44 protein-coding genes and 2 pseudogenes (1 of these 46 running past the window's edge) are annotated in these 57,671 nt (G+C 65.2%); 39 read left to right on the top strand and 7 right to left on the bottom strand.

All coding sequences use genetic code 11. The annotated features are described in order from the left end of the window. The first annotated feature begins 167 nt into the window (after positions 1-167). The 12 genes from E3T37_RS06025 (at position 168) to E3T37_RS06080 (ending at position 21,373) form a co-directional block, all read left to right on the top strand. Positions 168-2,636 (top strand): phosphoketolase, encoded by a 2,469-nt coding sequence (locus E3T37_RS06025; RefSeq protein WP_134365910.1) that lies wholly within the window; start codon positions 168-170, stop codon positions 2,634-2,636. A 2-nt stretch (positions 2,637-2,638) separates the two neighbouring features. Beyond that, positions 2,639-4,900: a phosphate acetyltransferase gene (gene pta / locus E3T37_RS06030; protein ID WP_134365911.1), complete on the top strand. Its 2,262-nt coding sequence runs from the start codon at positions 2,639-2,641 to the stop codon at positions 4,898-4,900. Next, on the top strand, positions 4,897-6,111 hold the full coding sequence (locus E3T37_RS06035) for an acetate/propionate family kinase (RefSeq protein ID WP_134365912.1): 1,215 nt from the start codon (positions 4,897-4,899) through the stop codon (positions 6,109-6,111). The genes pta and E3T37_RS06035 overlap by 4 nt, the downstream gene beginning before the upstream one ends. A 510-nt stretch (positions 6,112-6,621) precedes the next feature. Then, a complete protein-coding gene (locus E3T37_RS06040) occupies positions 6,622-8,016 on the top strand; it encodes an OFA family MFS transporter (RefSeq protein ID WP_134365913.1) in 1,395 nt (464 codons plus the stop codon). A 734-nt stretch (positions 8,017-8,750) separates the two neighbouring features. Beyond that, positions 8,751-11,582, top strand: coding sequence for a DNA polymerase III subunit gamma and tau (locus E3T37_RS06045; protein ID WP_134365914.1), 2,832 nt, complete (start codon positions 8,751-8,753; stop codon positions 11,580-11,582). Between the two features lie 3 nt (positions 11,583-11,585). Beyond that, a complete protein-coding gene (gene recR / locus E3T37_RS06050) occupies positions 11,586-12,185 on the top strand; it encodes a recombination mediator RecR (protein WP_134365915.1) in 600 nt (199 codons plus the stop codon). A 137-nt stretch (positions 12,186-12,322) separates the two neighbouring features. Continuing rightward, on the top strand, positions 12,323-13,660 hold the full coding sequence (locus tag E3T37_RS06055) for an aspartate kinase (protein WP_134365916.1): 1,338 nt from the start codon (positions 12,323-12,325) through the stop codon (positions 13,658-13,660). A gap of 394 nt (positions 13,661-14,054) precedes the next feature. Beyond that, positions 14,055-15,167: an aspartate-semialdehyde dehydrogenase gene (locus E3T37_RS06060; RefSeq protein WP_134365917.1), complete on the top strand. Its 1,113-nt coding sequence runs from the start codon at positions 14,055-14,057 to the stop codon at positions 15,165-15,167. Positions 15,168-15,361: 194 nt separating this feature from the next. Next, a complete protein-coding gene (locus tag E3T37_RS06065) occupies positions 15,362-17,824 on the top strand; it encodes an EAL domain-containing protein (RefSeq protein ID WP_166789042.1) in 2,463 nt (820 codons plus the stop codon). Positions 17,825-17,866: 42 nt separating this feature from the next. Then, entirely contained in the window at positions 17,867-18,319 is a 453-nt protein-coding gene (locus E3T37_RS06070) for a DUF1801 domain-containing protein (protein ID WP_134365919.1), read from the top strand. Between the two features lie 90 nt (positions 18,320-18,409). Beyond that, a complete protein-coding gene (locus E3T37_RS06075; RefSeq protein ID WP_255572717.1) occupies positions 18,410-19,888 on the top strand; it encodes a malate:quinone oxidoreductase in 1,479 nt (492 codons plus the stop codon). Between the two features lie 327 nt (positions 19,889-20,215). Continuing rightward, complete coding sequence (locus E3T37_RS06080; RefSeq protein WP_134365921.1) at positions 20,216-21,373, top strand: Rv2578c family radical SAM protein; 1,158 nt, start codon at positions 20,216-20,218, stop codon at positions 21,371-21,373. Positions 21,374-21,461: 88 nt separating this feature from the next. Here E3T37_RS06080 and E3T37_RS06085 read toward each other — a convergent pair whose 3' ends face one another. Further along, positions 21,462-21,881, bottom strand: coding sequence for a DCC1-like thiol-disulfide oxidoreductase family protein (locus tag E3T37_RS06085; protein WP_166789140.1), 420 nt, complete (start codon positions 21,879-21,881; stop codon positions 21,462-21,464). Between the two features lie 382 nt (positions 21,882-22,263). Here E3T37_RS06085 and E3T37_RS06090 point away from each other — a divergent pair, with 382 nt between their 5' ends. The 3 genes from E3T37_RS06090 (at position 22,264) to E3T37_RS06105 (ending at position 25,791) form a co-directional block, all read left to right on the top strand. Continuing rightward, on the top strand, positions 22,264-23,559 hold the full coding sequence (locus tag E3T37_RS06090) for a sensor histidine kinase (protein ID WP_134365923.1): 1,296 nt from the start codon (positions 22,264-22,266) through the stop codon (positions 23,557-23,559). Further along, positions 23,556-25,067, top strand: a complete 1,512-nt coding sequence (locus E3T37_RS17070) for a hypothetical protein (protein WP_194087844.1) — start codon at positions 23,556-23,558, stop codon at positions 25,065-25,067. The genes E3T37_RS06090 and E3T37_RS17070 overlap by 4 nt, the downstream gene beginning before the upstream one ends. A 94-nt stretch (positions 25,068-25,161) precedes the next feature. Further along, entirely contained in the window at positions 25,162-25,791 is a 630-nt protein-coding gene (locus E3T37_RS06105) for a thymidine kinase (protein WP_134365924.1), read from the top strand. Between the two features lie 18 nt (positions 25,792-25,809). On the opposite strand, the gene E3T37_RS06110 is transcribed toward E3T37_RS06105, so the two are convergent. Further along, positions 25,810-26,670 (bottom strand): hypothetical protein, encoded by an 861-nt coding sequence (locus E3T37_RS06110; protein WP_198415983.1) that lies wholly within the window; start codon positions 26,668-26,670, stop codon positions 25,810-25,812. A gap of 3 nt (positions 26,671-26,673) precedes the next feature. Continuing rightward, positions 26,674-27,411, bottom strand: coding sequence for a helix-turn-helix transcriptional regulator (locus E3T37_RS06115; RefSeq protein ID WP_134365925.1), 738 nt, complete (start codon positions 27,409-27,411; stop codon positions 26,674-26,676). Between the two features lie 381 nt (positions 27,412-27,792). Between E3T37_RS06115 and E3T37_RS06120 the strand changes: the two genes are divergently transcribed. From E3T37_RS06120 to E3T37_RS06200, 17 genes are all read left to right on the top strand, one after another. Continuing rightward, positions 27,793-28,449, top strand: coding sequence for a response regulator transcription factor (locus E3T37_RS06120; RefSeq protein WP_134365926.1), 657 nt, complete (start codon positions 27,793-27,795; stop codon positions 28,447-28,449). Next, positions 28,446-30,752 carry an ATP-binding protein gene (locus E3T37_RS06125; protein WP_134365927.1) on the top strand — a complete coding sequence of 769 codons (2,307 nt, stop codon included), beginning with the start codon at positions 28,446-28,448 and terminating at the stop codon, positions 30,750-30,752. Before E3T37_RS06120 ends, E3T37_RS06125 begins: the two co-directional genes overlap by 4 nt. A gap of 257 nt (positions 30,753-31,009) precedes the next feature. Next, entirely contained in the window at positions 31,010-32,452 is a 1,443-nt protein-coding gene (locus E3T37_RS06130) for a polysaccharide biosynthesis tyrosine autokinase (protein WP_134365928.1), read from the top strand. After that, on the top strand, positions 32,452-33,057 hold the full coding sequence (locus E3T37_RS06135) for a low molecular weight phosphatase family protein (protein ID WP_134365929.1): 606 nt from the start codon (positions 32,452-32,454) through the stop codon (positions 33,055-33,057). The genes E3T37_RS06130 and E3T37_RS06135 overlap by 1 nt, the downstream gene beginning before the upstream one ends. A gap of 8 nt (positions 33,058-33,065) precedes the next feature. Next, complete coding sequence (locus E3T37_RS06140; protein WP_134365930.1) at positions 33,066-34,043, top strand: hypothetical protein; 978 nt, start codon at positions 33,066-33,068, stop codon at positions 34,041-34,043. 41 nt (positions 34,044-34,084) lie between these two features. Beyond that, positions 34,085-35,887 (top strand): nucleoside-diphosphate sugar epimerase/dehydratase, encoded by a 1,803-nt coding sequence (locus E3T37_RS06145; RefSeq protein ID WP_241994542.1) that lies wholly within the window; start codon positions 34,085-34,087, stop codon positions 35,885-35,887. Continuing rightward, positions 35,884-37,020, top strand: coding sequence for a DegT/DnrJ/EryC1/StrS aminotransferase family protein (locus E3T37_RS06150; RefSeq protein WP_134365931.1), 1,137 nt, complete (start codon positions 35,884-35,886; stop codon positions 37,018-37,020). The genes E3T37_RS06145 and E3T37_RS06150 overlap by 4 nt, the downstream gene beginning before the upstream one ends. After that, the gene (locus E3T37_RS06155; RefSeq protein ID WP_134365932.1) at positions 37,017-37,655 is read left to right on the top strand and encodes a sugar transferase; all 639 of its coding nucleotides are present in this window, start codon (positions 37,017-37,019) and stop codon (positions 37,653-37,655) included. Before E3T37_RS06150 ends, E3T37_RS06155 begins: the two co-directional genes overlap by 4 nt. Beyond that, positions 37,642-38,622: an ATP-grasp domain-containing protein gene (locus E3T37_RS06160; RefSeq protein WP_370292330.1), complete on the top strand. Its 981-nt coding sequence runs from the start codon at positions 37,642-37,644 to the stop codon at positions 38,620-38,622. The genes E3T37_RS06155 and E3T37_RS06160 overlap by 14 nt, the downstream gene beginning before the upstream one ends. Then, the gene (locus tag E3T37_RS06165) at positions 38,613-39,323 is read left to right on the top strand and encodes an HAD family hydrolase (protein WP_370292332.1); all 711 of its coding nucleotides are present in this window, start codon (positions 38,613-38,615) and stop codon (positions 39,321-39,323) included. Before E3T37_RS06160 ends, E3T37_RS06165 begins: the two co-directional genes overlap by 10 nt. Beyond that, positions 39,320-40,567: a glycosyltransferase family 4 protein gene (locus E3T37_RS06170; protein ID WP_166806075.1), complete on the top strand. Its 1,248-nt coding sequence runs from the start codon at positions 39,320-39,322 to the stop codon at positions 40,565-40,567. Before E3T37_RS06165 ends, E3T37_RS06170 begins: the two co-directional genes overlap by 4 nt. Positions 40,568-40,571: 4 nt before the next feature. Further along, a complete protein-coding gene (locus E3T37_RS06175; protein ID WP_370292333.1) occupies positions 40,572-41,603 on the top strand; it encodes a polysaccharide biosynthesis protein in 1,032 nt (343 codons plus the stop codon). An 18-nt stretch (positions 41,604-41,621) separates the two neighbouring features. After that, entirely contained in the window at positions 41,622-42,707 is a 1,086-nt protein-coding gene (locus tag E3T37_RS06180; protein ID WP_166806076.1) for an NAD-dependent epimerase/dehydratase family protein, read from the top strand. Then, entirely contained in the window at positions 42,704-43,834 is a 1,131-nt protein-coding gene (gene wecB / locus E3T37_RS06185; RefSeq protein ID WP_134365937.1) for a non-hydrolyzing UDP-N-acetylglucosamine 2-epimerase, read from the top strand. The genes E3T37_RS06180 and wecB overlap by 4 nt, the downstream gene beginning before the upstream one ends. Positions 43,835-44,019: 185 nt before the next feature. After that, positions 44,020-45,168 carry a glycosyltransferase gene (locus E3T37_RS06190; protein ID WP_134365938.1) on the top strand — a complete coding sequence of 383 codons (1,149 nt, stop codon included), beginning with the start codon at positions 44,020-44,022 and terminating at the stop codon, positions 45,166-45,168. Continuing rightward, positions 45,165-46,352, top strand: a complete 1,188-nt coding sequence (locus tag E3T37_RS06195) for a glycosyltransferase (protein WP_134365939.1) — start codon at positions 45,165-45,167, stop codon at positions 46,350-46,352. Before E3T37_RS06190 ends, E3T37_RS06195 begins: the two co-directional genes overlap by 4 nt. A 296-nt stretch (positions 46,353-46,648) precedes the next feature. Next, positions 46,649-47,947, top strand: coding sequence for an O-antigen ligase family protein (locus tag E3T37_RS06200; RefSeq protein ID WP_134365940.1), 1,299 nt, complete (start codon positions 46,649-46,651; stop codon positions 47,945-47,947). A gap of 365 nt (positions 47,948-48,312) precedes the next feature. On the opposite strand, the gene E3T37_RS06205 is transcribed toward E3T37_RS06200, so the two are convergent. Next, positions 48,313-49,341 (bottom strand): IS3 family transposase, encoded by a 1,029-nt coding sequence (locus E3T37_RS06205; protein ID WP_134365951.1) that lies wholly within the window; start codon positions 49,339-49,341, stop codon positions 48,313-48,315. 155 nt (positions 49,342-49,496) lie between these two features. Between E3T37_RS06205 and E3T37_RS17075 the strand changes: the two are divergent. Then, a pseudogene (locus E3T37_RS17075) lies at positions 49,497-50,093 on the top strand (IS21 family transposase); the annotation flags it as partial. A 116-nt stretch (positions 50,094-50,209) separates the two neighbouring features. Here the strand turns inward: E3T37_RS17075 and istB (E3T37_RS06215) are convergent. Together istB (E3T37_RS06215) and istA are read right to left on the bottom strand one after the other, a co-directional pair. Next, a complete protein-coding gene (gene istB / locus E3T37_RS06215; RefSeq protein WP_198415985.1) occupies positions 50,210-50,941 on the bottom strand; it encodes an IS21-like element helper ATPase IstB in 732 nt (243 codons plus the stop codon). Then, positions 50,938-52,419 carry an IS21 family transposase gene (gene istA / locus E3T37_RS06220; protein WP_134365953.1) on the bottom strand — a complete coding sequence of 494 codons (1,482 nt, stop codon included), beginning with the start codon at positions 52,417-52,419 and terminating at the stop codon, positions 50,938-50,940. The genes istB (E3T37_RS06215) and istA overlap by 4 nt, the downstream gene beginning before the upstream one ends. Positions 52,420-52,691: 272 nt before the next feature. On the opposite strand from istA, the pseudogene E3T37_RS06225 reads away from it, so the two are divergent. Continuing rightward, positions 52,692-53,372, top strand: a pseudogene (locus E3T37_RS06225) (IS21 family transposase); the annotation flags it as partial. Continuing rightward, entirely contained in the window at positions 53,372-54,190 is an 819-nt protein-coding gene (gene istB, locus E3T37_RS06230) for an IS21-like element helper ATPase IstB (RefSeq protein ID WP_134365942.1), read from the top strand. The pseudogene E3T37_RS06225 and the gene istB (E3T37_RS06230), both read left to right, overlap by 1 nt. Positions 54,191-54,236: 46 nt before the next feature. On the opposite strand, the gene E3T37_RS06235 is transcribed toward istB (E3T37_RS06230), so the two are convergent. Continuing rightward, on the bottom strand, positions 54,237-54,563 hold the full coding sequence (locus E3T37_RS06235) for a hypothetical protein (RefSeq protein ID WP_166806073.1): 327 nt from the start codon (positions 54,561-54,563) through the stop codon (positions 54,237-54,239). A gap of 196 nt (positions 54,564-54,759) precedes the next feature. On the opposite strand from E3T37_RS06235, the gene E3T37_RS06240 reads away from it, so the two are divergent. The 4 genes from E3T37_RS06240 to E3T37_RS17810 form a co-directional block, all read left to right on the top strand. Next, positions 54,760-55,056, top strand: coding sequence for an integrase core domain-containing protein (locus E3T37_RS06240; protein ID WP_134365944.1), 297 nt, complete (start codon positions 54,760-54,762; stop codon positions 55,054-55,056). A gap of 182 nt (positions 55,057-55,238) precedes the next feature. Beyond that, positions 55,239-56,417 (top strand): acyltransferase, encoded by a 1,179-nt coding sequence (locus tag E3T37_RS06245; protein ID WP_166806078.1) that lies wholly within the window; start codon positions 55,239-55,241, stop codon positions 56,415-56,417. 526 nt (positions 56,418-56,943) lie between these two features. Further along, positions 56,944-57,369, top strand: a complete 426-nt coding sequence (locus E3T37_RS06255; RefSeq protein WP_134365946.1) for a hypothetical protein — start codon at positions 56,944-56,946, stop codon at positions 57,367-57,369. Further along, positions 57,369-57,671, top strand: partial view of a hypothetical protein gene (locus tag E3T37_RS17810; protein ID WP_134365947.1) — the 5' portion only. 141 nt of this gene lie beyond the right edge of the window; only the first 303 of its 444 coding nucleotides appear in the window; its start codon is at positions 57,369-57,371; the stop codon falls past the right edge of the window. The genes E3T37_RS06255 and E3T37_RS17810 overlap by 1 nt, the downstream gene beginning before the upstream one ends.

Raw genomic sequence — 57,671 nt, forward strand, 5'->3', positions numbered from 1 at the left:
CGCACCCGCCACGCGCCGCACCCGCCACGCGCCCCGCCCGCCACGCCGAACGCGCCCCGCGCGCCACATCCGCGCCCGGCAGGCCGTTAGCAATGATAACGATTTGCCATCTCCTCGTAAGATGGAATCGCGCAGTCAACGCCCCGAACAGTGCATGGAGGCACCCAATGGTTGAATCGTCCGGTAAACCCTTTGTCTGGCCAGTCAGCTCACCGCATCCGCTCAGCGCCGAAGCGCTGGAAAGCGTCGATGCCTGGTGGCGGGCGGCCAATTATCTTTCCGTCGGGCAGATCTATCTGCTGGACAACCCGTTATTGCGCGAGCCGCTGACGCGGGAACACATTAAACCTCGACTGTTGGGCCACTGGGGAACGACCCCGGGGCTCAATTTTCTTTATGCCCACCTGAACCGCGTCATCCAGGAACGCAAAATCAGCACGCTGTACGTCACCGGCCCCGGCCACGGCGGTCCCGGCATGGTCGCCAACGCCTACCTCGACGGCACCTATACCGAGATCTACTCCGGCATCGAACAGTCCGAGCAGGGCGTCAAGGCACTGTTCCGCCAGTTCTCGTTCCCGGGCGGCATCCCCAGCCACGCCTCACCCGAGACCCCCGGCTCCATCCACGAGGGCGGTGAGCTCGGCTACGCGCTCAGCCACGCCTATGGCGCCGCCTTCGACAACCCCGATCTGCTCGTGGCCGCGGTCGTCGGCGACGGCGAGGCCGAGACCGGCCCGCTGGCCACCAGCTGGCACTCGAACAAGTTCATCGACCCGCTGCAGGATGGCGTCGTGCTGCCGATCCTGCACCTCAACGGGTACAAGATCGCCAACCCCACCGTGCTCGCCCGCATCCCCGAAGAGGAACTACTCGACCTGATGCGCGGCTACGGCCACACGCCCCACATCGTCGCCGGCGGTTTCGACGGCGAAGACCCGCTCCTGGTGCACCAGCGGATGGCCGAAACGCTCGACGTCGTGCTCAACGAGATCGCCGAGATCAAGGCCCGCGCCCTCGCCGGCGACACCGAGCGGCCCCGCTGGCCGATGATCATCCTGCGCACGCCGAAGGGCTGGACCTGCCCGGCCGTCATCGACGGCGTGCAGGTCGTGGACTCCTGGCGTTCGCACCAGGTGCCGCTCAGCAACGCCCGCGACACCGAGGCGCACACCCGCGTGCTCGAGCAGTGGCTCGCGTCCTACAAACCAGAGGAACTCTTCGACGAGTCCGGGGCCCCGATGCGGAGCATCACCGCGCTCGTCCCCGACGGCGACCTGCGGATGAGCGCCAACCCGATCTCCAACGGCGGGCTGCTCCGGCGGGCGCTGAAGCTGCCCGACTTCCGCGACTACGCGGTCGAGGTCCCCTCCCCGGGCGCCACCACCGATGAGGCCACCAAGGTGCTCGGCACCTGGCTGGCCGACGTCATCCGTGACAACCCCGACAACTTCCGCATCTTCGGGCCCGACGAGACGGCATCCAACCGCCTCGCCCCGGCCGTCTACGAGGCCACCGACAAGCAGTGGAACGCCGAGTACCACGAGGGCGACACCAACCTCGCGCGCGCCGGCCGGGTGATGGAGATGCTCTCCGAGCACCAGTGCCAGGGCTGGCTGGAGGGCTACCTGCTCACCGGGCGCCACGGACTCTTCAACTGCTACGAGGCCTTCATCCACATCGTGGACTCCATGTTCAACCAGCACGCCAAGTGGCTCAAGGTCACCCGCGAGATCCCGTGGCGCCGCTCCATCTCGAGCCTGAACTACCTGCTCAGCTCGCACGTCTGGCGCCAGGACCACAACGGGTTCTCGCACCAGGACCCCGGCTTCATCGACCACGTCGTCAACAAGAGCGCGGATGTCGTGCGCGTCTACCTGCCGTTCGACGCCAACACCCTGCTCGCCACCTACAACCACTGCCTGCGCAGCGTGGACTACGTCAACGTGGTCGTCGCGGGCAAGCAGCCGGCCCCGAACTGGCTGAACATGGACCAGGCCGTCGCGCACTGCAAGCGCGGCCTCGGCATCTTCGACTGGGCGGGCACCGAGAAGTTCGGCACCTCACCCGACGTCGTGCTCGCCGCCGCCGGCGAGGTGCCCACGCTCGAGGTGCTGGCCGCGGCCTCCATCCTGCGGGAATGGCTGCCCGACCTCGCCGTGCGCGTCGTGAACGTCGTCGACCTGATGCGCCTGCAGTCCGAGGCCGACCACCCGCACGGTCTCAGCGACCAGGAATTCGACGCGATCTTCACGGCCGACAAGCCGATCGTGTTCGCCTACCACGGGTATCCGTGGCTGATCCATCGCCTGACCTACAAGCGCAACGGGCACGGCAACCTGCACGCCCGCGGCTATAAGGAGAACGGCACGACCACCACGCCGTTCGACATGGTCATGCTCAACGACCTCGACCGGTACCACCTGGTCATGGACGTCATCGACCGCGTTCCCGGACTCGGCGCCCGCGCCGGCCTGTTGCGCCAGGAGATGCAGGATGCCCGCTTGCGGGCCCGCTCGTACACCAGAGACCACGGGGAAGACATCCCCGCCGTCACCGAATGGGTCTGGGACGCCACTGGCGTCGGCGTGACCCCCAACAATGCCGGTGTGTCTACCGGTGGAGACAACGTATAACCGTGGCTGACAGCATTTACATCACCTCTCCCGAGGGAAATACCGGAAAATCCACCATCGCGCTCGGCGTGCTCGACACCCTGCTCCGCTCGGTCGAGCGGGTCGGCGTGTTCCGGCCCATCGCCCGGTCGGTGCACCACCCCGACTACGTGCTCGAGCTGCTGCTCTCGCACCTGTCCTCCGGGGCCGCCCCCAGCCCGCTGCCTCCGCTCAGCTACGAGGAGTGCGTCGGCGTCACCTACGAAGAGGTGCACCTCGACCCCGATGCCGCCCTTGGCAAGATCGTGCAGCGGTACAAGGCCGTCGAGGCCCAGTGTGACGCCGTCGTCGTGGTCGGTTCCGACTACACGGATGTCGGCAGTCCCACCGAACTGGCCTTCAACCTGCGCATCGCCGCCAACCTGGGGGTGCCGGTTCTGCTGGTGCTCGGCGGCCGGGTCGGTCCCGGCCAGGGCGACGGGCGCGACCAGGGTGCAGCGATCGCCCCGGGCGACCGCAACGACCGTCAGCTCGGGCAGAGCGACCCGCGCACGCCGGAGGACATCCGTCAGCTGACCGACGTCACGCTGGCCGAACTGCGCGAGGAGCACGTGTCCCTGGTGGGCGTCATCGTCAACCGGGCCGACCCGGCCCGGCTGGACGAGCTCATCGCCGCCGTGCGCGGTGTCATCGACGCCGGCATGTTGCCCGGCAAGGGGCTGAACGCGGTGCCGGTCTGGGCGCTGCCCGAGGACCCGTTCCTCGTGGCGCCGAGCATGAAGAGCATCCTCAAGGCCACCAGCGGCACCCTCGTCAAGGGTGACCAGGCCCTGCTCAGCCGCGAGGCGCTCGGTGTGGTGGTCGCGGCCATGTCGATGGTCAACGTGCTGCCGCGCCTGTTCGAGGGCGCCGTGGTCGTGGTTCCCAGCGACCGACCGCAGGTGCTGCTCGCCGTGCTGATGGCGAACTCCTCCGCGACGTTCCCGTCGATCGCGGGCATCGTGCTGGTCGGCGGGTTCGCCCTGCCCGAGGAGATCGAACGGCTCGTCGAGGGCCTCGCACCGTCGGTGCCGATCATCCGCACCGAGCTCGGCTCGTACGACGCGGCGCTGCGCATCACGCACACGCCGGGCCGGATGGCCGCGGATTCCCAGCGCAAGCGCGACACCGCGCTGGCCCTGTTCGAAGGCCACGTGGACGCATCCGTTCTGCTGGACCGGCTCGAAGTGAGCCGCGCCGACGTGGTGACCCCGCTGATGTTCGAGTACACGCTGCTCGAGCGGGCGCGCACCAACCGCAAGCGGATCGTGCTGCCGGAAGGGGACGACGACCGCGTGCTGCGCGCCGCCGCGACCCTGCTGGCCCGCGACGTGGCCGACATCATCATCCTGGGTGAGGAGTTCGAGGTGCGCTCGCGCGCGATCGGCCTCGGGCTCGACATCTCCCGGGCCCAGGTCGTGAGCCCCTTCGACGACGTGCTGCGGCACAAGTTCGCCGAGGCCTACGCGAAGCTGCGCGCCCACAAGGGCGTCACGGTCGAGCAGGCCATGGAGCAGGTCACCGACGTGTCCTACTTCGGCACGATGATGGTGCAGCTCGGCCTGGCCGACGGCATGGTCTCCGGCGCCACCCACACGACGGCGCACACCATCCGGCCCAGCTTCGAGATTATCAAGACCCGGCCGAACGTCTCGGTCGTGTCGAGCGTGTTCCTGATGGCGCTCGCCGACAAGGTGCTCGTCTACGGCGACTGCGCGGTGAACCCTGACCCCACCGCGGAGCAGCTCGCCGACATCGCCATCTCCGCGTCGGAGACGGCCGTGGAGTTCGGCATCGAGCCGCGAATCGCGATGCTCTCGTACTCGACCGGCGAGTCCGGCCAGGGTGCGGACGTCGACAAGGTTCGCGCCGCGACCGCCCTCGTGCGGGAGCGTCGCCCCGACCTGTTGATCGAGGGACCGATCCAGTACGACGCGGCAGCGGATGCCGCCGTCGCCGCCACGAAGATGCCCGGTTCCGCCGTCGCCGGCCGCGCCACCGTCTTCATCTTCCCCGACCTGAATACGGGCAACAACACGTACAAGGCCGTGCAGCGAAGCGCAGGTGCCGTCGCCATCGGCCCCGTGCTGCAGGGGCTGCGTAAACCCATTAATGACCTTTCTCGAGGAGCACTTGTGCAGGACATCGTCAACACCGTAGCCATCACCGCCATCCAGGCCGCGACGCTGTCCGCAGCTGCCGCTGCGACTGCTGTTCCGGCGACTGCCGCGGCGGTGTCCGCATGACCGCCGTCCTGGTCGTCAACTCGGGCTCGTCCTCGTTCAAGTACCAGCTGCTCGACATGGACACCGAAACCGAGCTCGCCAGCGGCCTCGTCGAGCGCATCGGTGAGCCGATCGGTCACGCACGGCACAACGTGGGCACGTCCAAGGACGGCCGCACCGAACGCGACCTGCCGATCGCGGACCACACCGCCGGCTTCGCCGTGATGCTCGAGGCCTTCGCCGAGCACGGACCCCAGCTCTCCGAAGCCGACCTGATCGCCGTGGGCCACCGCGTCGTGCAGGGCGGGAACCGGTTCTTCGAGCCGACCGAGGTCACCCACCTGGTCGAGCTGAACATCGAGGACCTGTCCGAGATCGCGCCGCTGCACAACCCGGGCGCCGTTCAGGGCATCCGTGCCGCTCGTGCCAGCTTCGCAAACGTGCCTCACGTTGCCGTCTTCGACACCGCGTTCCACCAGACGCTGCCGCCGGCGGCCTACACCTACGCCATCGACAAGGATCTGGCGACGCGCTACCGCGTGCGCAAGTACGGCTTCCACGGCACCTCGCACAAGTTCGTGTCGGAGGCCGTGGCCACCTTCCTCGACCGGCCGCTGGCCGAGCTGAAGACGATCGTGCTGCACCTGGGCAACGGGGCATCCGTGTGTGCCGTCGACGGTGGAAACTCGATCGACACCTCCATGGGCATGACCCCGCTGCAGGGGCTCGTCATGGGCACCCGCTCGGGCGACATCGACCCGGCCGTGATCTTCCACCTGCGCCGCCGGGCCGGGATGACCACCGCCGAGCTCGACGACCTGCTGAACCGCCGCGGCGGCATGCTGGCGCTGGCCGGCAACGGCGACATGCGCGACGTGGAGAACGCCGCGGTCGCGGGCGACCCGGTGGCCCAGGCCGCCCTCGACGTGTACTTCCACCGGATCAAGGGGTATGTCGGCAACTACTACGCCCAGCTGGGCGCGGTCGACGTGATCGTCTTCACCGCGGGCGTCGGCGAGAACTCGCCGATTGTGCGCGCGGGCGCGCTGGCCGGACTCGAGGGCATGGGGATCGAAATCGACCCCGAGCGCAACGAGGCGAAGTCGCGCAAGCCGCGCGTGATCTCCACGGACAACTCGCGCGTGACCGTGCTCGTCATCCCGACGAACGAGGAGCTGGAGATCGCCCGCCAAACGCTGGCGACGATCAGCCGCACGCATCCGTCGCTGTAGTCAGGTTCCGGTGATCGCCCTCCGGTGATCGCCCTCCGGTGATCGCCTGCCGGTGATCGCCCTCCGGTGATCGCCTGCCGGTGATCGCCCTCCGGTGATCCCGCTGTACTGATCGGATCGGCCGCTCCCGCGCTGGGGGCGGCCGATTTGCGTGTGTGCCGTCCAGCTCCGTCGAGCCGCGCCGATTGTGCCGAGAGTCGCCGTTCCACTGGCGAGTCTCGGCGCATTCGGCGATTCTCGGCGCCGAGTTCGTCACTTGCGGTCGAGTTCGCCGGGCACAGATGGCGAACTCGACCGGAACTGCCGAAGAGGGTGCACCATCCGGTGGCGACGGATGCGGCGTGTTGCGAAATCGTCCGATGTTACGTCGGTCCCGAGCGACCGGAAAGCACGCGCCACGCCATGGCACTTCTCCCGGAAGCCCGCGGGCGGACTGCTAGTGTTTCGCCCACGGCGCGTATGCCGACAGTAATGGGGCTGTTGTACGCAGCTCCCCACGAGGGGGAACACATGAGCTGGCTCGACCGCGAACGCACGATTGCACCTCCTGGATTCAACCGCTGGCTCATTCCGCCATCCGCCCTCGCCCTGCACCTGTGCATCGGTCAGGCGTACGCGACCAGCGTGTACAAGACCGCCCTCGTCGCCCACTTCGGTGTCAGCTTGACCCAGATCGGCCTGATCTTCTCGATCGCCATCGTCATGCTCGGACTGTCCGCCGCGCTGATGGGAACGTGGGTCGACACACAGGGCCCGCGCAAGGCGATGTTCGTGTCGGCGCTGTTCTGGTCCGGCGGATTCCTCGTGGGCTCGCTCGGCATCTTCTCCGGCCAGCTCTGGCTGGTCTACCTCGGCTACGGCTTCATCGGCGGGATCGGCCTGGGCATCGGCTACATCTCCCCGGTTTCGACCTTGATCAAGTGGTTCCCTGACCGTCCCGGGCTGGCCACCGGCATGGCGATCATGGGATTCGGCGGCGGCGCCCTGATCGCCAGCCCGGTCTCCACGGCGCTGCTCGCACTCTATGACCCCAACTCGGGTGCGGAGGGCTGGGTGGCCAGCGGAGACGCGGTCGGCAAACTCTTCCTCACCCTCGCCGTCGTGTACCTCGCGTACATGATGTTCGGCGCGTTCACGATCCGCGTTCCCGCCGCCGGCTGGAAGCCGGACGGCTTCGACCCGGCCACGATCAAGGCGAGGCCGCTCGTGACGGACAAGAACGTGTCGGCGGCCAACGCCATCAAGACCCGCCAGTTCTGGCTAGTCTGGGTCGTACTCTTCTGCAACGTCACGGCCGGCATCGGCATCCTCGAGCAGGCGGCGCCGATGATCCAGGACTTCTTCCGCCAGCCCGACGGCACCTCCACCGTGTCGGTCGTCGTGGCCGGCGGCTTCGTCGGCCTGCTGTCCATCGCCAACATGGGCGGCCGATTTGTCTGGTCCGCGACATCCGACAAGACGGGGCGCCGGAACATCTACATGGTCTATCTGGGCGTCGGCTCCGTTCTCTACCTCCTCCTCGCCCTGTTCGGGTCCAGCACAACCGCGCTCTACGTTCTGCTGGCCTTCGTCATCATCTCGTTCTACGGCGGGGGTTTCGCGACCGTGCCCGCCTACCTGCGGGACCTCTTCGGCACCTTCCAGGTCGGCGCCATCCACGGCCGGCTGCTGACCGCCTGGTCCGCGGCCGGGATCGCCGGACCGCTGATCGTCAACGGTTTCCTCGACGCCCAGGGCACCCCGGGCGCGCTCACCGCCCAGGCCTACCAGCCGGCACTGCTCACCATGGTGGGACTGCTGGTGATCGGCTTCCTGGCGAACCTGATGGTGCGGCCGGTCCAGGCCACATTCCACGAAACGGTCACCGCTCGCCCGGTGGTCGGCCAACCAGCGATGGAGTCCTGACATGAAGAGCGCACAACTCACAATCGCCTGGGCGCTGGTCGGGATCCCGCTGGCCTACGGCGTGTTCATGACCCTGACCAGGGTCGCCGCGCTCTTCGGGTAGTCGGCACGGCGCGGTTCGGCGCGGTCCGGCGCGGTCCGGCGCGGTCCGGCGCGGTCCGGCGCAGTTCGTGCCGTCCGTGCCGTCCGTGCCGTCCAGCACCTGTGCCGTCCAGCACCATCCGTACCGTCCAGCACCTGTGCCGTCCAGCACCATCCGTGCCGTCCGCACGCGGGCCGTGGCATCCCCTCGCCGTCCAGCACCGTCCACTTGCGCCAATTGCGCCGAGAGTCGCCGTTCCACCGGCGATTCTCGGCGCATTCGGCGATTCTCGGCGCCGAGTTCGCCACTTCCGGTCGAGTTCGCCGGGCAAACCAGGCGAACTCGACCGCAACTGACGAAGTGGGCGCACCGACCGGGCCCGCCCGGCGCGACAACGGATGCCCGCCCGGCGCGACAACGGATGCCCGCCCGGCGCGACAACGGATGCCCGTTGCCGCCCTTCGAATCGCCGAGTACGCCACTTCAGGTCGAGTTCGCCCGGCACACCAGGCGAACTCGACCGCAACTGACGAAGTGGGCGCGCCGACCGGGCACGCACGGCCCGCCACCGGATGCCCGCCCCCGGCGCCAACGGATGCCCGGCCCACCACCCCGGACCCCACTGTCAGTGGCTCCGACTACGATTGACCCCGTGGTTACCGCCCTGTATCGCCGCTACCGGCCCGAGACCTTTGCCGAAATGATCGGTCAGTCTCAGGTGACGGATCCCCTGATGACTGCCCTGCGCACGAACCGGGTGAACCATGCCTATCTGTTCAGCGGCCCCCGCGGCTGCGGCAAGACGACATCCGCCCGTATTCTCGCGCGCTGCCTGAACTGCGCCGAAGGTCCGACCGACACTCCGTGCGGGGTCTGCCCGAGCTGCGTGGAACTGTCCCGCGACGGCGGCGGCTCCCTCGACGTGGTCGAGATCGACGCGGCCAGTCACAACGGCGTCGACGATGCCCGCGACATCCGTGAGCGCGCGATCTTCGCGCCGGCCCGCGACCGCTACAAGATCTTCATCCTCGACGAGGCGCACATGGTGACGCCGCAGGGGTTCAACGCCCTGCTGAAGATCGTCGAAGAGCCGCCCGAACACGTCAAGTTCATCTTCGCGACGACGGAACCCGAAAAGGTGATCGGCACCATCCGTTCGCGCACGCATCACTACCCGTTCCGGCTCGTGCCGCCGGGGCCGATGCTCGAATACGTGCAGCAGATGTGCGAGACCGAGAAGATGACCGTGGCGCCCGGCGTGCTGCCGCTGGTCGTGCGGGCCGGCGGCGGGTCGCCGCGCGACACCCTGTCCCTGCTCGACCAGCTGATGGCCGGCTCCGACGGGCACTCGGTCGAGTACGAGCGGGCCGTGGCGCTGCTCGGCTACACGAACGCGTCCCTGCTCGACGAGTCGATCGACGCGATCGCCGACCGCGACCCGTCCGCCGCGTTCGACGCGGTCGACCGGGTCATCCAGACCGGCCAGGACCCGCGCCGCTTCGTTGAAGACCTGCTCGAGCGCCTCCGCGACCTGATCATCGTGGGCGCCACGTCCGCGGCCGGGGCCGCCGCCGTGCTCCGCGGCGTGCCGCAGGATGAACTCGACCGCATGGCCGTGCAGGCCGCCAAGTTCGGCCCGGCCGAGCTGTCCCGCACCGCCGACGTGATCAACGCCGCCCTCACCGAGATGACTGGCGCCACCTCGCCGCGCCTCCACCTCGAACTCATGATCGCCCGCGTGCTCATCCCCGCCAGCGACGACTCCACCCGCGGCGCGCTCGCCCGCGTCGAGCGCCTCGAGCGGCGCATCGGCGTGGGTGCCGTCAACAGCGTTGGTGCCGTCAACAGCGTTGGCGCTGGCAACGCTGACGTCGCCGATTCCCGGGTGACGGATGCCCCGGCCCCGCCCGCCGGGTCGGCCTCGCCGCCCGCCCGTGGTGCCGACGTCGCCTCGTCCGTTCCGACTTCCACTGCGCCGGGTTCAGCTGCACCCGTTTCTGCCGCGACGACTTCTGCGGCGTCGTCTTCGACCGCACGTTCCGCTGGTGCGTCGCCTTCTGGCGCGCCGACGCCGGTCCCCGCCCAGGCCTCCGCTTCGACCCCGGCCTCCGCGCCGACCCCTGATCCGGTCGCAGCCGAGAAGCCGCGCCCGGTCGGACCGGTGACCTTCCAACAGGTCAAGGATGCCTGGCCCGAGATCCTCGAGGCGGTCAAGGTCGCCAAGTTCAACGCCTGGCTGGTGCTCTACACGGCACGGGCCATCGAGCTCCGCGACGGCGACCTGCTCGTGCTCTCGTTCCCCAGCCAGAAAGACGTCGAGGGACTCAGGCCGTCCACCGCACCCGGACCGGGCGTCGGCGACCACCTCAAGAAGGCCGTCAACGACGTGCTCGGATTCACGCCGAGGCTCACCGCGAAGGTGGATGCGCCCCCGATCTCCGGCGGCCGCGAAGCCCCGGCGGGCGTCGCGGCGACTCCGCCGGCGCCGTCCGCGGTGGCGCCCACGGTGACAACGCCAACGTCAGCTCCGACATCTGCGGCCCCAAGCGCTGCAGCCCCGTCGCCTGCAGCCCCGTCATCTGCTGCCGCGCCGCTCACCTCGACCCCGACGGTCGGCCGAACCGGATCAACATCCTCCGAGACCAGGACAGCCCCCGAGAGTCCGGCATCGACACCGACCGAGGCCGACACCGACGCGGAACCCGACCCGGCCGGCGTTTCCGTCGCCGCAGAAGTCGAAGTCGGTGCCAACGGCGCGGGTGCTTCCGAAAACACCTCGGCCTCCGCGAGTATCTCCGCGCCCCTGAACACGACCGCGTCCGCAACCACGGGGGCACCCGCTGAAGCCCCCGCCTCCGCGCCCGCAGCCACTTCGGCACCTACCTCTACCTCCGCACCCGTGCCCGCCTCCGCACCGGCGAAGGCCGCGGCACGGGCATCCGTCGCACCGGAACCCTCCCCCGGGGGATGGGTGACGGCCACGATTCCCAGCTCCCCGGCGGCAGACAGCGGCTGGGCCACGGTGGTCATCCCCGGATCCGGCGGTGCGGCCGCGCAGGCGACGCCGGCGCAAGCTCCGGCGGCCCTCCGTCCGGCCGACGCGTCCCGCCCCGCGCCGACCGTTGTGCGCACGCCCGAACGCGCATCCGAGCAGGAGCCGCCCTTCGACGAAGAGCCCCCGCCGTTCGACGACGAATTCCCGCCGGACGTCCACGCCGAACGCGCTCAGTCCGCGCGCTTCCAGGCCGCGGGGCCGACCTCGGGCGCACGTGCCGCGGCGCCCACTGCCACCGCCCCTCCCACCGCCCCGCCCGCGCCCACCGCCCCGACCCAGGCCACGGGCGGAGCGGCATCCGTTGCCCGTCGTGGTCCCGCCTTCGCCGAGAAGCAGCGTTACGGTGAGTCGGTGGTGCGTGAGATCCTCGGGGCAACGTTCCTCGAAGAACAGCCGCACGAGCCGGCCTCGCGCCAGAGAGGCGACTAACCCATGTATGAAGGCATCGTTCAGGAACTGATCGACGAGCTCAACCGCCTGCCCGGAATCGGGCCCAAGTCGGCTCAGCGCATCGCGTTCCACATTCTGCAGACCGAGGCGTTCGACGTGACCCGCCTCGCGAACGTGCTCCTCGAGGTGCGCGACAAGGTTCGTTTCTGCGAGATCTGCGGCAACGTCTCCGAGCAACAGACCTGCCTGATCTGCCGTGACCCGCGCCGCAACCCCGCGATGATCTGCGTGGTCGAAGAGGCCAAGGACGTCGTCGCCGTCGAGCGCACCCGCGAATTCAAGGGGCTCTATCACGTGCTCGGCGGGGCGATCAGCCCCATCGACGGGATCGGACCCGACGACCTGCGCATCCGTCAGCTGATGCAGCGCCTCGCCGACAACACCGTGCAGGAAGTCATCATCGCCACCGACCCGAACCTCGAGGGGGAGGCGACCGCCACGTACCTCTCGCGCCTGCTGACCACCCTCGAGATCAAGGTCACCCGGCTCGCGTCCGGGCTGCCGGTCGGCGGCGACCTGGAGTACGCCGACGAGGTCACCCTCGGTCGCGCCTTCGAGGGCCGCCGCACCGTCACGAACTGAGGCGCGCCGGCCATACTCGCGGCTCTGGCCCAAACGGTGACCCCTGCGCCCAAACGTCACATGGCCGGTGCCGAATACATCTGCATTTATGATGGAATCTTAGCTGTGCCCGCGTTTCCGAACCCCAGGAGTGCCACGTGAGCTTGATCGTGCAGAAGTTCGGCGGATCATCCGTCGCCGACGCTGAAAGTATCAAGCGCGTGGCCAAGCGCATCGTCGACACCCGCAAGGCCGGCAACGAGGTCGTCGTCGCCGTCTCCGCGATGGGCGACTCCACCGACGAGCTCCTCGACCTGGCGCACCAGGTCACCCCGATCCCCGCGCCGCGCGAGCTCGACATGCTGCTCACGGCCGGCGAACGCATCTCCATGGCCCTCCTCGCGATGGCGATCAAGAGCATGGGCTACGACGCCCGCTCCTTCACCGGCAGCCAGGCGGGCATGATCACGGATGCCCACCACGGCTCCGCGCGCATCGTCGACGTCACCCCCGGGCGCCTCCGCGACGCCCTCGACGAGGGTGCCGTCGCAATCGTCGCCGGCTTCCAGGGCTTCAACCGCGACACCAAAGACATCACCACCCTCGGCCGCGGCGGCTCCGACACCACCGCGGTGGCCCTCGCCGCCGCGCTGAACGCCGACATCTGCGAGATCTACACGGATGTCGACGGCGTCTTCACCGCGGATCCGCGCGTCGTCCCCCGCGCCCACAAACTCGACCGCATCTCCAGCGAGGAAATGCTCGAGCTGGCCGCGTCCGGCGCCAAGGTGCTCTACATTCGGGCAGTGGAATATGCCCGCCGGCACGGTGTGACGCTGCACGTGCGCTCCTCGTTCAACAACAACGTGGGCACCATCGTGTACAACCCGGATACCACCAGCCCGCACATCGCGATCCCGAACTCCTCGATCGCCGAGCACACGCATCCCAATAACGCACTCGCGAATGGAGAGACAGTGGAAGAGCCAATCATCGCCGGGGTCGCCGCCGACCTGAGCGAAGCCAAGGTCACGGTCGTCGGCGTTCCCGACATTCCCGGCAAGGCCGCGCAGATCTTCAAGATCGTCGCCAAGACCAACGCCAACGTGGACATGATCGTGCAGAACGTCTCGGCCGCGGCCACGGGCCTGACCGACATCTCCTTCACCCTGCCCAAGTCGGAGGGCCAGCAGGTGCTGACCGCGCTGACGAATGAGCAGGCCAACGTCGGTTTCGCCGGACTTCAGTACGACGACCAGATCGGCAAGCTCGCGCTGGTCGGCGCCGGGATGCGCACCAACACGGGCGTCTCCGCCAAGCTGTTCGAGGCCCTCTACGAGGCCGGGATCAACATCGAGATGATTTCCACCAGCGAGATCCGCATCTCGGTGGTCACCCGGGCCGACACGATCAACGAGGCGCTGCGGGTGGTGCACACGGCTTTCGGGCTCGATTCCACCGACGAGGCCGTCGTGCACGGCGGCACCGGCCGCTAGCCGCATCCGTCGCGCCTGCCCCGCCGTCCCCACCCGTCCCCACCAGCCCAGCCCCAGCCCCAGCCCAGGCCAGGCCCGGTCCCCACCCGCCCGTCCCCCGCCCGTCCCCACCCCTTCCCAACCACGCCCCGCCCGTCCCCACCCCCAACCACGCCCCGCCCGTCCCCACCCCCAACCACGCAACTGTCACCTGGTGCTTCTGTGGCTAATTCAGGAAAACCGGCCACGGATGCCCCAATCCGGCCCGATTTCAGGCTAAACCGGAAGAATCTCCTGAGTTAGCCACCAGGGCCGGAGCAGACACGGCGTCGAACTGGCACCGGCACCGGAACACCGACCACATCAGTCCCATGAGCATCACAAGCACCACCCGCGAGCAGCAGAGGAACACACAGTGACCAGCACCGCAGCCACCAGCACCGCAGCCACCAGCACCGCAGCCACCAGCACCGCAGGAATCCAGATCGGCGTCGTCGGCGCCACCGGCCAGGTCGGGGCCGTCGTTCGCCGCCTGCTCGAGGAGCGCGACTTCCCGGTCGCCGGCATCCGTTTCTTCGCGTCATCCCGGTCCGCCGGCACCACTCTGTTGTTCAAGGGCAAGAAGATCGTCGTCGAAGACGCCGCCACCGCCGACCCAAGAGGCCTCGACGTGGCCATCTTCTCCGCCGGCGCCACGCTGTCCAAGGTGCAGGCGCCCCGCTTCGCCGCTGCCGGCGTCACCGTGATCGACAACTCGTCCGGCTGGCGGATGGACCCCGACGTGCCCCTCGTCGTCAGCGAGGTCAACCCGGAGGCCATCAAGCTCGCCACCAAGGGCATCATCGCAAACCCGAACTGCACCACCATGGCGGCCATTCCCGTACTCAAGGTGTTGCACGATGAGGCCGGCCTCGAGCGCCTGATCGTGAGCACCTACCAGGCCGTCTCCGGCAGCGGACTCGCCGGCGCCCGCGAGCTGGCCAGCCAGGTGCGCGCCGCCGCGGCCAGCGACAACCTGCTGCAGCTGGTGCACGACGGTTCCGCCGTGCCGATGCCCGACCCGATCGTCTACGTTCGCCCGATCGCCTTCGACGTCATCCCGCTGGCCGGCTCCATCGTCGACGACGGCGAGTTCGAGACCGACGAGGAGAAGAAGCTCCGCAACGAGAGCCGCAAGATCCTCGACCTGCCCGAACTCCGCGTCTCCGGCACCTGCGTGCGCGTCCCCGTCTTCACCGGCCACGCCCTGTCGATCAACGCCGAATTCGCCAACCCGCTGTCGGTCGCCCGCGCGCTCGAGCTGCTGGCCACCGCGCCCGGCGTGGTGCTGACGGATGTCCCCACCCCCCTCCAGGCGGCCGGCCAGGACCCGAGCTTCGTCGGCCGGGTACGTCAGGACAGCGGTGTGCCGAACGGGCGCGGCCTCGCCCTCTTCATCACCAACGACAACCTGCGCAAGGGCGCCGCGCTCAACGCCGTGCAGATCGCGGAACTCGTCGCCGCCGATCTGCTCGCGCTGCAGCCCTGACCCGCCGCCGCGGATCCGGTCCTCGCAGAGCATCACGGCCAGCAAAAGTACTGATCAGAGTGTAAGGACCGGCATTCACGGCCGGCGGAGGTGACACCCGCCGGCCGTCCCCCCGCGGCCCGCGCACCCGCCGGCCGGGGGTCCGCGGCACCAGCCTTCGCGGGATGGTGAACGTTCGACCGCTCTCTCCGCTAGTGTCAGACCTCGTGGGCGGGATTCGGAATTCAGCAGCCGTGCGACGGGCCGCCTTTGTGCTGTTCGCCGGCATCGCTCTGGCCAGCATCGCCACCTCCCTGGCACTGCTCGTCGGCGCCCCCGCCGAGCACTGGCTGATCGCCGCGGCGGGCGTGCTCTGCGCGGCCGTCCTGGAACTCACCTGGGTGCGGGTGGGCGCCGTGGAGCACCGCAGCCCGGTGATCAGCCTTCCCATGCTGGCCCTGCCTGCGCTCGCCCCGACCCTGTCGGCGGAAGCCGCGATCGGCCTGATCTCGCTCGGCGTCCTGCTGGCCATCCTGATCGAGGCCGGCCGCGCATCCGTCGCCTTCTACAGTGCCGGGTTGCAGGGTGCCGGCGGCATCGTCTCCGCCCTGATCTACGCCGGCCTGACCGGCGCCGGGTTGCCCGTGCTGCCGGCGGTGGCCGCGGCATCCGTGGGCTACGTCGCCTTCGTCGTCCTGGTCGAAGTGCTGCGACACCGCCTGGCGAACTCTCCCGTCGAGCGCGGCGGCCGCCCGCTCCTGTCGCCGGTGCGGCTCGCCGTCACCCTGGTCGGCTGCGCCCTGATCTCCGTGATCGCCCGAGTCTGGACTGTCGAGGGCGTGCCGGTGATGGTCGTGGTGGGCACCACCCTCGAAGCAGCCAGGGTGCTGGTCGCCCTGGTGATCGTCGCCACCATCGTCAAGGTGTCAACCACGGTCTCGGTCATGCGCCGCCGGCTCGCCGGGATGGTCAGCGGCGCGAGCGCGCTGAGCACCGACCCGGGCGCCGACGCGCAGTCCGGCGCCACCGCCACCATCGTCGAGGTGCTCCGGCAGGCGGTTGAAGAGACCATCGGGGCCGAATCCGTCTCCGTGCGGGCGGAGCCGGCCCGCCCCGGGGAGATCAGCATGGCCCTGCCGCTGGGCGCCGTTCCCGGCAAGGACATGTACATCGTCGCCCGCCGCGACCCCATGGACGGTGCCTTCACCGGAAACGACCGCCGGGCGCTCCAGGCCCTCGCGACCACGGCGGGGATGGTGGTCAAGGCACGCGCGAACATCGCCGGCCTGACCCTCCGGGCCAACACCGACCCGCTGACGAGCCTGCCGAACTACGGCGCGTTCCAGGAGGCCCTGGCCAACATCAACGACCACCGGGACTACTCCGAGGCGCTCGCGGTGCTGTTCATCGACATTGACGACTTCAAGCGCCTCAACGACCGGTTCGGCCACCAGGTGGGCGACGAGATGCTCAAGGAACTCGGCCGCCGACTCAGCGCGGTCGTGCGGCCGAACGACGTGGTGGCCCGCGTCGGCGGCGACGAATTCGTGGTCATCCTCACCCACCTCACGTCGCTCGCCGAGGCCAAGATCATCGCCGAGCGCATCCTGGTGGAGTCCGGCAAGCCGGTGACCATCGGTCAGAACACCCACAACCCGGTGATCAGCGTGGGGCTGGCCTACTCCGCGCACCGGGAAACCGACGTCAACCAGCTCGTGCAGGACGCCGACCGCTCCATGCTCGCGATCAAGAAGTCCCGCCGGCGCGGCGGCCCGGCGAACGAGAGCAGCATCAACATCTCCAGCCACCGGTCCTCGCAGATGAACGACATCATCGCCCATGCCATCGACGAGGACCTGCTCGAACTCGCGTTCCAGCCCATCGTCAGCCTCGTCACCGGGCAGATCTGGGCGTTCGAGGCGCTCGTGCGCTACACCCACCCCGACCTGGGTCCGCTGTCCCCGCCGTCGATCGTGGAGAAGGCCAAGGGCCTCGGCCGGCTCGACGCGATGACCCGCCAGGTGGCCGTCAAGGCGATGAAGGCGGCCGCCGACTTCCGTCTGGTCGAGCCACGCGTGGTCTGCATGACCATCAACGTGGAGGCCGGGCAGATCCTGCCCGAACGCGTCGGCACGTACATCGAAGACCTCGCCGGACGCTACCCCGGCATCTCGCTCTGCCTCGAACTCAACGAACGGTCGATGACCAAGGTGACGCCCGCCATCCGTGCCCAGGCCGACCGCCTACGCGACCTCGGCCTGATGATCGCGCTGGACGACTACGGTTCCCAGGACTCCTCGGTCGACGCCCTGGTACGGATGCCGATGGACATCCTCAAAATCGACCGCAGCCTTGTCGACGACCTCGACGACGTCCGCCAGCGCGAGGTGCTCACCGCCCTGCAGGGCTTCGGCGACAACCTCGAGTATTCGATGATCGTCGAAGGCGTGGAGAACGACGCCATGGCCGACCACCTGATCAGACTCGGCATCCGCAGCGCGCAGGGGTTCCACTACGGCGTGCCGGAGAACTTCGAGAACACCCTCACCCGGCTGGAATTGCACGGGGCCCGGGCCGTCGTGCCGCGCGGCGCGCCGGTCGGCGCCGGCCGTCCCGCCACGGCCGCGGTCGACGTCGTGTTGTCGGACGTCGTGCCGGACGCGGTCCCACAGCCCTAGCGGGCCGCTGTCTCGAGAGTCGGAACCGATATCCTTGACTCCATGAGTGCAGAGCCGATTCCGTTCGAGGTGGAGACGCTCGTTCTCGACCTCGAACCCGAACGCCGTGCCGTGCTCTACCCGGTGCTCGACACCGTGCGCGACGCCATGCCGAAGGGCTACCGGCTCGGCGTGTACGGCGGCATCCTCGGCTGGGTGGTTCCGCTGGAGACGTACCCCGACACGTACAACAAGCAGCCGCTCGCCTACGTCAGCCTGGCCGCGCAGAAGAACTACAACTCGCTCTACCTGATGGCCCTCTACAGCTTTCCCGAGAAAGATGCCGCGTTCCGCGCCGAGTGGGCCGCCACCGGCCGCACTCTGAACATGGGCAAGAGCTGCGTGCGCTTCAAGACGCTGGCCGACCTGGATCTCGATCTTGTCGCCCGAGTCATCGCCAAAGTGTCCGTTGAGGAATTCATTGCCAACTACGAGCGCGTGAAGTCCAGCGCCTGAGCCGTTTCGGCCCGAGTCGCGGGCCAACCGTTACCTGTGGTGCCCGCGTTCCGGCGGGAGGAATCCGTTACCGGCGTTACACTCGAAAGTGTGAATCCAATGGCGAATGTCGATGTCGTTCTTATTGGTGGCGGCATAATGAGCGCCACCCTCGGTACCTTGATCAAGCAGTTGCAGCCCGACTGGAGCATCGAGATCTACGAGCGACTGGGGGAAGTCGCGCAGGAAAGCTCGAACCCGTGGAACAACGCGGGCACCGGCCACGCCGCTCTGTGTGAGCTGAACTACATGCCGGAGGCGAAGGACGGAACCGTCACCGCCGAGAAGGCCGTGGCGATCAACGAGCAGTTCCAGATCAGCCGCCAGCTGTGGGCGCACCTGGTCGAGACGGGCGCGCTGCCGGAGCCGAAGAACTTCATCAACTCCACCCCGCACATGACGTTCGTGCACGGAAAGTCCAGCATCGAATACCTGCGCAAGCGGTTCGCGGTGCTCAAGGACCAGCCCCTGTTCCAGGGCATGGAGTACAGCGAGGACCCGGCCGTGATCGGCACCTGGACCCCGCTCCTGACCAGGAAGCGCCCGAAGAACGACAAGATCGCGGCGACCCGGATCGTGTCCGGCACCGACGTCGACTTCGGCGCCCTCACCCGTTACCTCTTCGATTCCCTCGCCGCCGCGGGCGCGGGCGTGCACGTGAACCAGCAGGTCACGGGCGTCAAGCAGCTTCCGGATGGCACGTGGAACCTGAACCTGCGCCGCCTGGTCGGCAACCACCCGAGTGCGGTGAACGCCCGGTTCGTCTTCGTCGGCGCGGGTGGCGGCGCCCTGGCGCTGCTGCAGCAGAGCGGCATCCCCGAGATCAAGGGTTTCGGCGGCTTCCCGATCAGCGGCCAGTTCCTGCGCACCACGAACCCGAAGCTGGTCAGCCAGCACCACGCCAAGGTCTACGGCAAGGCCGCCGTGGGCGCCCCGCCGATGTCGGTGCCGCACCTCGACACCCGCGTGGTCGAGGGGGAGACCTCGCTATTGTTCGGGCCCTACGCCGGCTTCACGCCCAAGTTCCTCAAGTCGAGCACCTGGTTCGACCTGCCGTTCTCGATCCGCACGCACAACATCGGGCCGATGCTCGGTGTCGCCGCGCACAACTTCGGCCTGATGAAGTACCTGATTGGCGAGGTTTTCGCCTCGAAGAAGACGAAGCTCAAGGCGCTGCAGGAGTTCATCCCCACGGCCAAGATAGAGGACTGGGAACTCATCACCGCCGGCCAGCGCGTGCAGGTGATGAAGAAGGACCCGAAGCTCGGCGGGGTGCTGCAGTTCGGCACCGAGGTCATCACCTCGGCCGACGGCACCATCGCGGGCCTGCTCGGCGCGTCCCCGGGTGCGTCCACGGCGGCCCCGATCATGGTGGACCTGATCAAGCGCTGCTTCCCCGACCAGTACCCGGCCTGGGAGCCCAAGCTGCGCGAGATGATCCCGAGCCTCGGCACGAAGCTGTCCGACGACCCGGCCGCCGCGGCCGCGTCCCTGGCCGCCACCGCGAAGACCCTGAACCTCACCGCGTAGTCCTTCCGCCCGTCCCGCCCGTCCCGCCCGTCCCGCCCGTCCCGCCCGTCCCGCCCGCGGTCCGCGGGCGCGGGCGGCGGTGCTCCTGCTGCTACCCACCGAAGTGCAGTCGGAGACGAGGCCCCCTGTGGCCAACTCAGGAGATCCGCGACGCCTCGCCCCGACTCCGGCACTGGTCCGCGGCCGCGGCGGCGCCAGTGCACCAATTCTCCTGAGTTGGCCACGACCGCAGGCCGGCCCCGCCGCAGCCGATCACCAGTCGAGCACGCACGCGGATAGCCGCAGCATCCGCTTGCATCTCTCTAGAACGTGTGTTCGAATAGGTGCATGCGGTGGAGCGGACAGGAACTCACGACGGAGCAGGCGGGCGCCCTGCCCGGACTCGCCCGCCTGAACAACCTGGTGCGCAGCGTGCGCACGCCCGAATTCGCCGGGATCACGTTCCACGAGGTGCTGGCGAAGTCGGCCCTGAACCGCGTGCCGGGCCAGAGCGCGATGCCCTTTGGCTGGACCATCAACCCCTACCGCGGCTGCTCCCACGCCTGCACCTACTGTTTCGCCCGGCCCACCCACACCTACCTCGACCTCGACGCGGGCACAGACTTCGACAACGAGATCATCGTCAAGGTGAACGTGGCCGAGGTGCTGCAGCGGGAGCTGAAGAAGCCAACCTGGGGCCGGCATCCGGTGGCGCTCGGCACCAACACCGACCCGTACCAGCGCGCCGAGGGCCGCTACCGGCTGATGCCCGGCGTGATCGCCGCGCTCGCGCAGTCCGGCACGCCGCTCTCCATCCTGACCAAGGGCACGCTGCTCCGCCGCGACCTCGACCTGCTCGTCGAGGCGAGCGAACTCGTCCCCGTCGACCTGGCCCTGTCGATCGCCATCTACGACGACGAGCTGCAGCAGGCGGTCGAGCCGGGCACCCCGTCCACGGTCGCGCGCCTGGCCACGGTGACGGCGGTGCGCGAGCGCGGACTCGACTGCTCGGTCTTCATGATGCCGATCCTGCCCTTCCTCACCGACACGAAGGCCCACCTCGACGAGGCGCTGCGCCAGGCGAAGGATGCCGGTGCGTCGAGCATCATGTACACCGCGCTCCATCTACGCCCGGGCGTGCGGGACTGGTACCTGCAGTGGCTGGCCCGCGACCACCCGGAGCTGCTGCCGCGCTACCTCGAGCTCTACGCCAAGGGCGCCTATGCGCCCAAGGACTACCGGGTCTGGCTGGCCGCCCGAATCAAACCCCTGATCAAGGCGCACGGACTGCAGCGTGGGCTGGAGGATCCGTCCACCGGCGGCGTGCGCTCGACGGCGCTCGGCCGTCCCGCCACGCCCGGCAGGGGTACTGGCCTGGCGGGCAGCGGCGCCGGTGCCGGCCGCGGTACCCGGAGCGGCGCCGGCCGCGACTCGGCGAATACCGCCGTGCGGCGCTCACTGATCGCCGAGGAGCTCCCGCCCGAGTTGAGCCCGACTCTCTTCTGACCGACCGCCCCGACTCCGGCGAACAGGCCGCGAACGAATGCCCCGCCCCGAACGAATTCGGCGGCGACCGGCCCAGATCGGCGCGGCGTCAGACCTGGGGAATCCGGCACGTTTCCGTGCCGCCCGGCAGACGGTGGCGGTTTCGGTAGAACACCGATTGGACCCGGTTGAGCAGCAAGGAAGCGACCGGGGTCATCATTACGCGTCCGAAGAACGGATACGGGTTGCGAGCCGTGAGCAGCATCCCGGCCATCGCGCCCACACCGACCACGTGACTGCCATCGGCCCGCACGAGCACGGGGCCTTCGAGGCAGGTCGCCAGGGTCACGCCGAGCGCGTCCAGGTCGACCGACTGGTACGTTGCGAAAACAATCTGCGGCGCGATCCGGCGCTTCATGCGGTCGACTGCGTTTTGGCACAGGCCGCAGTCACCATCGAATAGAAAAAGCGCTGTCGTCAAGGTGGAACCCTTCGTCGTCGGTACTCCAGCGGCACGCTGCCGCGCCAACCTTCACCAAGTATACCCCTGGGGGTATGCTCGGAAGCCGCCTGCGCCCGGATGCCTCAACCCGGCCATCACCCTTCGAGCGGATGCCCCGGCCCCGAACGAATTCGACGGAGATTTTGCCCAAATCAGGCGCACAGCAGGCGAGAACGCATGTTTTCGCCAAAATCTCCGTCGAATTGGTTAGAACGACGGGCAGCTTGCGCCCCGAACGGGGAACACGGCCGCCGAAATGGGATACTCGACCGATACACACCCGCACGAACGCGCCGCAGAACGTACCGCAGATCGCGGTGCAGCACACGTGCGACCACACCAACACACACGCACCACACGCACCACACGCACCACACGCACCACACGCACCAACACGAACGGAACAGTAATGACGCTTGGCTTGCCAGACCACCTGGTGGCGAGAACCATCAGTCACGCCCTCGCGCGTGCCTCGCACTGGTTCGGACTCACCTGCCTCGCCGGCGCACTGCTCGCCCTGCTGGCCCTGAACTTCGCCCACCGCCCCACCGCCACCGCCGCCACCGCCTCCACCGCCTCCACCATCTCCACCACAACCTCCGCCGCCCTCTGGCTCACCATCCTCGCCCTCCTCGCCATGGCCGGCTTCCTGATCGAGCTCTCCCTGCGCCGCACGGTCACCCTGACCATCGCCTACCTGATTGTCGGCAGCGGCTGCATCTACCTCTTCACGGTCACCATCCTCGGCATGCCCGACGTGTTCCCGTTCTCGAACCTGTTCCTGGTGGCCCTGCCCAAGCTGGCCCTGATCATGGTCGGCGGCGCCGGCACCGGCGCCCTTGCCGGCGTGCTCTGGAGCACCCTCGGCTTCGTGCTGGCCGAAGCCGTCACGGTGCTCGCCGCCCTCCAGACGCAGGTGCCCTACAGCCCCGACCCCTTCACCATCTCCACCTACCTGTTCCTCGTCGGCGTGCTCCTCTTCGCCCATTTCGCCCGCCGCCAGGCCGCGGCCCAGACCGCCCTGCACCGGGCCGTCCTCGCCGATCGGGCCCGCCTGCTGCGCCACGACCTCGACCAGCGCGCCCTGGCCCGCACCCAGGACACCACCCTCACCGAGCTCGTCGCGCTCGCCCGCGCGCACGCCGGCCCGCTCAGCCCGAACCTGGCCGGCAGCATCCGTGCCACCCTGCAGACCCTGCGCGGCACCGACTGGCTGACCGACGCCGACCAGCGCAGCGTTGAGCCGTCCGCGGGCACGGATGCCTGGCTCACCAGCGAGGTCTACGCCGCCATCGAGCGCAGTCGCGATCGCGGCCTCGTGGTCGAAGTCACGGGGGAGCGCGCCGCCCTCGGCCGCCTCGACCCGGTCAGCGACCGCGAGCTCGGCCTCGCCGTGCAGCAGTGCCTGACCAACGTGATCCTGCACTCGGGCATCGTGGCCGCCGAGGTCGTGATCGAGAGCGAACTCGACAGCATCTCCCTGATGGTGATGGACGCCGGCCGCGGCTTCACCGAATCCGAAACCGGCTCCGACCGCCTCGGCCTGCGCCAGGCCGTGCGCCACCGCATCGAACGCCTGGGTGGTTCGGTGAGCATCCTCACCCGCCCCGGCGCGGGCACATCCGTACTTCTGAACGTGCCGGTCCCCATCTCAGACCCGATCACGACGGATGCCGCAACCCTCGGCGAGCAGGCCCCCCGATGACCGCCGCCACCCCCGGCGCCAGCACCGCCCCCGAAACCGCTCCCATCCCCACCACCGCGGCCACCCCCACCCCGCTCGCCCCCGCGACGCCCACCCCGCGCACCCTCACCCAGCAGCGGCTCGACCCGCTGGGCACCCTCGCCACCTGGCCGCTCGCTCCGGTCATCGCTACGGTCGTTTTCGGCTACGCGGCGCTGGCCACGTCGTGGCAGGCCGACCAGTCGCGGTATCCGGTGCTCGTCGGGCTGGCCCTGCTGGCCATCGCCGGCGCGGCCGCCACCCTCGTCATCGGCACCCGGCCGTCCGAGCCGCCGTTCCGGCTCGGCTCTCACCTGGCCATGATCGGCCTCGCCGTCAGCGCCTACCTGCTCGACCAGGCGTCCCGCTGGGGCGCGAACACCCTCCTGCAAGACGACTTCGGACCCGTCGCCATCGGCCTCCTCCTGCTTGCCCTCGCCCCGTACCGCCCGTGGCGGGAGATCACCCTGTCGGCGGTGGCGGCATCCGTCATCGTCGCCGCCGTCACCGTGCCGCAGGCCCCATTCCTCGCCATCACCGTGCCGCCGGCCGTCTACGCGGTCGTGTCGGTCACCCCGGTTTTGGCCCTTGGCCTGGCCGCGGCCGCCTACTCCCGCCGCATGGTGCGCCTGCTGCTGGCTTGGCAGACGGATGCCCGCCGCGCCATCGCCGAACGCACCGAGGAGTCGCGCGGCCGAGTCGTGCGTGCCGTGGTCGGGCAGCAGCTCGCCGACCTCGAAACCGGCGTCTTCCCCCTCTTCACCGACGTGCTCGAACGCGGCGAGGTCACCAAGGCCGACATCGCCCGGGCCAACGAGCTGGCCGCCCGCGTGCGCCGTTCACTCGTGCAGGACATCGACCTGACCTGGCTGGACGCCGTCATCGCCCGGGAGCGCGCCCGGCTGGTCGAGCGCGGCCTGGATCCGCTCTTCGTGGTCGCCGACCCCGAGCACCGCGCCCTGCGCTTCGGACCCGACCAGCGCGCCGCCACCGCCGCCCTGATCAGCCTGCTCTGCGCCGCCCCCGGCTTCGACCCGCGCAGCCTCGTGGTGCAGGTCGCCGACGGGGCCCGGCCGGCCGCTCCCGGGCGCGCCGGGCAGAGCGAGCAACCCGCCGAACCCGAGCAACCCGCCGAACCCGAGCAACCCGCCGAACCCGAGCAGCCCGCCGAACCCGAGCAACCCGCCGAACCCGAGCAGCCCGCCGAACCCGAGCAACCCGCCGAACCCGAGCAGCCCGAGCCCACCCAGCCCGAGCCCGCCGAGCAGCCCCAGCCCGTGCCCGCCGGCATCGTCGACACCGTCACGATCCAGGCCGGACTCGACCTGCCCGCCGGCCAGGCCCGCGCCCTGCTCCGCCCCTACCTGGCCGTGTTCCGGGTCGTGTTCCCGCGGGTGCGGGTCACGATCAGCCGGCCGCTGGTGATGCTCGACTTCGGCGACCGCCGCCCGGCGCCCCGGGTCCGCCTCCGCCGCCGCCCAGTACGCTGAAGGAAGACTTCAGCAACCCAGCACGACCCCAGCACGACCCCAGCACGAGCACCAGCACGACCCGAACACAACCAGCCGAGGGGGCACCCACCGCATGGCCAAACTGTATTTCCGTTACGGAGCCATGAACAGCGGCAAGAGCACGTCCATGCTCCAGGCGGCCTACAACTATGAGGAACGCGGCCACAAGGTGCTGCTGACCAAGCCGTCGGTCGACACCAAGGGCGACCGCGGCATCCTCTCGCGCCTGGGCGTCACCCGGGGAGTCGACTACCTGCTCACCCCCGAGACGGATGCCTACGCCTCCTTCCAGCAGCACCGCACCGAGGTGCTCGCCGCCACCGGCCTCGACGTGAGCTGCCTGCTCGTGGACGAGGCCCAGTTTCTGACCGAGTCGCAGGTCGACGACCTGCTGCGGATCGCGATTCTTCAGAACATCCCGGTGCTGGCGTACGGCATCCGCACCGATTTTCAGACCGTGGCCTTTCCCGGCAGCCGCCGGTTGCTCGAGGTGGCGCACAGCCTCGAGGAGCTCAAGACGATCTGCCGCTGCGGCCGGAAGGCCGTGTTCAACGGGCGCCAGATCGACGGCGTCTTCGTCTTCGACGGCGCCCAGGTGGCGATCGACGGCGAGCAGGTCACCTACGAGTCCCTCTGCGGCTCGTGCTACCTCGAGGAGAGCGGCGGCGTGCTCAACAACCGCCGGCGTTCCGTGCAGGCCTGACCTGGCCTGGGGAGACCGTCAGGCCTCGGGTCGGCAGTCGATGATGAAGGCCATCAGCGTGGTGGCGTCCCCGGTGTCGAAGAGGGTGCTGAGGTGCTCGTTGTATTCGAGTCTGCGTCGAGCGGACACCGAGATGGCGTCGAATCCCGACGCCATGAGGTGGCCGGCCATCATCAGCCGGGACGTGCGTTTGTTGCCGTCGAAGTAGAACTGGGCCCGGGTGGCGGCACAGAAGTACGTGATGGCTTGCTCGCGCGCGTCCGGCAGGGTGTAGAGGTAACGGAGGAGGCGGTCGTGCTCGTCAATCAGAGTCTCCCCGTGCTCTCCAGGAGGGGACGCCTGGTAGGTTCCCAAATCACCCAGCCCGACAAGGCCTCCGCCGGTGACGTTGCCCTCTCCTCGAAAATGGACTGACTCGATTTCTTCATGCACGGCCACGCGGCGGTGCACTTCGTCGCTCACGTCTTTGGTGAGGGCGAAAGTACCGTCGCCGACGAGCGTGTCAACATAGTTGAACGCCTCCTGGAGGGCGAGGATCTGGTTCTGGTCATAGACCCGGTGCCCGCTCACCGTGACGCCTTCGAGGAGGGTCTGCACCTCGGGCAGGGTGTACGGGTTGCCTTCCAGCGACGCCGCATCCCAGATGTACTCCGGGAGGGCGGCCCGAAACCGGGCGCGGGCGCGGTCGGTGGCCGACTGTGGGAGCAGGTCCCAGGCAACGGATGCGGAGTCCCACACGATTCCTGTCGCCGCGCGCTGCTGATCGACAACGCTGCGGGGCAGGGAGCTCCCCGGCAGATCAGGTCGTGGCCGCGGCGGCTTCGTCCGCTTTTGGTACTGGTTTGACCCTCGGGCCCAGTTGTTGGGTGTGTCGGTCATGGTTCACCAGCTCCGTGCGATGGTTTCGGCTTCGTCTGCGAGCGCACCGCCGATGCCGAATGCGTCCACCAGGGTCTGGATGGGGGCGACCACCCGGATGCCGTCGTCGAGGAACGCGTCCACGTCCAAGTCGGCCGTGTACGGGACGACGATGAGGTCGGCCTCCTCCGGTCGGCACGGTGCCATGTGGGCCAGGCGCCGAACCAGGCGATGCGGGTCAGCGGTGTAGACCACGGACGGTCCGGCCGTGGGGCCGTCCGTGTCGGGGTTCAGCCTTCTGATGCCGCTGACCCCCGACAGGATCCATGGCGTTTCGCCGGCGCTGGCGGCCGCCGCGATCTTGAGCTCGTCCACGTTGCCGCACAGATATGTTGCGCCGGCGCGTTTCAACAGGGAGGAGCTCACGCCGGCAGTGCGAGCGATTTCGACGGGGTCACCGTTTGGCACCCAGCGGTGCAATCGGGCCTCCCAGTCGGCGACGGCCTTGTCCTTTTCGCCGGTCGCCGGCCCAGCCAGGATTTCCCGGGCAGCCCGGGCGGCGTTGACGTCCGAGAGCGGAGCGAGACTGATGTCCAGGTCGAAACCGGCGGCCAGGGCGAGTTCTCGGAGCGTGCCGACGGAGGGGTCGACCTGCGCGCCTTCGATGCGGTAGATCGTGGATTTGGACACGCCGGAGCGTAGTGCGAGCGCCCGCCGGTCAAGGCCGACGCTGGCTCGGAGGTCGTCCAGCAGCTGTCGCATATCCGGTACTCTACCTGAGTCATTCCCGTATATGGGACCTTGAATCGATATGTCCCATATTTGGGTCAGAACCTGATGCGGGCTAATCAAACCAAAGAAAACAGGGGAGAGGGGGCGCTCAAACGACACTGAGTCGTGAGCGCCCCACCAACCCCCCAGTTGATTTCCCAACTACAACGTAGGCGCGTTTTTCCCTCCTCACCAGCCGTCACTTTCTGTGGCACCCCAACGGGGGTGCTGCGCGGGGCACCCGAATCCTGTGCAAAACTGGCAGCGAAACCGCACCAGAACCGCAGCAAGCCGCACCAGAACAGCCGGTCACACGGCTCAACAAGACAACCAAACCCGCCATCGCCGAGCACCACCCATGCAAGGAACCTGATGTCCCGCTTCCGAGTCGCCCTGATCGATGACCACGAGATCGTCGCCCGCGGCTTCGCAAACCTCTTCTCCACCATCCCCGAAATCGAGGTCGTCGGCACCGTCGCGACCGTGACCGAGCTGCTCGAATCCGCTGCCTCGCAGGCGCAGCAGGTCGACCTGGTCATCCTCGACCTGCGGTTGTCCGACGGATCCCTGGTGGGCAGCAACGTGGATCGGCTGCGCGCCGCGGGGGCCGCCGTGCTCGCTTTCACCGGCGGTGATGACGAGGTGCTGATGCGGCACGCCGCGCGCAGCGGCGTGCTCGGCGTGGTGCGCAAGTCCGAGCCGACCGCGGTGCTGCTCGACGCGGTCACGCGCGCGGCGGCGGGGGAGACGATCGCGTCCACGGAGTGGGCAGCGGCCCTCGACGGTGACCCTGACCTGGCCGATGCCGGGCTGAGCAACCGGGAGCGCGAGGCGCTCTCCCTCTACGCGGCGGGCGCGAAGGCGCCCCTGGTGGCGTCGCGGATGGGACTGTCCGAGGCCACGGTGATCGACTACATCCGTCGGGTGCGCACCAAGTATGAGCGGGTGGGCCGCCCCGCCAACACGAAGATCGACCTCTACAAGCGCGCGCTGGAAGACGGCATTCTGCCCATCCCCGGCCAGTCGTGACCGCTCGCACGCGCAAGGTGCCGCCAGCTCCGACCGCGGTCGAGCGGCACGCGCGCGTGCTCTACGGGGCCATGGGTGTCGCCGCCCTGGCCTTCGGTCTGCTCTGCCTGGGCACCTACCTCGAACAGGCCTGGCGCCCCGCGCCGACCCTGTCGCTGCTGGCCTTCCTGCTGGTCTTCGGTCTCCCGCTGCTGATCGGCGTGCTCTCCAAATGGGCGTCGCTGCGCCTGCTGCGCTCGCTCGCCCTGGCCGACGGGGTCGTATTCCTGGCCATCCTCGCATTCTGGCTGGTCGTGCGCGCCGAACCCCTCACCACCGGGGCCTCCGACATCCCCTGGGTGATCTCCTTCACCGGAATCCCCGCCATGGCCGTGGCGGTGGCCACCCGCGACCGGATCGGCTGGGCCTACACGGCCCTGGTCTGCACGGCGAGCGGACTGCTGCGGGCCGCCACCACGACCGATCCGCAACCGCTCCTCGTGGGCGTCGAAGACGGCCTCTACTCGCTGCTCATGATCACGGTCTTCGTCGGCCTGACCGGGCTCACCCGGCGCCGCGCCGCCCAGGTCGACGCCGCCGCCCTGTTCGTGGGCGCCGATCAGGCCGCCCGGGCCGCCCAGGTGGCCCGCCAGCGGGTGCGGCTGAGCATCGACGCGCTCGTGCACGACAGCGTCATCTCCAGCCTGCTGATGGCCGGCCGCGGCGGCATCCCCGCTCCCACCATCGCCCGTCACGCCCAGACCACGCTGGCCCGTCTCGACGCTGTCCGCACCCCAGCGCTGAACCCGGGTTTCCGCGCCACCGGCCACGAACTGGTCGACGCGCTCGAGCAGCTGGCGGCAGACCTGGCACCGGATGCCGCGGTGCACTCCGACCTGTCCGACAACCTCCGCATACCCGCGGTGGCAGTGACCGCCCTGCTCGACGCCGTCGGCGAGGCGCTGCGCAATTCGGTCGCCGCGGCCGGACGCGGGCAGGGCCGCCAGGTGGTCCGCACCGTCACCGTGCAGGGTCGACGCGGCGGCATCCGGGTGCTCGTGCACGACGACGGCGCCGGCTTCGACCCGGCCAGGGTGCCCGCCGAGCGCCTCGGCATCACGCAGAGCATCATCGGCCGGATGGAGCGCTTGACCGGCGGCGCGGCCGCGGTGCGCTCCCGCCCGGGGGCCGGCACCGAGGTGGAGGTGTCTTGGACGCCCGAGCCGAGCCCCGCGGCAGCCCCGGCCCCGGCCGCATCCGCCGCCCTGGCGACCCTGGCCCGCACCGCCCCCGCTGCTGTCCTGACTCGCCCGGAACCGACCACCCCGCCCGCCCCCACACGCCTGCGCCCGCCGACCCCGGTGAGCCTCGCCATTATCGCGCTGTTCATCCTCGTGCACGCGCTGCTCGCCTTCGGTGACGATGAGCCGGGCGCGACCCTGCCGGGTGAGGTCCTCGGCTTCCTCGCCCTGGTGCTCGCGGCCCTCATCATGGCCCGCCCCGACAACAACCGGATGACCCGCGTCCGGGCCGGGGTCGTGGTCGCCCTGTGCGCTCTGGCGGGGGCGCTGGTCGCGTTCCCGATGACGCCGGCGAACCCCACCCCGTTCGGGCACTGGTACCTGGGCGCGATCACCCTGCTCCTGGTCGTCCTCGCCGTGCGAGGCCGCTCCGATCTGGCCTGGCTCGGCTATGCGCTGATGACCGTGGTCGCCATCGTCTGGTGCCTTGTCAACGGCCTTCCCGGGGTGAACGGTCTTGAGATGGTCAGCCGCCATGCCGGCACGCTGCTCGCCGGCAGTCTCTTTGCCCTGGGCATGGCGCGGTCGACCCAGGCCCTGTCCGTGCTGAATGGCGAGCGCGCCCTGCATAGTGCCGCGGCGGCCACCACTGTTGCCGCCATCGAGGAGCGCGAGTCGCAGCTCGCCCGGGTGAACGTGCTCTCCCGTCCCATCCTCGACCTGCTCGCACAGAGCACCGAGCTCGGTCCCGAGCTGCGCGCGGAATGTCTGTTGGTCGAGGCGACCCTCCGCGACGCCATGCGGGCGCGCGCCCTGTTCGTCGAGCCGCTCGTGTCCGCCACCCGTGCCGCGCGGCTGCGCGGGGTCGAAGTGACCCTGCTCGACGACAGCGGCGACCACCAGCCCGTTCAGATGTCGGCCGTGGTGGCCGCGGTCGCGGACGAATTGAACGTGCTGGTGTCGGGCCGCCTCACCGCCCGGGTGCTCCCTGCCGACCGGCCCTTCATCGCCTCGATCGTGATCGGCGCCGCCACGCCTCAGATGCTCATGGTCACACCGGAGGGTCTCCTCCAGGAGGCCTGACTGACTCCACGAAACACCCCAATTGGGGGGATGGCCATTGCAAATAACCGTGCCTTCGTCGGCGCTGAGGTCGGCGGCGTCCCCGGCGAAGCAGTTCTCAGCGCCATTTTTCGCCGTCCTGGATCGAGCGGCGCATTAGTCGAGAAAGCGTCACTCCCCGACGCGGGAAGGCCCCTTACCCTCATGTGAGAGGATGAACAAGGGGAAAAGGCGATTCGAGCGGTTCCTCTCTGTCAAGTGCTACCGGAGGAACGCGCGTGGAGCTCAAGGACTACCTCAGGATCTTCCATAAAAGTTGGATCCTGATTATCGCTTGCACCCTCTTCGGCATCGCCGGAGCAGCCGGAGCTGCCATCGCCACCACCCCGAAGTACATCGCCAACACCCAGCTCTACGTCTCGGTGCAGGCCTCCGCCGGCGCTGTGACCGGAGACCTGGTTCAGGGAACCAGCTTTGCCCGGCAGGCCGTCACGTCGTACGTCGACGTCGTCAACAGCGCCATTGTGCTCGACGAGGTCATCAAGGACCTGAACCTCGACCTGACCGCGGCGCAGCTCGGCTCCACCATCACCTCTGTCTCCCCTTTAGACACCGTGCTCATCGACGTCTCGGTCACAAACAGCGACCCCGAGCTCGCGGCCAAGATTGCCAACTCCGTCGGGCAGAACTTCAGCAAGGTCGTCGTCGACCGCCTCGAGAAGCCCGACGGCGACGCAGCCAGCCCCGTGAAGATCGAAACTATCCAGCCCGCGATCGTGCCGACCACGCCGGCCAGCCCCAACGTTCCGTTGAACCTCGCCCTCGGTCTTCTCGTGGGTCTGGCGGTCGGCATCGGACTCGCCGTGCTCCGCAGCGTTCTCGACACCCGCATCCACGGCCTGCACGACATCGAGCTCGTCACCGATTCACCGATGCTCGGCGGCATCACCAACGATCCCGGCGCGAGCCTGCGCCCCCTGGTCGTGCACACCGACCCGAAGAACCCGCGGGCCGAGGCATTCCGCAGCCTGCGCACCAACCTCCAGTTCGTGAACATCGAGGGTGGCCCGCGCAGCTTCGTTGTCACCAGCTCGGTGCCGGGAGAGGGCAAGAGCACGACCACGGCGAACCTCGCGATCGCCCTCGCCGAGACCGGCGCCCGCGTTGCGTTGATCGACGGCGACCTGCGGCTGCCCCGCGTCGCCGAGTACATGGGCATCGAGGGTGGCGTCGGCCTCACCGACGTGCTGATCGGCCGCGCGGAACTTGCTGACGTGCTGCAGAAGTGGGGCAAGAACAAGCTGTTCGTTCTGCCCAGCGGCCGCGTTCCCCCGAACCCGAGCGAACTGCTCGGCTCCGCTGCGATGGCCCGCATGCTCGGCGTGCTCACCGAGGAGTTCGACGTGGTGCTGATCGACGCCCCGCCGCTGCTGCTGGTGACGGATGCCGCCGTGCTGAGCAAGCTCTGCGGCGGCGCCATCATGGTGGTGGCCTCCGGGCGCACGAAGCGCAACGAGCTGACCAGCGCTGTGAAGGCCCTGGAGCGCGCAGGGAGCCGCCTCGTCGGCATGGTCATCACCATGCTGCCCACAAGGGGGCCCGACTCCTACGGCTATGGCCAGTACAGCTACGGCACGATCCACGAGGAAGAGAAAGTCGCTGTCGGGGCCGAAGCCCCCGCGACGCGGGGCATCCGCAAGGCCCGACGGAGAACCGCGTAATGCAGACCTTCTCCATTCTCACGGTCTGCTCCGGCAACATTTGCCGGTCACCGCTGGCCGAACAGCTGTTGCGTGTCGGCCTGGCGTCGTGGCCGCAGATTCAGGTGGCCAGTGCAGGAACCATCGGCCTGACCGGCCAGGGCATGCCCCCGCAAGCCGCCGACCTGTCGCGCCACTTCGGCGGTGACCCAAGTGCCCATGTGGCCCAGGAACTCACCGAACAGCACGTGCAGACCGCCGACCTGGTGTTCGCCATGTCCCGCGAGCACCGACGCGCCATCGTCGAGTTGGTGCCACGTGCGATCCGTTACACGTTCACTATCCGCGAATTCGCGCGTCTCGTTGCAGACGTCACCGATGACGACCTCGACGCGGCTGCCGCACTGCCCCTCGATGACGTTGTCGGGCGCCTCACCACTCTGATCGGGTTGGCCGCGTCTCAGCGTGGCGCCGTCGTCCCCCTGGTATCGGCCGATGACGATGACGTCGTTGACCCCTATCGCCGCAGCGATGAGGTCTATGTGGAGTCTGCCCAGCAGCTCGTTCCGGCCATTAATGCTGTCACCGCCCTGTTCCATCGAGCCGCGACGGTGCAGCCGAAATAGTGAAAGCCGTGGGGGGAAACAAGCCTAGGATTCGCAAGAACCGCAACAGCGTGCTGCGGCAGCGCCTGCTCATTGCAGGTCTGGCCGGGTTCTTGCTGTTCGACGTTGCACTGGTGTCCTTTGCGCTCACCCCGTCGAAGCCTTCCGCCACTGTGGGCACGGCGGCCGAGCCTGTCGAGACCACGACGCCGACTGCCGAGCCGTCGGACACCGGGCAGCCGGTGGTCGAGCCTGTTGAGACCCCGGCGATTACCTCCCCGCCCCCCAACCGTATCCTCACCGCCCTCGACGCATCCACACTCTGGCGTGCCACGACCGGTGGCTGCCCCGCCGCCACCGCGACCCCGGAGCTCTCCACCGACGCCGGTGAAACCTGGAGAGCGTTCGACGCGTCGAAAGGCACCGATGCCTCCTCCATTCTCTCGATCTACGTTTCCAGCAAGTCCGAGGCCTCCCTGGTCACACTCACGGCAGGGGACTGCACGCCGCAGCGCGTGACCACCTTCGTGGCCGGTGCTCAGTGGCAGGAATACCCCGATCGTGTTGGGTCGAACTGGTACGTTGACCCGACGGACCGGGCCACCGTGCACAGTCCGGCAGGTTCATTTACCGCACCCTGTTCCGCGGTGATTGCACTCGCCCCGCGCACCGACTCGACGGCCGCCCTGCTCTGCTCAGACGGCACTCTCTTTCGCACCGGCGATGGTGCCGCGACCTACGGGCCCGGGGTCGCTCTTTCCGGTGCCGCGAATCTGACCGTCAGTGACGACGGCTACATCATCGTGGCCACCGACCAGGCAGGCTGCGCGGGCGCACAGCTGCTCGCGACGTCTGAAGAGCCCGACGGGGAGCTGAGCCCGACCGGATGCCGTGAGGCGGAAGTCACTCCGGGCGACCTGGCTCTCGCGAGTGCCGGCGGAATTGTCTGGCTGTGGGCGGGGGACGTGGTGAGCAGTTCGAGTGATGGGGGCACGACATGGCAGTAAGCGACTTTGCAACGACCAGGATGAAGGAGTTGCATGGTTCAGTGCCTCTCATTCGCTTCGGTACCCAGTTTGCGTTCGATGCGGGAGCTTGGGTTGTCGCCCTGTTTCTGGCCGAGATTCTGCGCTATGAGTTTGACTTGCAGCTGATTGACCTGCGTCCGTTGCTGGCGCTGTGCGCGGCTGCATGCCTGGTCCAGTTTCTTGCGGGCGGCGCTAACCACCTCTACCAGGGCCGCCACATCTACGGAAGCTTTTCCGAGGTGCGGGCGCTGCTCGGAGTTGTTCTCGCCTCGACCGTCATTTTGGGCATCCCGGTTGCCGTTGCCGGCACAGTTGTCGGCATTCCCCGCAGCACGGTTTTCATCGCCCTGCCCATGGCCTTCGTCTTGATGGGCGGCGTGCGCTACGTCAAGCGTCTCCTGGTGGAACGGTCAGTAGTTCCGAAAGACGACATTCAGAAGGCCCTGATCTTTGGTGGCGGCTACATGGGGGCGTCGATTGCTCGGCGCATGACCACCGACCGAAACTCGCCATTCTTGCCGGTGGGGCTCATCGACGACGACCCGCGCAAGCGCAATCTCTGGCTCCATGGCGTTCGCGTCGTCGGTTCGCGCGCGTCCCTTTCCCCCGCAGCTGAAGCCACTGGAGCAACTGCGCTGGTCGTGGCCATCGCTAAGGCCGATGCGTCCTTGCTGCGTGAGATCACCGATGCCGCCAAGGCCGCACATCTCAAGGTTTTGGTTCTTCCTCCCCTTGAAGAACTACTCAACGGCAAGTCACGCCTCAACGACCTTCGCGATATTTCGATCGAAGACCTGATCGGTCGTCATCCCGTCGACACCCACGTCGAGTCGATCGCGGGTTATCTCGCCGGCAAACGAGTGCTGGTCACGGGTGCGGGCGGTTCAATCGGCTCCGAACTGTGCCGTCAGATCACCAAGTTCGGCCCAAGCGAGCTCATCATGCTCGACCGCGACGAGACCGGCCTCCAGACCACCCAGATCTCGATCCTCGGTCACGGCCTTCTCGACACGAGGGACGTGGTGCTCGCGGACATCCGCGATGCGGAGGCACTGAAGTCAATCTTCGCCGAGCGGCGACCCGAGGTGGTTTTCCACGCTGCTGCCCTCAAGCACCTTCCGATGCTGGAGCAGTATCCCGACGAGGCATGGAAGACCAATGTGCTCGGCACGCTAAATGTGCTCGAAGCCTCCCAGTCGGTCGGGGTGACCACGTTCGTGAACATCTCCACCGACAAGGCCGCGAACCCCACGAGTGTGCTCGGTCATTCCAAGCGCGTTGCCGAAAAGCTCACGGCGTGGGCCGCCCAGGAATCCCAGTGCGCATACCTGTCGGTTCGTTTCGGCAACGTTATAGGCAGCCGGGGCTCGATGCTGCCCACCTTCACCACCCTCATCGAGGCCGGTGGACCGCTGACGATCACCCATCCCGACGTCACGCGGTTCTTCATGACCATTCCGGAGGCGTGCCAGCTCGTCATCCAAGCTGGCGGTATCGGCGGGCCCGCCGAGGTGCTTATCCTCGACATGGGCGAGCCGGTCAGAATCCTGGACGTGGCCGAGCGAATGATAGGAATGTCCGGCAAGGACATTGAAATCATCTACACCGGCCTGCGCCCGGGGGAGAAGCTGCACGAAGAGCTCATCGGCGCCCACGAGCAGGACGCACGCCCGATCCATCCAAAGATCACCCACGCCTCCATAGCCCCCATCCGCCCCGAGAATCTGAACAAACCGGGCTGGGATGAACGCTGCCGAAACGATCCAACGAACCGGCCGGTCGAGGTTGAGACCGCGCTGGCCGGAACAGGAATACCCTTATGAGTGAACGCATATACATGTCATCCCCCGACGTCGGTGATCTCGAGGAACAGTACATGGTGGCCGCGATCAGGTCCGGCTGGATTGCGCCCCTGGGACCCGACGTCAACGGCTTCGAGGCGGAGATGGCGGAACGCGTCGGCGTCGGATACGCCGTAGCCCTGAGCTCGGGTACTGCGGCCCTGCACCTCGGGCTGCTCGGGCTAGGAGCCGGGGCGGGCGATATCGTGGTCACGTCAACTCTGACTTTCGCTGCGACGGCGAACGCGATCGTCTATACAGGGGCTGAACCGTTCTTCATCGACTGCGAGCTTGGGTCTGGGAACATGGATCCCGCTCTGCTTCGTCAGGCGCTGGAGCAACTTCGTGAAGGCGGCGAGAGGGTCGCGGCAATAGTTCCGGTTGACCTGCTGGGCAAAGCGGTTAATTACACAGAGATATGCACCATTGCGGATGAGTACGGTATTCCCGTTTTGTCTGATGCAGCCGAATCTTTGGGAGCAAGTCACAAGGGCAACCCCGCTGGGTCGTTTGGGCGTGCGTCTGTCTTCTCTTTCAACGGGAACAAGATCATGACCACGTCGGGGGGAGGAATGCTGCTGACCGACGACTCTGAGCTCGCCGCGCACACTCGATATCTGGCCACACAGGCACGACAGCCAGTGACGCACTACGAGCACACTGAGATTGGCTACAACTACCGCCTCAGTAACCTGTTGGCCGCTCTCGGCAGAGCGCAGTTGTCTCGTCTCGACGAAATGATCGCGCGGCGTCGTGATATGCGTGAACGTTACCGAGAGCTTTTCGCCAGGATCGAAGGGGTCGAGATTTTTGGCGGCATTGATGATGCTTCAGACAACTTCTGGCTCACCTCCATCGTCATCGACTCCGCAAGGACAGGATGGTCGGCTGCGGATCTCAGTGCGAATTTGCTGACAGACAACATCGAGAGCAGACCAATTTGGAAGCCCATGCACCTGCAACCGGTCTTCTCCGGTGCCCGTGCAGTGACGAATGGCAACTCCCAACTTCTTTTTGAGACTGGCCTGACCCTTCCGAGTGGCTCTGCCCTCGGCTCTTCAGAGATTGACCGCGTGTTGTCTAAACTCCGGACTTTCAGCGGAGCGACGGTATGAGAACCGCGGCATCACTCCGCCGCTACGACAGGGCGAAACGGGTGCTGGACTTCTTGGTCGCCGCCGTCGCCTTGACAGTGGCGTCACCTGCACTAGTAATAATCGGGGGGCTGGTAGCCGTGAATCTCGGCAGACCCGTTCTGTTTCAACAGGATCGTCCTGGAAGAAACGGGCGCGTGTTCCGCCTCTACAAATTCCGCACGATGCAGGACGTCGACTTGGAGCGGGGGCTGATCACCGACGAGGAGCGGCTCACGCCATTCGGCCGCACGCTTAGAGCGACGAGCCTGGATGAACTTCCGACTCTGACCAACGTACTCAAGGGTGAGATGAGTCTCGTTGGGCCGCGGCCCCTGCTCGTTCGCTATATGGACAGGTACACGGCTGAACAATCGCGACGGCACGAGGTGCGACCGGGAGTGACCGGTTTGGCTCAGTGCAGTGGACGTAATGCTCTGGCTTGGGAGGCCAAGTTCCAGCTGGATATTGAGTACGTTGAGAACCGATCTCTCTTTCTTGACGCCATGATCATTGCGCGGACGCTTAGGGCGGTTCTCGCGCGAGACGGTGTCACAGCTGAGGGGCATGCTTCCATGCCAGAGTTCGGTGAGGAGCCAGAGCATGCAGGCAAGTAATTGGTTGATCTCAAGTGGTGGGCGACGTGGCGCGCTTGTGGACCTATTCCGAGAGTCCACTTCGCCGGTTCTGAGTCGAGTCGTCGTTACGGATGTCTCTCGGCTCTCCGCGGCAGGCCAACATGCGGACGAATTTGAACTCGTGCCAAGAATCAGTGCAGACAATTTTCTCTCTGAGACCCTGCGCATCTCAAAAAAGTACGGTTGTTCGACCATCGTGCCGACCATCGACCCAGAAATTGCGGTTCTTGCCCGCGCACGGTCACAATTTCGGCAGCATGGAGTGGATATCTGGGTCTCAAGCCCTGAGGTGGCGGAATTGGGATGGGACAAGTGGGGCCTTTACAAATGGCTTATTGAATCCGGATATCCGACCATTGATACGCAGGAGATCACAGAAGCCAGGCTCGTCCCATTTGCCGGGAGGGTTGTTGCGAAGCCGAGATCAGGCTCGTCCTCGATGGGTGTTGTGATCGCGGATCACGTTGAGTCTCTTCGAGTGTCGGCCCTGGCAGACGACTACATTCTCCAGCGTTTTGCTCCGGGCATCGAAGTGACCGTGGACGTCGCAGTGGATGGTCGCGGGACCGTGCTGGCGACGGTTCCCAGGCGTCGTCTGGAAGTACGCGCAGGTGAGGTCTCCAAGGGAGTGACGATTCATGTTCCGGAGATTGAGCTATTGGTTCGAGATATGGTTACGGCCTTGCCAGGTGCTTATGGAGTTCTGAATGTTCAAGTCATATACGACCCAGCGACAAAATCTCCGAAAATTCTTGAAATAAATCCGCGATTCGGTGGGGGATATCCTTTGAGTCACGCCGCCGGTGGCGACCTCATTAATGCCATGCTGCGCAGCAAGACGGGTGACACCGCGTCGAAAACCTGGAGACCAGGCACGGTTATGCTTCGGTATGATGAGGCAAAATTCTACTCTGATCAGGAATTCGTGTTGAACCCGTGGTCGTAAGCCTCTTAGTATTCGACATGGATGACACTCTCTTCCTGGAGCGCTCTTACGTTGAAAGCGGTTTTCGGGCGGTGAGTGAAATGCTGGCCGCTGACCATCAGTACCCGACATTTTTTGCTCGCGCATGGCGCGAGTTCGAATCCGGTCGGCGCGGCGACATATTCAACGCAGTTCTTGAAGATTCGGCGGAGTGGCTTCCCTCCGACATTGTCGAACTCTGCCTCAACAGATATCGCAGTCATGAACCGAGCATTGAGCTCCTGGCAGATGCCCGCGATTTCCTGGTCGCCTGTAGCCCACTAGTGCGTAGCGGATTGATCACCGACGGGCCGCGGAAAAGCCAAAGGGCCAAAGTGCGGAGTTTGAACTTGGATGCGCTCATCGAGCGGGTAGTGGTCACGGATGAGCACGGGAAAGGTGAATGGGCCAAACCTGCGCCCGCTGCGTACGAATCTCTCCAGGATTGGTTTGGCGTCAGTGGAGGGGAATGTGTGTACTTTGGCGACAATCCGCGCAAGGACTTCATCTCACCGCGAAAACTCGGATGGCGCACCATCCGTGTGCGACGACCCGGGGGCTTACACGAAAACCTCGAAACACCGGATGATGCTGAGTTCGAAATTCCCGACTTAACGAGGGAATCCCTGGCCATGATCGACTGTCTCAGGTTCGTTACTGATGAAATGAAATGCGCCCAGTGAAGATTCTTATCGTCAGCCAGTATTACCCGCCAGAGTTCGCGATCATCCCGTCCGAGCTTGCACAGATCTTGACCGCTCGCGGGCACTCCGTTCGCGTACTAACCGGGTTCCCGAACTATCCGCAGGGCAAGCTCTATGCGGGATTCAAGCAATCCTGGAGGCACATAGAGTTCCAGGGAGACGTCGTGGTCAGGCGGGTGCCCATGTTTATCGATCACTCACAAAATGGCCTGGCTCGCGTCGGGAACTATCTTTCATTCGCGTTTGGCACTGTGATGGCGACGAGATTCGCACGTGGCGCTGATGTTGTTTACGTCTACGCGACCCAAATGACCGCGGCAGCAGCTCCTCAGCTCTGGCGAAGTCTTTTTGGTATTCCCTACGTCCTGCACGTTCAGGATCTTTGGCCAGAGTCCGTCACGGGGTCTTCGATCGTCAGGTCCGGCCTGATCGCCAATCTTGTCAATCACCTACTGGGTCCCTGGCTTTCTTCCGTGTATCGGCTCTCGGCAGCAGTCATCGCGATCGCGCCGACAATGCGCGGCATGCTCGCGGACCGGGGGGTTCCTGAGAAGAAACTGCACACGGTGCTCAACTGGGCCTCTGATTCAGCCGACGTAGTGAGAGGTCCGATTGATGCCGAACATGCCGATGGCCTGTGCGTGGTGTATGCAGGCAACATAGGTGAGCTTCAGGACCTCGACACAGCGCTGGAGGCAGCGCGCCTTGTGCAGGATCTTGACGGATTTCGCCTCATCATCGTCGGCACTGGTGTTGCCGAGGAACGGCTGAGGAAGATCGCGTCCGATGGCCGTATTCGCAACGTCGAGTTTCGCGGTCGCATTGATCCCGCCGAGATGAATGCGGTTTACGAAGAGTCTGATTTCCAACTCGTCACACTGAGGGATCTTCCAATTTTCAGGGGAACGATTCCGTCCAAACTGCAGGGAAGCCTGGCCAAGGGTGTGCCCATCATCACCAACGTTGCGGGCGACGTCACGAGAATCGTTAGCGAGGCGGGGGTCGGTTTGACGGTGCCCCCCGAAAACGCACACGCACTGGCGGATGCTTTTCGTGAGGCCCATTCGATGTCGGTTGAAATGCGCAGGGATCTCGGACGTCGGGGCAGGGAACTTTACCTTCGATCTATGTCAGCGAGGGCAGGCGTCGATGCCATCGAAGCGGTTTTGAAAGCGGCAACTATTGAAGAGGATAACCGGGGTAATCGTTGCAATGAAGAATGAATATTTGGGCAAGCGCATCCTCGTCACGGGTGGAACCGGATCGTTCGGTCACACGGTGGCAGAGAAACTCCTTTCGCGCGGGGTCGAAGAGGTGCGAATTCTGAGCCGTGATGAGGCGAAACAAGACCTCATGCGGAATGAGCTCGCTGACCCGCGGCTGCGGTTCTATGTGGGAGACATCCGGGACTATCTAAGCGTGGAACGAGCCATTCGTGATGTGGACTTCGTCTTTCACGCGGCAGCCCTCAAGCAGGTCCCGTCATGCGAATTCTTCCCGATGGAGGCCGTCAAGACAAACGTTTTGGGTAGCGAGAACGTGGTGAGAGCCGCTGACCGGGCCGGAGTCAAATCTGTTGTTTGCCTCAGCACTGACAAGGCCGTTTACCCGGTCAATGCAATGGGTATGAGTAAGGCGATGATGGAAAAGGTCGCGCAGTCGTACGGCCTGAACAACCCGAATGCAGAGACGACCGTTTCGTGTGTGCGGTACGGCAACGTCATGTACTCCCGTGGGTCTGTCATTCCGCTGTTTATCCGGCAGCTGAAGGCGGGAAAGAATCTCACTGTCACGAACCCTGACATGACCCGGTTCATGATGTCTCTGGCCGACTCCGTGGACTTGGTCGAGTATGCCTTCCACAACGCGATGCAGGGTGACCTCTTCATCCGCAAGGCGAAGGCCTGCACTATGGGCGACCTCGCCCAAGCGCTCATCGTCCTATTCCAATCGCCAGCCAGGCTCGAAGTCATCGGGACACGCCATGCAGAGAAGCTCTCCGAGGCCCTCGCCAGCCGCGAGGAACTGGCGCGGGCCCAGGATATGGGGGACTACTTTCGCATTCAGGCGGACAACCGTGATCTCAACTACAGCATCTACGTCGAACAGGGGGATGTTGGACAGGTGCAGTACGAGGACTACGACTCGCATACCGTCTCCCGTATGAGCCTGCGCGAAGTTGAGGAGCTGCTCCTGACCCTGCCTGAGGTACGAGCTGAACTGGCCGCTGCCGGGATCCGCACGGAACGGGCGGTCTAGGCGGTGCAAGACATTGCAATGACAGGGGCATACGGTTTCCTCGGGTGGCACACTCGTGCGGCCCTGCGTGAACTCGGTGGGGAGTCTCGCTCGATTACCGTTGGCGATGGCTTTGATGCGGCTGAAGCACAATCGGCACTGAACGGCTCGGCCCGTCTCATCCACATTGCTGGTGTGAACCGCGGCTCGGACCTCGAAGTGCAGGACGAAAACGTCAGATTTGCCACCCAAATGGCCTCGACTATTTTGCAGGCAGACACACCTCCGCCCGTCGTGGTGTTCGCCAATTCGACCCAGGCAACGAATGGGAGCGTCTACGGGAACGCCAAGGCTGAGGCCGCGAGCATCTTGCAGGAGGCAGCAGCGAAGGTCGGCGCGGAATTCCTGGATGTGTGCCTCCCCAACTTGTTCGGCGAGCACGGGCGCCCGTTCTATAACGCGGTGACCGCAACCTTCAGCCATCTGCTGGCGCACGGACAATCGCCAACGGTGGCAGACGACAAGCCCCTGACCCTCCTGCACGCTCAGGATGCCGCCGATCTCCTCATCGGTGCCGGCGGAGACACCTTTGCGGGCGACAAAGAGGTCCACGAATCGGTCATCGGGCTGCTGGCGCGACTGACGGAAATCGACGCCATCTACCGGCGCGGTGAGATCCCCGATGTCTCGGGCAAGTTCGAGCGCGACCTCTTCAATACGTATCGCTCGTATGCCTTCCCCGAGCAGGCGCCCGTGAAACTGGCACGTCATTCCGATGCGCGCGGTTCATTCTTTGAGATCATCCGTTCTCACGGTGGTTGCGGCCAGTCGTCGTTCTCGACCACGGAACCCGGAATCAGTCGGGGAGACCATTTTCATCGGCGCAAAATCGAACGATTCACTGTTCTGGCGGGGACTGCGACCATTTCGTTGCGCAAGCTGTTCACCGACGAGGTCTTTGAATTTCAGGTGACGGGCGAAGAGCCCGTCGCCGTCGACATGCCCACAATGTGGTCTCACAAGATCACGAATACGGGGCCTGACCTGTTGTACACCTCGTTCTGGACAAACGACATCTTCAACCCAGAGGTACCCGACACAATTGCGGAGGCAGTGCAAAAATGACCGACCGACTGAAGGTGCTCACTATCGTGGGAACGCGCCCGGAGATCATCCGACTGGCTGCAACTATCAAACGTCTCGACAAATATACAGATCACGTGCTGGTTCACACGGGCCAGAATTACGACTACGAACTCAACGAAGTCTTTTTTGAGGATCTCGGCCTCCGCCGGCCGGATTATTTCTTGGCGGCCGACACCTCGTCGCTCGGCAGGGTACTCGGGTCGATCCTTGCCAAGACCGAGGAGGTGCTCCTTGAAGAGAAACCTGATGCCATGGTCGTTTTAGGCGATACCAATAGTTGTGTCTCAGCCCTGATGGCCAAGCGGTTGAAGGTGCCCGTTTACCACATGGAGGCCGGCAACCGTTGCTTTGATGAGAATGTCCCGGAGGAAACCAACCGGCGACTCGTGGATCACATTGCAGACTACAACCTGGTCTACACAGAACACGCTCGGCGAAACCTGCTTTCCGAAGGCATCCATCCCTCTCGTATTTTGCTCACGGGTTCCCCGATGCGTGAGGTTCTTGAGGGAAATGCGTCGGCAATTGCCGCGAGCACCGTCGTCGAACGGCAGGGTCTAATCGCGGGGGAATACTTCTTGGTGAGCCTGCATCGCGAAGAGAATGTTGACAACCAGGATCGCCTGACCTCCGTTCTAGCGGCGCTGGTGGCGCTCAGGCGGAATTACGGCATTCCAGTGCTCGTCTCGACGCACCCACGTACGCGCAAGAGCCTCGAGAAGGTCGCTGACGAGCTCAAGGACTCACTGACCTTCCATCCTCCCTTTGGCTTCAATGACTACATTCAACTTCAGATGTCCGCGAGGCTCGTGCTCTCCGACAGCGGCACAATTAGCGAAGAGTCGAGCATTCTCGGCTTTCCGGCGCTAACGCTTCGTGACTCCATTGAACGACCCGAAGCCTTGGATGCTGGAGCGATCATCACAGCAGGTGTTACGGAGGAATCGATTCTCGATTCTGTGGCCATGATCCTCTCAGAAGCCACGATTGCCAACACGCCAGCCACTCCGAGTGGTTACGAGGTGGCCGACACCTCTAGACGGACAGTGAACTTCATTCGCTCGACGGCCGCCACGCATGACTTTCGAGCAGGTCTCCGAAAGTGACGGAGAGGCAGAGTTCAGCGCGAAACCGCAGGTCGCAGTCTTGCTCTTGAGTTTGCCGCCCCAAAGGAGAGCTTCTGAACTAACGCGCGATCCCTCCAGAGGGTCAGGCACTTACCCCAGCGCGACCGCGTACCCAGCCCCGGCGGCAGCAGCCGCAACACTTCCACTCGCAGCAAGGAGCCTCCGTGAAAGAACATTATGATCTTGTCTTTTGGCAGAACATGGCTTCTATACATCAAGCTCCGCTCATGCGTGCGCTGGCGAACGGTCTTGATAAGCGGGTTCTCGTCGTGGTGGCAGAAGATGTGTCCGCAGACCGGTTGGCAATGGGGTGGGAAGGCATAGATTACGGCAACGCAGATTTGATCATTGAACCTTCAGCTAGCAACCGTAAGAAACTGGTCGAGAACAACCGCGGTGCAGTGGCACATGTGTTCTCAGGTGCGAGCGCATACCCTGCCGTACAGCAGGCTTTGACAACACTCACTCAGGGAGCACACAATCACGTTGCGATTATCACGGAGCCATGGGATCCGCGGGGGGTTCGGGGCGCCCTGCGAGCGCTCAGATTTGGGCTGCGGCGCCGATCACTGAGAGGGATCGACACCCTGTTCGTATGCGGAGACCTGGCCAAAAGACAATTCACTTCGCTAGGTTTCGAACCAAGCAGAATTGCCCCTTTCGGATACTTCGTTGATGGGCCCGATGCGGCGGCCAAACAATCTCACCGTGACAGGCCGGGCATCATCTTCGTCGGCAGTTTGACGACGCGAAAGGACCCCAAGGCACTCATTGAAGCCTTGGCCATGACGCCAGCGGATTCGTGGGAACTGACTATCGTGGGAGACGGCCCGCTGCTGGACTCGAGCATCAAGCTTGTGAAGGATCTACGCCTCGGAAGTCGGGTTTTTTTCACCCGAAACTTGGCGAACGGCGACGTCTTACGCAAAATTGCCGTCAGTGATTTGCTGGTTCTTACAAGTAAGTACGATGGCTGGGGCGCAGTAGTGAGTGAGGCTTTGATGGCCGGCACCCCGGTAGTCGTTAGCCGGGAGTGTGGCGCGTCTGACCTTGTCCGCTCCGCATTGCAGGGTGAGGTTATACAGGCGGGACATCCGACGGAACTCGCACGAGCTTTGGTTGGGCGCTTGAGTTCTTCGCCACTGTCAGGCGAATCGAGAGCACAGCTTGAGAACTGGGCGCACGGGGCCATTTCGCCCAAGGCCGCGGCTCAGTACTTGTGGGACACAGTCACCCGTGGCAGTGGTGTGCCGACGGCGGGAGCGCCGTGGAATGCAATCGCGGACTCGCCCGTAAGGGATGTGCATCAATGAGTACTGACGGAAGTACGCGATCGATGAATGTGCCCACCAAGTTCGCGGTTTTCGCACCGCTGTTTCCGCCGGCAACGCTGGGTGGTGGGCCGATTCGTACACTCAAGGCGTTGGTGGATTCAGTACCGACAAATACGCAGGCGTTCGTGTTCACTTCTGATCGGGACATGGGTCAATCCATTCCGCTGCCGGTCAGAAGCAATGAGTGGTCAGCCTCCGACGGCGTTCAGGTCTACTACGGCACGGCGTCCTCCTTTAGTTCATATTTGCGCGGCCTTTGCGCTGTTCGTCAGGAACGACCCCAGGTGACGTACTACAACAGTTTCTTCAACCCGGGGTTTTCACTCTTCCCGCAGATCCTAGGACTCATCGGATTCTGGCGCGGTGCTCAGATTCTGCTTGCGCCCAGGGGAGAGTTCGGCCGAGGGGCGCTGGCAATCCGACCCTTGAAGAAGCGAATAGCCGTTGCCGTTTACAAGATGTTGGGTTTGCACCGCGGAATCTCCTGGCACGCTTCCTCATTGAACGAGGCCGAGGATATACGAGCTGTGTTCGGCGAAACTGCGCGAGTTCTCGTTCGGGAGGACGAGACGGCGCTACCGATCGTGGCTGAGAGACCTCCGTCAGCGCGCGCAAGGAGTTCCCTGCGAATTGTGTTTGTAAGTCGGTTGAACCCAATGAAAGGACTCGACTTGCTGCTCCGCAGCCTCATGCTGACGCAGTCAAAGATTACCCTCGATGTCTACGGGAATGCCGAAGATCTGAAGTATGTTCAGGACTGTCAGGACTTGATAAAGGAACTGCCAGTTAACATTCTGTGCACTTTGCATGGGTCAATTGCTCCAGAATGCGTAAGAGGCATCTTCGCTGAGGGCGATGTCTTTGTCTTTCCGACCGCGGGGGAGAATTTCGGGCACGTAATCGCCGAGGCTCTGTCCGTGAGTTGCCCGGTAATGTGCTCCGACGTGACGCCCTGGTCAGATGTGCTCAGGAATGCCGGCTGCGAGGTCCTCGGAAGCAGAGATCCACACGAATGGAGCATCGCCATCGAGTCATTCGCGGCGCTGTCACCCGATGAGGTTCATGAACGGCGTCGGGCCGCAGGTGCCGCTTTTGACTGTTGGAGTCAGGGGGATAAGGGTGAGCACGTCTTCGCGTTACTTGCGCGTTCGGCCTTCGTCTAGAAGTCCCAAAACTCGGAATTATGGACTCCTGCCCTGCATGGCCGTTGAGGTAGCCCGGGGCAACTGCTCGAGTTGTTGTATGTGACCCGTGCACAATTCAGGCCATGAAGGGCTGGCCCCCCTTCGCTGATGAGGTCAGAGTGGCCACACGATCCGCTAGGGTCGAAATGGTGCCCCCAGAAAGCCGTTCGATGCCATAAGCCTAAAATAGGTGAGTTCGCGACATCTCAGCTTGGGCATGTTGGTTCCCACGCAACCGACCCGCCCGCACTGTATTGTCTGAAAGGATCTTCATCTTGGGAGTTTCATCACTGACGCGAAGAATTCTGGCACCGGTTGCAATGGTGCTGGTTGCGGCCGGACTCGGGTGGCAGGCAGCCGCAGGACCAAGCGGCCTCGTGGTTCTGCTTTTTGCTATCGGCGGCGCGCTGGTTGCTCTCCTGAACTCGACGGTGCGAGCCCTCTCCCCGTTCACGTTGGGTGTGCTGTTCATTCTCGCCTCGGCTTCGACATTCACAGGGAGCATTGCTCAGTCTGTGGGATTCCGTATCGTCGGTATCGCTCTCCTATGCCTGAGTGGTCTCCAGAAACCGTCAGACATCGCCGGCGCCCTGCCCAACAGGACGCGAGCTCTTAGTGACCTACGCATGTGGCTTCCTTGGGTGACGGGGTCGCTTCTAACATTTCTGTTGCTTGCGACTGCGTTCCATGGCCAAGCGCTGAATTTCGTCCTCTATGGCTTGGGCCTTGTAATGCTCGTTGTAGCGGTAGTAGCGACTGCAGTTGCTGTCCCCGAATTAATTGTCAGTTCTGCAGTCGTCCTGGCACTGGGGACGATGGTTGTCGGGTCGATTATCTTGGGGCTGGCGTCACCCGGGGTGGCGATCGCGGGGGGGAGGTTGCGTGGGCTCGCCTCAAACGCAAACCTGCTGGGATTCTATGCGTTTCTTTTCGGATCACTGGCCATCATTGTCGTTCGTCACATAGGCCTGAAGGTGATCCTTCTTGTGCTCGCCATCATGTGTGTCGTTTGGACATCCAGCAGAGCCAGCGCGTTGGCGCTGGTGATTGTGATCATTTTTGGTGCTCTGCGTCGAGTTTCGGCCACCAAGGCGCTTTGGTTGACTGGCTTCATCACTCTGGTACTCGTCATTGCCATCGCTCTGCCTCAGACATTCTCGGTTCTGGATGGAGTGCTGCGTACCGACAATTCCCGTTCCTACAGCTTCGACGGCGCGATGGGAGCATTTCGTTCGTCTCCCTTGATCGGCACAGGGTTGGCCAGCGAGGAGGTCGAGATCGCCAGCAGTCCGTTGCGGGCGTTAGCGTCTGCCGGCGTCGGTGGCTTAATCGCGGTTGTAGTCATGTGGGGAGCGCTTCTATTTCGATCGCGGAAAGCCGGGGTGCTGGCAATGGGGTTCACATTGGCGGCAGTTGTCCACAGCTGTTTTGAAGGATGGTTACTTTCGCCAGTGAGCCCCCTCTTGTTGATCTTTGTTCTTGTATGGTGGGTCATAGTGCGAAACGAGCACCCGACGGAATCCCCTCACCGCATTTGGAGTGCGACGCCGATTGAGAATCGGACTAGGTCATAACGCCAACGGGAAACAGGGTCAGAAACGCCAACTGAACAATGCGGCCACCGCTACCGCCACCGTAGATGTTGATTAAATTGGATGCTGACGTCGATCAGAGTCTGTTGGCGAGCGTGGTAACCGATCCGGTGTGGTCCCCACCGCTTGGTGAAGCGCAACGGAAGATGTCAACCTATGTGAGTCAGTTTCCTTAGGCGGTCATTGAGTTCGTTCCTTCCTTTTCGGGTTCGTTGATCCACGTCGTCGTCGGGAATGTNGGCCTTGCTGGCCTGATTCTTAGTGCTCTTTTGGCAGGAAACCAGCCACTAACTTGGCAGGATTCCAGCGCCGAAACGGAAGATGTCAACCTATGTGAGTCAGTTTCCTTAGGCGGTCATTGAGTTCGTTCCTTCCTTTTCGGGTTCGTTGATCCACGTCGTCGTCGGGAATGTTGGCGGCTGCGGGAGCTTCCGAACGAAGCGTTCAGGGTGCTTGGTATAGGCGGTCCTGAGAACGCGGGCGCGAGCGTGCTGGATGGCGCGTGCGTGGCCGTGGTGGACGTTGAACGGGGTGTGCATTCCGATGCCGGAGTGGCGATGTTCACCGTTGTACCAGCCGTAGAATTCGGTGCAGAATGAGCGTGCCTCGGCGAGGCTGTAGAACCGATCGGGGAACTCGGGCCGGTACTTCAAAGTTTTGAAGTGCGACTCGCTGAATGGATTGTCATTACTCGTGTGCGGGCGGGAGTGCGACTTGGTCACGCCCAGGTCGGCGAGCAGAAACGCTACGGGTTTCGACGCCATCGAGGACCCATTGTCGGAGTGGATCGTCAGCTGATCGCGGCGAATGTTCTGCTTCTCGATCGTGTCGAGCAGGAGCCGCTCAGCCAGCTCGGCGGATTCCCGGGTCGCGACCATCCAGCCGACGACGTACCGGGAGTAAATGTCGATAATCGTATACAAGTGGAAGTATGACCATTTGGCCGGGCCCTTGAGCTTCGAGATGTCCCACGACCAGGTCATGTTGGGTCCCGTCGCGATGAGTTCGGGCTTGACTCGTGCCGGGTGCTCGGCCTGAGCACGACGCTCACCGGTCTCGCCGTGGGCGCGGAGCAGACGATACATCGTCGCGACTGAGCACAGGTAGGTGCCCTCGTCGAGGAGGATCGCCTGGATCTCCGCCGGCGCCTTGTCCACGAACCGCTTGGACCGCAGCACCTCTAGAACAGCGGCGCACTCCAGCTCGGTCAGCGCGCGCGGCTGCTTCGCCGGCTGTGGCCGGGGCCGCGGCGATGACGGCGGTCTTGGCGACCGCCGGTGTTGGCGGTAGTGCGTCGCCCGCGACCGGCCCACGGCCAGGCACGCGTCCCGCGTGCCGACGAGAGGGACGAGTTCGGTGATCGTGGCGTCGATTATTTCTCGGTGTTCTTCTCGCTGCTGTTGGTCGAGAGTTGATCCAACAGAGCCGAGAGTTTTCCCTGGATAGCGATCACCTGCCTCTGTCAACGACTGGTGAATACTGACCCCGTGGCGTCGTTTGAATTCGGACCCCTCCGTAAGACCCTTGGAGGGTGATAACAGTGGAGAACTGGGCAGAGATACGTCGGTTGCATCGATCGGAGAAGATCCCGATCAAGGAGATCGCAAGGAAGTTGGGGATCGCGCGGAACACGGTGCGGGCCGCGTTGGCATCGGAGCGACCGCCGAAGTACGAGCGCGCCGGTCGCGGTTCTCTCGTCGACGGGGTCGAGGTGGATGTGCGCAAGTTGCTGGTCGAGTATCCGCGGATGCCGGCGACAGTGATCGCGGAACGGATCGGCTGGCAGTACTCGATCACGACGCTCAAGGACCGTATCCGGGCGATCCGCCCCGAGTACGCGAGCGTCGATCCGGTCGATCGGATCACCTACCAGCCGGGGCAGATCGTGCAGTGTGATCTGTGGTTCCCGGAGCCGAAGATCCCGGTTGGACACAGCCAGCTGCTGATGCTCCCGGTGCTGGTGATGACGTTGGGCTTCTCCCGTTTCTTGACCGCGACGATGATTCCCTCACGTCAGGCGGGCGACATTCTCGCCGGGATGTGGCAGCTGATCAGTGGCCTGGGGATGGTCCCGAAGACCCTGGTCTGGGACCGCGAGTCGGCGATCGGTGGGACCGGTGTGGTCTCGGTGTGTTTTGTCAACTTGAAGCCGGCCATTTCAGCGCTAATTAACCGGCCAGTGCGGCACCGTTTCCGGCCAGTTGAGCACGGCGGCCTCAACGGCCGGTTTTGGGGCCGCCAGGGCTATTTCATGAGGGCGTGCTTGACGCGGTAGGACTCCCCGCGAAACTGGAGGAGCCGGCCGTGGTGGACGATGCGGTCGATGACAGCTGCGGCCATGTTGTCGTCGCCGAACACCGTTCCCCAGCGGGAGAACTCGAGGTTTGTGGTGATGATCAGGCTTCTTTTTTCATATCCATCCGCGATGACCTGGAACAGGAGCCGGGCGCCCTCGGTGTCAATCGGGAGATACCCGAATTCGTCGATTGCGAGTAATTGGTTTTTGGCGATGTTGGCCAGCTCCCGGTCGAGGCGGCCTTCGTCTTTGGCGCGACGCAACTGCATAACCAGCGACGAGGTGGTAAAGAAGCGAGCCGGGATTCCCTCGCGGCAGGCAGCAGCGACCAGAGCACTGGCGAGGTGTGTTTTGCCGGTGCCGACATCGCCGTAGAGGACCAGGTCCTCGGCCCGGTTGATAAACTCCAACGACGTCAGCTCCTCCCGGCCGTAATCCTCGGGGAACTTGACGCTCGAGTAGTCGAAACCCGTGAGCGATTTCAGCGCTGGCAGCCGGGCGGCGCTCAACAGCCGTTGGCGGCGTGATGCTTGCCGAGATTCGTGCTCGGCGAGGAGCATCCCGTGGAGGTATTCACGTTGTTTCGGGGTGCCCTTCTCGGCCCATTCGGCCAACACGGTATTGGTTAGCGATGCTTGCCGGCCGGTCTCGATGATGTCCTGCACGGTGATGAGGCTCACGCGATCTCTCCCGTCACGGTGTTCACGGTGATGAAGATGTCGGTGGTGAAGACGTCATAAACACTCAAGTCCACGTTCTCCGCTGCTGGGGTGGCGCCGTCGGCCAAGCGCCGGGCGAGCATGCCCAACGCGGCGATCTCGGGGATGTCTCCGCGCTGGATGAGCAGGTCAGCAGCATTGATGGCGGCGTCGAAACCGGCTGATCCCGAGGCGGCATCGACGGCGTTGAGAAGTCGGCGCCGATTGGTGGCGGTCGCCTTGTCGAGCCAGTCGCGCACCGGCTCGGGGACCAGAGGCCGGAGCTGGGAATGCCCCCAGGCGCCGGGCTTGGTCACCAGCAACGGCAGCAGCGACGCCGGTTCGAAGATCGTCTCCGTCTGCCGGCCGAACGCGCGCGGGAATGACCGGACAGGCGTGGCGTGCTCGTCGAGGATCTCGACGACGTCGTGGCGCAACCCGACGGTGAGAGTGCGGTTGTGGAAGGAAGACCCGGCCGCGTAGGTGTTCCCGTCAATGAGCAGGTTCCCGGTCTTGTCGGCCGTGCGGGACTCGTAGCGCACCGGGTCGAACCCGACGCCGGGCAGCGCCAGAGACGCGGCAACGTCCTGGGCGAAGAGCTCGCTCACGGGCAGGCCCTTGCGGTAGTGCGTGGCCTCAGCCAACGCCATGCACCGTGCCATCAGCACCGCGTTGAGGCCCTGCAGAGTGGCCGCTTCGGGCTCGGGGACCATCAGGTTCCGGCGCAGGAACCCGACCGCGTTTTCCACGTTGCCCTTCTCATTGCCGGAGTACGGATTGCAGTACCGAGACTCCGACCGGTAATGCAATTTGAACGCGCCGAACAGCTTGGTCTCAACGACCTTGGTGCCCACCCGTCGGCCGATGCCGGTGGCGTTGTCAAAGACCAGGTGCCGGGGCGCGGCGCCGATGAGATCGAACACGGTGCGCAGCCCGTGGCAGACGCACTCGGCTGTTTCGCCGCGGTAGGCCTGCACGAAGCGCATGTTCGAGAACGGGAACGTGACCACGAAGATGTGCAGGACCTGCCGAATGCCGGCGATGATGGCCTCAGCTTGCCCGAAGTCGACCTGCGCGGTGCCGGCGGGCCAGACCAGTTCCGTGAAGCCTTCACCGGCCTGGCGGTGGAGGGCGTTCCACTTCTTCACGAAGCGTTGCACCGGGGAATAACTGCCTGTGAAAGCCCGCTCAGCGACCAACCGGTCAAAGACCCGTTTGGCCGTGTGCCGTTGCTTCCGCGGTCGGCGCTGGTCTTCGCCCAACCACTTTTCAACGGTCGCTTCGAACCCGGTCATGGCCGAGCCGGTGGGCCTGGCCACCGGCGCTGGCGGCTTGGGCGAGTAGTCCTGTTGCCCGGCGTATTTGGTCACCGCGTCGCGGCTGACTCCCAAACGGCGGGCGATTTCACGGCCCGCGATTCCGTGGGAGTCGAGTGTTCTGATATTTTCTTGCACGGACATGGGTACCGTCATCTGCTTTCTGGTTCCTTCCGGCGCGACCGCTTGGCAGTAGCTACGCCGTAAGGAACCTATCGGGGGGTGGCGGGCCCATTTCTCTCACACTCTGGAGAGGGCCTCGGCCACCGGGTGATCTCAATCTCGCGCAGTCCCCGAATTCATCGTCGTGGAGGGGAGTTGCTGGCCTGATTCTTAGTGCTCTTTTGGCAGGAAACCAGCCACTAACTTGGCAGGATTCCAGCGCCGAAACGGCCTACAAAGAGTTGATCACACACATCTCGGCCCCCGCGGCGTCGTTCGCGGGGTCGCTCGCGACACGTTTCCAACTCGCCCCGCCCCGGGACCCGGAATTCAAGGGCCTGGTTGAGCGCAATAACGGGTATCTGGAAACGTCGTTCCTGCCGGGGCGGTCGTTCGCCTCGCCGGCAGATTTCAATACCCAACTCGATGGGTGGTTACCGCGGGCTAATGGTCGGGTCGTGCGCTCGACCGGGCGGCGCCCCGAGGAAGCATTGGCCGCGGATCTGGCGGCGATGACGATGCTGCCAGTGTCGGCGCCCTCAACCGGGCTGCGCACCCGGGTGCGGCTTGGCCGGGAGTACTACCTCCGGGTTGATTCCAACGATTACTCCGTCGATCCGCGCTGCGCGGGCAGGTTCGTCGACGTCCATGCGACCGCGACGATGGTCACGATCACTCGCGAAGGCACGGTCGTGGGCGCCCATGCGCGGTGTTGGGCCAGGCGGGCAACGATCACCGATCCCGCGCATGTTGGCATCGCGAAGACGCTGCGGAGCGCTTTCGCTGAGGAACGCCGGTCGGTGGAGCGCGCGAGTCGCCAGCATGCCGACGGCCACCCGGTGGCGCTGCGGGTGTTGACGGACTACGACGCGCTCTTCGGCGGCGACTTCACCGCCGCGGCGGCGGGCACCTCGGCCGAGAAGGCGTTGAGTTGATGAGCGCGTTCGACACCGCGACACCGACGAGCACCCCACCGGCGGGGCCGCAGATCGCCTCAACGATCGCGTATCTCGCGCGGGTGTTGAAGACCCCCACGATCGCCCGCACCTGGGAGGAGCTCGCTGATACGGCCCGGCAATCCGGCTGGTCGCACGAGGAGTACCTCGCGACGGTCCTGCAACGCCAGGTCGCCGACAGGGAGGCCCACGGAACGGCGCTGCGCATCGGCGGCGCCCACTTCCCGCAGGTGAAAACGTTGGAGGAATTCAACCTCGACCACCAGCCCTCGCTGCGCCGCGATATCCTCGCCCACTTGGCCACGACGACCTGGATCGCGAAGGCCGACAACGTGGTGCTGCTGGGCCCGCCCGGTGTTGGGAAAACCCACCTCGCGATCGGTCTGGGCGTCAAAGCGATCCAGGCCGGCTACTCGGTCCTCTTCGACACGGCCACCGGGTGGGTCGCCCGCCTCGCGGCTGCCCACACCGCCGGACGCCTCGAGCTGGAGCTCAAACGGCTACGCAAATACAAGCTCCTGATTATCGACGAAATAGGATACTTGGCCTTCGATCATGATGCCGCGAACCTGTTCTTCCAGCTCGTCGCCGCCCGCTATGAACAGGGCGCCATTCTGGCTACCTCGAATATGCCATTTGGTCGGTGGGGCGAGATCTTTTCCAACGAGATCGTCGCCGCGGCCATGATCGACCGCCTCGTTCACCATGCCGAGGTCGTCACCCTTGCCGGGGATTCCTACCGCACTCGCAGCCGCCGCGAAATGCTCGAGATGCAGCCCCGACCGGGCGCGAACTAAACCGAAAACCAAACCAAGGGGTCAGAATTCAAGCGACGATAAAGGGTCAGTTTTTACCCGACGTTGACAGCCTCGCCGTATCCAACTCGCCCGACAGTCGGACATTCTCTTTCCGGAGCCGGGCCGCGTCCTTCTCCGACGTGCTGGCTGGCAGCGCTCCCGCCGGCCGCGCCAAAGCGGCCAGCACCCCCTTGTCTCGCTGGTCACGCCACGAGCTGACTAAGGAGGTGTACAGCTTTTCCCGGCGGAGCAGCGCACCGCGGCCCTGCCGATTGAGGCAGTCGTACTCGGTCAGAATGTCGCACTTGTACTTGGCGGTGTAGGTTCGCCGCCGAGCACGCTCGGGAACCTGAGGATCGGGAACATCTTCCATCCCTACAGCCTGCCCGGTCGAGCTGGGCCCTGTCATCACTGCGTTCGTCAAGGGGATCTCTTCCCCGCCCTCTACAACACTATTCGGGACGATCCCGGTGCCTTGTCCAAGGTTGACAGAGAGGGTCGCCGACCACATGCGCACCGACCTCAAGGCCAGGACGCGCTCACGATAGCCATGGTGATGCGCGGGGACCGTGATCTTCCACTCGGACCGCGGCACCCAGTACGCGTCGGAACAGATCACCCTCTTCGCCGCCAAGAACGGCATCACCCGGTCGATGGGATACACCGGGATTTGCTGGGATAACGCCATGGCCGAGAGCTTCTTCGCGACACTCAAAACCGAGTTCTACTACCGCCGCGTTTGGCCCACCCGGGCCCGCGCGATCCGCGGCGCCGCGGACTGGATCGAGGACCGCTACAACCGCCGCCGCCGGCACTCCTCGATCGGGCACGTTACGCCAGTGGACTTCGAGATGCAATACTCGTGACAGGCCGCAGAGATCCAACTCGCCGTACCCGTGTCCACTCTCCGGGGTCAAGGCCAATCCACTAAGTGGAACAGGCCAAGGCGATTTGAGAGAGCCAGAAATTCGATATGGTAAATCTGTTTTGTTGTTAGAGGGGGCTCATGAGAAGTGCAGACGCAAGCTCAAGGAAGATGAGTAGACGGTTGACGCTGCTCAACGCTACCGTTCAGCGCCCCGAACGGATCAACTCGCTTGATGGGCTTCGCGGGCTAGCGGCATTGGCCGTCATCGTCAGTCATTCCATGATCACCAACCCGTCAGTTGAGCCCGCCTCAATTGACCCGAGCGGCGCCCCGACTTGGGTCTGGATCCTCGCTTACACGCCCCTGCACTTGTTCTGGGCAGGCACTGAGGCTGTAATCGTGTTCTTTGTTTTGTCGGGCTTTGTCTTGATGCTTCCATACGTAGCGGGCCGCGCCCCGCACTGGGCGTCCTATTATCCGAAGCGACTGGTGCGCTTGTACGGCCCCGTCCTGGTCGCGGTGTTGTTCGCGACGGTTTGTTTCCTTCTCGTACCGCGCACGAGCTCGCCCGACATGAGTGACTACATCAATCGCCACGACGAAATGGTAACCCCGCTCAAAGACGCGTTTCTTCTCTCGGGGGTGAGCACGCTGAACTCCCCGCTGTGGTCACTTCAGTGGGAGGTCGCCTTCTCGCTCTTACTCCCGCTCTACGTCTTCTTTTTCGTCAAGCTAAGGAGACTGTGGGTTATTTGGGTATCCCTTGCTTTCCTTGTCCTGGCCGCCGGAGCCGCCCTGCACGTAGCAGCGTTGTTCTATTTGCCCATGTTTGCGTGTGGTGCAGCCTTGGCCGTGCAGAAGGACCGGGTGCATGGCTTGGCCAAGAGGACTGGGATCGTCGGTCGCATCGCTTTCGGTGCAGCATCCGTCACATTCCTGCTGTCCAGCTGGCTCATGCCATGGATGCCGGGGTCGATCATGTTTTCGGTTCTCGGGGCGGTCATGCTGGTTGCTGTTTTCTTGTTTTTCCCGATAGTCCAGCTATTTGCAGGCCATCGATTTGTCCAATGGTGCGGAAGCAGATCATTTGCCATCTATCTGATCCACGAACCAGTACTGGTATCTATAACGCTCCTACTGCACAGCGTTAACCCGGCGCTGGTTCTGGCCCTTACTCTGCCGATAGCGTTTGGTCTCGCCGAATTGATGTTCCGTTTCGTTGAAAGGCCTTGCGTGCACTTCGGGAATTGGGTCGGCCGTCGCGTTGCCCGCTTGACGGGGGCCCCTGAGCAACCACTCGCCTCAGAGGCGATTCTGAGGCCGGCTGCAGGCATGCGCCCCGATTCATCTGTGGGTTGACGGCGCTCATTGATATTCCCAAGTCCTGCTCATCCAAGCTCCCCAGGTTGCGGGGTGAGATGGTCGGAAATCTGTGCCGGTCACGCACCGCAGCTCGTTAGGCGCGGCGACGTGGTTTGCGGAGTCGGTAGGAGTCTCCGTCGGAGGTGACGACGGATCGGATCGGTGCAGGACGCGGTCGAGCATCGCAGCGGCGACGGTGATGTCGCCGAGAACCCCGCCCCAGGAGGCGACCGTCCGTTCGTGATGATCACGATCGTGGCGGTGACCTCAATGTAGAACCGGCGCTCAAGGACGTGGGTGAGTCTCCAACCCTGGCATGGGCTGGTCGTCGTCTACCTCTGAAAGTGTAGGAGTGGGGCCTTTCTTGAAGCTGGTGCGTGGTCGAAGACCATCAGTTTCGAAAGTCCCGCGTCTAAGTGCGGAAGCCCTACGTGTCAGGGTGAGTTGAGGCCAGTAGCTCAGAGCAAGTCCGCCGTTTGACGTAGGTCGAGAATCAGGAAGTCCCACCATGTCCAGCCCATCGTTGATCGCCGTGCGCGACGATAGTCCCATGAACAACAGCAGTCCTGGCCCCCGCGCGGGCGGCCCCACGCCCCGGCGGTCGTTCACGCCGAAGCAGAAACTTGACCACCTCGCCGCCTACGAGGACGCCATCTCCCGGAACGGCGGCGGCGCGTATCTGCGGGAGCAGGGCATCTATTCCTCCCAGATCACGGAGTGGCAAAAACTACGCGATGCCGGGGTGCTGCAGGGCAAGAAACCCGGGGAGAAGATCGGCCGGCTCACGCCCGAGCAGGCCGAGATCGCCCGGCTCCGCCGCCAACTTGAGTTGACGGAACGGAGGTTGGAAACGACGGGGGTGGCGTTGGAGATCATGTCAAAAATGCACGAGCTACTCGAAAATCTTTCGAAGAGCTCGCGGGACGAAACACCACACACGAAACCGTGATGACCACCTACCGCGACCTCACCAGCCACGGCATTCCGACGCGGACGGCCGCCAGCCTGGTCGGGTTACCGCGGGCGACCGCGACCCGGACACCCCGCACCCGGGCCGCCCGGCAGGTGGTGGTGCCGGCGAACCGGCTCGATGTCCTCGCGCGGGCCCGCATCCTGACTGTGGTGAACTCGGCCCGGTTCGTGGATTTGCCGCCGATCCAGATCTACGCGCAGCTGCTCGACGAGGGCGTGTATCTGGCGTCAATCTCAACGATCTACCGGGTATTGGCCGAGAACAAGCAGGTCAAGGAA

Origin of the sequence: Cryobacterium sp. TMT2-10 (assembly GCF_004403075.1) — a bacterium.
Lineage (GTDB): Bacteria > Actinomycetota > Actinomycetes > Actinomycetales > Microbacteriaceae > Cryobacterium > Cryobacterium shii.

Coding starts and splice junctions, on each gene's coding strand:
- E3T37_RS06025 (WP_134365910.1), top strand. CDS start 168: ATGGTTGAATCGTCCGGTAAACCCTTTGTCTGGCCAGTCAGCTCACCG.
- E3T37_RS06035 (WP_134365912.1), top strand. CDS start 4,897: ATGACCGCCGTCCTGGTCGTCAACTCGGGCTCGTCCTCGTTCAAGTAC.
- E3T37_RS06040 (WP_134365913.1), top strand. CDS start 6,622: ATGAGCTGGCTCGACCGCGAACGCACGATTGCACCTCCTGGATTCAAC.
- recR (WP_134365915.1), top strand. CDS start 11,586: ATGTATGAAGGCATCGTTCAGGAACTGATCGACGAGCTCAACCGCCTG.
- E3T37_RS06070 (WP_134365919.1), top strand. CDS start 17,867: ATGAGTGCAGAGCCGATTCCGTTCGAGGTGGAGACGCTCGTTCTCGAC.
- E3T37_RS06080 (WP_134365921.1), top strand. CDS start 20,216: ATGCGGTGGAGCGGACAGGAACTCACGACGGAGCAGGCGGGCGCCCTG.
- E3T37_RS06090 (WP_134365923.1), top strand. CDS start 22,264: ATGACGCTTGGCTTGCCAGACCACCTGGTGGCGAGAACCATCAGTCAC.
- E3T37_RS17070 (WP_194087844.1), top strand. CDS start 23,556: ATGACCGCCGCCACCCCCGGCGCCAGCACCGCCCCCGAAACCGCTCCC.
- E3T37_RS06105 (WP_134365924.1), top strand. CDS start 25,162: ATGGCCAAACTGTATTTCCGTTACGGAGCCATGAACAGCGGCAAGAGC.
- E3T37_RS06110 (WP_198415983.1), bottom strand. CDS start 26,670: ATGACCGACACACCCAACAACTGGGCCCGAGGGTCAAACCAGTACCAA.
- E3T37_RS06115 (WP_134365925.1), bottom strand. CDS start 27,411: ATGCGACAGCTGCTGGACGACCTCCGAGCCAGCGTCGGCCTTGACCGG.
- E3T37_RS06120 (WP_134365926.1), top strand. CDS start 27,793: ATGTCCCGCTTCCGAGTCGCCCTGATCGATGACCACGAGATCGTCGCC.
- E3T37_RS06135 (WP_134365929.1), top strand. CDS start 32,452: ATGCAGACCTTCTCCATTCTCACGGTCTGCTCCGGCAACATTTGCCGG.
- E3T37_RS06150 (WP_134365931.1), top strand. CDS start 35,884: ATGAGTGAACGCATATACATGTCATCCCCCGACGTCGGTGATCTCGAG.
- E3T37_RS06155 (WP_134365932.1), top strand. CDS start 37,017: ATGAGAACCGCGGCATCACTCCGCCGCTACGACAGGGCGAAACGGGTG.
- E3T37_RS06160 (WP_370292330.1), top strand. CDS start 37,642: ATGCAGGCAAGTAATTGGTTGATCTCAAGTGGTGGGCGACGTGGCGCG.
- E3T37_RS06180 (WP_166806076.1), top strand. CDS start 41,622: ATGACAGGGGCATACGGTTTCCTCGGGTGGCACACTCGTGCGGCCCTG.
- wecB (WP_134365937.1), top strand. CDS start 42,704: ATGACCGACCGACTGAAGGTGCTCACTATCGTGGGAACGCGCCCGGAG.
- E3T37_RS06195 (WP_134365939.1), top strand. CDS start 45,165: ATGAGTACTGACGGAAGTACGCGATCGATGAATGTGCCCACCAAGTTC.
- istA (WP_134365953.1), bottom strand. CDS start 52,419: ATGTCCGTGCAAGAAAATATCAGAACACTCGACTCCCACGGAATCGCG.
- istB (WP_134365942.1), top strand. CDS start 53,372: ATGAGCGCGTTCGACACCGCGACACCGACGAGCACCCCACCGGCGGGG.
- E3T37_RS06235 (WP_166806073.1), bottom strand. CDS start 54,563: ATGGAAGATGTTCCCGATCCTCAGGTTCCCGAGCGTGCTCGGCGGCGA.